The sequence below is a fragment of the Acinetobacter kyonggiensis genome, from assembly GCF_900107285.1.
Taxonomy (GTDB): Bacteria; Pseudomonadota; Gammaproteobacteria; order Pseudomonadales; family Moraxellaceae; genus Acinetobacter; species Acinetobacter kyonggiensis.
This window is the reverse complement of sequence record NZ_FNPK01000013.1, coordinates 1-57671: the sequence shown is the minus strand read 5'-3', so window position 1 is coordinate 57671 and position 57671 is coordinate 1. Positions and strand designations below refer to the sequence as shown.

Below are 57671 nucleotides of genomic sequence, written 5' to 3'. Positions count from 1 at the left end.
TAAAAATCCATCCATAAATGTCTGTAGTTTTTGTCCTTTACGCATAATCACAATTTTGTACCCATGACCAATCGATGCATCAGTTGAACCATGCAAAGCAACTAAAAAAGAATTTTTGATCATGTCATCAGTACTTGTCTGATCAAAATAATCAAAGCCAAGCGCCGATGAATGCGCAGGGAAATAGGCATAGGGAGGCAACACATTTTTACAACCTGACGGACGTTTGAATTTTGGATCTGCAAAAATTTTACCATTCGACGAATAACACGAAGCCCAACCATAATCTGCATCACGTTTCAGTGCATAAAAAGTTTCATTCGGTTGATTATGACCCAAATGATCAACGCCTTGATTGGTGGCAAATAAAAATTTACCGATCCATTTCAAACCGACTGCATTGCGCAAGCCTTTGGCGAAAATCTTTTGTTCCGAACCGTCAGGATTCATTTCTAAAACGGTCGCTCGAACTTTTTCTTTCTCGGTGCAAGCATTGCAACTTGATCCAACTGAAACATAAATTTTCCCGTTTCCACCGACTTCGATCGTCCGCGTTAGATGCCAGCCACCATATTTATAGCTTAAACCGTAATCAGGAAAGGTAGCCAAAACTTCGGCTTTACTCGTGGGTTTAATTTCACCTTGGGTAAATTTTCGTCGGGTGAGTTGGTGGGTTTCAGCTAAATATAACCAATCTTGTCCTTCAGAGTCGGTATAAAACTGGACTGAATTTGGATTCTTTAAGCCTGTCATATAAGGAATGATTTTTCCGAATTGACCCGTTTCAGCATTCCATTCATCCAGAATATAAACGATGCCTTTTTTATTGTCGGTCAAATCGTGCATATCCGTGATAAACATTCTGCCCTCGGGGGATTTGGCGAAAAAACGAACTCGCTTTAAGCCCTCTGCCGCTGGAATGATTTCGTAATTTGGCGGGAGATTTAAAGAAAAATGCGTCCCGTTTTTCAAGTTTACTGCATGAGGAACAAGTTTTGGCTGCCCTGCTAAACTTGTCATTGAACAAACTAAACTTATAAATAAGATTGACAGTATTTTTATCATATTTGAATATGCCTCAATTAATCTTAGGAAAAAGAGCCTTCAATTTTATGTTATATAATTTGAATGAAGAGTACATAGCCAAATGCTTTAAGTTAAAAAACATTCAGACAGATCAATGAAAACAATCAAAATTTTGAGGAATCACCATTAACTACCTATTTATCTGTAGCCGTAACCAATGGCGTAGTCCTGAGTGGTACTGCCACGCAAGGGAACGATTTTGCGTTGGCTTTGGATACACACACGCTCAGCGGAAACCAGTAAATAGGCAAAACTCTAGTGTCAGCCAAAGATATTGTTTGGGCAGATCTGATTGCGGTGATGGAATACAAACACAAATAAAATTTGCAGGAAAAATTTTCAAAGCAATTGAAACACAAGACAATTATTGTTCTAGATATTCCTGACGATTATCATTATATGGATGAAGAACTCATTGAAATTCTCAAACTTTCAATGAGCACACATTTAACTTAATACTTTTAAAAATAGAAAATTACGTCTATTAAAAATTATGAAACAACTTATTCATATCTTTAATCACATAATCTTTAAAATGAAAAGCACGTGCATGCTTTGCATCAAATTTTGCAGTATGACCGTCTTTTTCAAAAATATAGACCCGATCTTCTTTACTCACTAAAAATTCCGCACCCAATTTCATTAATAACGCATCAATCTTATCTTCATCAGCAATAGATTCATCCTGACTTACTTTTAAATAGTTACGCTTAATACCTTTAATGAACATGGATCTACTCGCTATAAAATTCAACCGAGATTTAAACAAAAATTGGCTAAAAAGCAAAGTTCATTCTGATACTCATTTGACCTAAGCAGATTAAACTTCAATTTTTAACTTAAGCTTTCAAGCAAAAGTGAACATTTCTTCACACTGATTTAACATTCATTATGCAAATAGCTACGAAATTTTATTGCAATACACAAATCATATATTTACATTCACATAATTAAACTTATGATGTTGTACTTGAGTCTTCCCTATACCCCATAAACACATAAATGGAATTATGTGCATGTTTATAAAAGGTTTTTAATACTATGAAAAAAATCATACTTGCTAGTATCATCGCATTATCTTCAAATTTTGCTTTGGCAGAAACGGCAAAAACATCTATCGACCCTGCCTTTGCCAAAATTGAAACCATGGTCAAAGCCAAGGATATGAAGGGCGCATATCAAGAACTGGATAAATTAGCAAAAACGGGCAACCCGCAGGCCATCTATAATTTAGGTTACCTCACGCAAACAGGTCAAGGCACCGCCAAAGATGAAAAAAAGGCGATCAAGCTATACGAAGAGTCTGCCAATAAAGGCTACCCTGTTGCCAACTATGTATTAGGCAAAAACTATATGGCGGGTACTTTGGGTCTTAAACAAGACATCAATAAAGCCAAACAGTATTTAGAAAAAGCATCTAAACAAGGTTTTGATGATGCTACTGTCGATTTAGCCGTTTTGCTTTTTGCTGAAGGTACGCCTGCATCAGATAAATTGGCATTGCAAAAGTTAGACCCTTTAATTAAAAAGGATAACTATCAGGCAATCCATGCTAAAGCCTTATATGACATTAGTTTAGGCTTTAAAACTAAAAATGAAGCATCAATTAAACAAGGCTTAAAAGGCATGCAGGACTTAGCACAAAACGGCTATATTCCAGCATTGATGGCTGTCGGCAATATGTTTACCAATGGTAAGATCGTTCCACAAAATCTTGTAGAAGCGAAAAAGATTTTCTCGGCGCTAGCAAAAGAAAATGTGCCTCAGGCAAAAGAGTCTTTAGCGGTGGTGGATAAAATGATTGCTGAAACAGCAAAAAACCCGCCAAAAGCTGAAAAGAAAAGCTAAAGCGTCTCAACCCATAAAACAGCTAAATTAATTAAGCCCCTCTAAATGAGGTAATGCCAGTCAGTTAAGGGTTTTAGAAATAAAGTCCTTAGCTTTTTAGTTATTCACGACGGAGTCTTATATTTTTAAATCAAATACTGGAAGCTCATTTATTACTTTGGATAAGCCCAAAGTAACCAAAGGCATTTGTCATCCGCAAAACTCGTCAAATACCTTTTACTAATCAATTAATCTCAGAAACCTTACTGTTTCAAAGTAGTCTTGCCTCGAACAGTTGCGGATGACAGTTACGCGTATCGAATAACAGCATGAATTTAAAATAAAAAAGCCAGTCAATTTCTTAACTGGCTGGTATTCCCTAAATCAGGGGCTTTTTACTGTCACCCGAATTTACCACCAAAGTGCAATCAGGCTACTGATGCCAATAAAACCCAATATGGTGCTTAACATTAAAGCAGTTAAGGCTTTATCACTCAGTCCATAATTTTGCCCCAAAATACCCAACACAATGGGCATGGGTAATGCAGCAAGTAACGTCCCTGCATAAAGCATTTCTTGGCTGACATTCGGTAAAATACTGAATAAAACAAAAATCGTCAGTGGCATCAGTACAATTTTAAACGTGACTAAAATTACACTTTGTATATTCAGTGATTTTAAACTCATCCCGACCAAACTTGCCCCAATCACGAACAACGCAATTGGAGATGCTGTTTTACCTAACATCTCTAAAACTTGAACCACGTAAAATGGCAGCTGAATATTCAAAATGACACAAAACATTCCCAACACAATAGACAAAATAACGGGGTTTTTAATGACATTATATAAGGTTTGTTTAAGCAACTGGGAGGTCACTTGATGTTGCTGCATTCCCACTTCAGCAATGACTAAAGTTAATGCCACAATCAGTAAATTTTCAATCATCAAGGTCAAAGAAAGATAGATTGCGGCATGCTGCCCAATCAACATCGTCAGTATCGCTGTGCCAATAAAACCTGTGTTGGACATGGATGCACCCATTGCCAACACCCCAGATTCAGTCAAACGGCATTGAAAATATTTGCGATACAAAAGAAAAGCCAAAGCAAAAATAATCAGTGAACCGCCACCATAAGCAATGAAATAACTGGGATTCCAAATTTCATCAAAACGTTTACTGGCTAAAGCTTGCAGTAAAAATGCAGGTAATGCGATTTTAAAAACAAACTGACTTAAACCTTGAATATGCTCAGGTAAAATAAATTCAAATTTTACGCAAATAAATCCCAGTAGAAGCAGCAGGCATATTGGTAAAATAACAGTTAAGACCACAGCAACTTCCTATCTTCCAAAAGACCTCAATCAATTTCATTCCTGCCATTTTCTGCACCCAAACTTTAGTGTTGAAAGGGTTTAAACAGTGACTTCACACCATGTGGTTGACAGCGTAAATACTGTGGTGCAATTTCAATTTTCGCACCCAATGTTGCAGCAGCATGCCAAGGCCAACGTGGCTCATAAAGCAGCGCACGTGCCAGACCAATCGCATCGGCTTGCCCCTTTGCAAGAATACTTTCTGCTTGCTCAGCTTCAGTAATTAAACCCACCGTAATCACTGGAATATGAAGCACTTTTTTGACTGCTTCAGCAAATGCTACTTGATAATTGGCACCTATTTTAATGTCTTGCTGGGCATGTAATCCCCCACTCGAAACATGAATATAAACTGCGCCTAAATTTTCTAATTGTTTCGACAATGCAACGGTTTCTTCTAACGACCAGCCTCCTTTAAACCAATCTTGGGCAGAAAGACGTACACCAATGGGGAAATTTTCAGGAACAGCGGCTTTCATGCTCTGAAATGTTTCTATCGCCATCCGAATACGGTTTTCAAAACAACCGCCATATTCATCACTGCGCTTATTGGCTAAAGGCGACATAAACTGATGTAATAAATAACCGTGTGCTGCATGTAACTCAATTAACTCAAAACCCGCGTCAACCGCACGAATCGCCGCATTGCTAAAATCTTGAATAATTTTTTGGATGCCATTTTTTGACAGTTCCTGTGGCGCATGATCATGATCATTAAATGCAATATCACTGGCTGAAACAGTTTGCCAACCATGCGCTTGATCAGGGCTAAATTGACCTTTGCCATCCCAAGGTTTATCCGTAGATGCCTTTCTGCCTGCATGCGCCAACTGAATGGCAAAAGGCATAGGCGAAAGTGTCTTGACTTTTGTCAGTAATGTTTTAATTTGATCACGCTGTGTATCATTCCATAGTCCTAAATCAGCATAACTAATACGACCTTCTGGCTGTATAGCTGTTGCCTCAATTACACATAACCCTGCCCCAGACAATGCGTAATTCGCCCATTGCTGTTCATGCCAATAAGTCACTTCGCCCTGCTCGGTTGCAGAGTATTGACACATTGGGGCAATCACAATTCTATTCTTGAGTTCTAACTGACCAAACTGAATCGGTTCAAATAATAAAGACACTTTTTTGCTCCTTAGAATGCTTTGGTGATACTTAAACCCGTGCTCCAGCTCATTCCATCTGCGGGTTCGAAGAATCGACCTTTCGGCTGAGTAGCATCATTGACAATCACTGAACCGACATAGTTTTCATCAAACATGTTATCGATACGTGCATAACTACGCACTTTCCAATCATTATTTTTCCAGATATAGCCTATATTTGCCGAGGTTACGGTATAGCTAGGTGCTACATCGCTATTGGTGTCATTGACATAAATTTTATCCATATAACGCACATCGATGCCCGCATTAAAGCCCGTTTCAGGCTGCCAGCCCAAAGCAACATAAGCCTGATTCTTTGCGACACCCGGAATGTAGTTACCGCTATAAACGACTTTTTGAGGATCAGTATTGGGAATATCGGCATCGAATGTTGCATCTAAATAGCTATAACTGGCTTGTGCCGTCAAATCACGCCATAATTTTTTATTCCATGACAGTTCCACACCCTGACGCAAAGTTTTATCGGCATTCTGGAAGGTCGATCGACCATCCAATGTTCCTGCTGAAACAATATCGTCTTGAGTTTCACTGTGGAAAATTGCTGCGGTAAAATTACCAAGAAGATTTTGTGCTTTTAAACCCAGTTCATAATTGTCACTGCTTGAAGGTTTTAAAGCAAAATTAATTCCAGACGTTCCTGTGGTTGGGTAGGCCATTTCAGTAAATGTTGGTGTTTCAAACCCTTTGGCATAACTCAGATACGTGCTCAGTTGAGGGCTTATTTCCCAAGTGAATGCAGCGGAAGGCAATAGCTTGTCATAGTCAGTCTTACCACTATCATCAGCATTTGTCCCTTGAATATAGTGATCTTTAGATTGGTAATGCACATTGCTATAACGCAAACCTGTGTCTAAGCGCCAAGTGGGTAAAAACTGCCAAGACGCTTGTAGGTATGGGTCTAAATTCCATAAGGTATTATTTTCATCACGGCGTAACTTGCCTTTTACCCCATAATTTCCTGCACTATCAAAGTTTTCATAGCCTTGACGGTCTTCATCCATGGCATCAAAAGCAAATCCTGCGGTAAAACGTGTATTTGGTAGTAAATCTTTACCCGTCCAACGCAGATCAGTCCCGTAATAGTCACGGCTAAAATCAATCACACCACCTGCATGACGCGGATTGGCTTGAGCTGTGTTTGGAATGGATTGATATTGAGTAACTTCACGATGTCCCGCATAAGCCATAGTATAAAGCTCATGTTGGTCATTAATCGGTTTCGTCCACGTTAGTCCTGTTTGGGTTTGATTAATCTCTTTACGGACATCATAAATATTTTTTGCATCATTCACCTGTTTGGGATTGGCTTTCCATTGCTCTCGGGTTAAACCTTGTGGATCATCGGCATTCATATCCACATGATTCACAATCCAGTTCACTTTAGAACCATCTTCTAAATCCCAAGTCAGTTTGGCATTGCTTAAAACTTTGCGCGCTGCACTATGGTCACGATAACCATCGGTATCAAAATAAGAAGAACTCACCACATAACTTGGCTCTCCTGCTTTATCTGCGCCACCTTGTAAGGTCATATTGGCACGACCTTTATGATGACTCCCACCTGAATAACCTAACTCGATTGAATCACGCCCTTCACCTTGCTTGGTGCTGGTTAAAACAGTACCGCCAGAAGAATTACCATACAATGATGAAAATGGCCCACCCAAGACTTCAATGTGATCTAGACTGCTTAAATCAATATTCGAGGTTTGCCCCTGACCATCAGGCATGGTGGCAGGAATGCCATCGACATATAAACGAATCCCACGTACCCCAAAAGTAGAACGCGCACCAAAACCACGCATAGACAGTTGTAAATCTTGTGCATAGTTTTCACGGTTATTCAGTTGTAGACCTGGTACACCTTTCAAGATTTCAGATAAATTAACCGCAAGATTATTTTCATTATTTTTTTGTTCAATACGATAGACCGATGCTGGGGTTGTTAACCAGTCGGTATCGGTACGTGTGGCTTCTATTTTTAAGGTCGGAAGTAAAACAGGTTCCGTAGAACCTGCTTCTGCATAAAGATTTTGACAAATACATGCCGTCAAGCAAAGTAAAGTCATATTGATGGACTTTATCGATGATTTACTTTGCATTGAGAAGCCTCTATTTCGGATTAAAAAATGATTTTAGAGCTTAAACCAACTCTCAGCGCATTATCAACTTTCCGTAACAGCAGAATTGATCACATACTGTAACAACGGGGCTAACATGAATAATTTCAATGAATCATATGATTCGTGCAGCTTGATATTCTATTGTTCAGCTTATTTTCAATCTATTTCTGAACTCAGTTTCTTATAGTATGTGCACGACTCATCTTATGCTTCAATTAAAACTTGTATTCTCGACCATTCATCCCGATATTAGCCATAATCCATTTTAATTTGCTAAAAATGCCTGAACTACCTGAAGTTGAAACCACAAAAACCAGTTTATTGCCTTTAATTGAGCAAAAAGTCATTTCTGTTGAAGTTCGACAATCCAGTTTACGCTGGCCGATTCCTGAAGATATTCAAAAACTAACTGGGCAAAAATTGCTTAAGCTCACCCGACGCTCTAAATATATTTTGGCGGAATTTGAGCACGACAGCATGTTATGGCATTTGGGCATGTCGGGTAGTTTTCGCCTTTGTGAACCCCATACAGAATTGCGTAAACATGATCATTTGATCATTCAGTTTGAAGATATAGAACTACGTTACCATGACCCACGTCGTTTTGGCTGCATTTTATGGTTAGATCAGAACTCTCAAACCAAGTTAATTGATACTTTAGGCCCAGAACCTTTAAGTGAAGCATTTAATGCTGACTATTTAGCAAGCAAATTTAAAAAGAAAAATGTGGCCGCCAAAGTTGCCATTATGGATAACCATATGGTGGTTGGAGTCGGTAATATCTATGCCACTGAAAGTTTATTCAATTTAGGCATTCACCCTGCCCAGCCTGCATCTAGTTTAAGTATGCAGCAAATTGAAAAATTAGTGATCGAGATCAAACGAATCTTAAAACAAGCCATAGATTTGGGTGGCTCAACCCTACGTGACTATAGTAATGCCATGGGCGAAAATGGTTATTTCCAACAAACCCTATTGGCCTATGGCCGTGCGGGTGAAATGTGTGTGAACTGTGAAACCACTTTAGAAAATTTAAAACTCGGACAGCGTGCCAGTGTATTTTGTCCGCAATGTCAGCCTTTAAAAAACGTTAAAATGCTCACCAAGACACCATCTAAAGGGAATAAAGCATGAAATCTGCCATCGTGCGTCATATTTTAGTCAAAGACAAAGAGTTGGCCGAACAGTTAAAAAAGAAGATTAAAGCAGGTGCAGATTTTGCCCAAATTGCTAAACAGCATTCCACCTGTCCTTCAGGCAAAAAAGGCGGTGAACTGGGTGATATCAAGAAAGGACAACTGGTCGGCCCCATTGATAAGGCGGTATTTACCTTAGCTGAACGTGAATTGCATGGCCCAATCAAAAGTCAGTTTGGTTGGCATTTACTCGAAATTAAGTTTCGAATGGATTAATCATCCTAAATTCCCTTTTTTCGAACAGGGACTTCTCCTTCCAGAGTAAGTTTTAAAGCACTACTGGAAAATGAAGTGCAAGAAACGAAGATTGCAAGAAATTCAATTAAAAAAATGGCACTACACGTGCCATTTTTTATCCTTCCACAATTTAAACTTGTGGACGACGTTTCAACTCATCACGGATTTCACGTAACAATTCGATATCTTCTGGTGTTGCAGCGGGTGCTTCTACAGGCGCTTCTTGTTTACGCAAACGATTCATGACTTTAACCAGTAAGAAAACCACCCAAGCTAAAATCAAGAAATTAATAAATACTGTTAAGAAACTACCATACTGTAAAACATTGACCCCTGCTTTTTGTAATTCCTCAAGCGTTTGTAAATTATTCGGGTTATCTCCCAATACAACGAACCATTGTGAAAAATCAACATCACCACCTGTAATCACAGAAATTAAAGGCATCAATACATCTTTTACCAATGAATCAATAATTTTACCAAAAGCACCACCAATGATGACACCAATCGCCAAATCCATCATATTGCCTTTAATGGCAAACTCTTTAAATTCTTGAACGATACTCATGAAACTCTCCAGCTCGCTTTGTCATATTCTTTTATTAAAATATTTTTAAACCGTTCCATATCAAAAATGTGAAACAGTTCATATAGATGAGTAATTTACTCGGAATTAAATGCTTTTAGAATATTTAGTTGCTCATTTCAAACAAAAAAAAATGCTATCAACGAATTGATAGCACCTTTTTATGACCAAACGCAGTCACGGACAATAATTAAAAATTATTTACCGCGGTTACGTTTACGATCATTTTCAGTCAACCAGCGTTTACGAATACGTACTGATTTAGGTGTAACTTCAACTAATTCGTCATCTTCGATGAACTCAAGCGCTTGTTCAAGCGTGAAACGAATTGCAGGAGTTAACGTTAATGCTTCATCTGTACCAGATGCACGCATGTTGGTTAACTGCTTCGCTTTAGTTGGGTTAACCGTCATGTCGTCAGAACGTGAGTTCATACCCACGATCATACCTTCATAAACTTCTAACTGTGGTTCAGCAAATAGACGACCACGGTCTTGTAATGTAAACAATGCAAACGCTAAGCAAGTACCGTTAACCATTGAAACAAGTACACCGTTTTGACGCTTCGCTACAGTACCAGCTTTCGCTTTACCATAATGAGAGAAGCTTGAAGTCATAATACCAGTACCAGAAGTAATGGTTAAGAATTCAGAACGGAAACCGATCAAGCCACGTGAAGGAACAGTTGCTTCAATACGGATACGGCCTTTGCCGTCAAGTTCCATATTGGTCATTTCGCCTTTACGGAAGCCCATTTGCTCCATGATTGAACCTTGATGTTGTTCTTCAACGTCAAAAGTTACATTTTCATACGGCTCTTGGATTTCACCATCAATTTCTTTCATGATTACTTCAGGACGAGATACACCCATCTCGAAGCCTTCACGACGCATGTTCTCAATAAGAACAGACAAATGAAGCTCACCACGACCAGATACTTTGAAACGGTCTGGAGAATCAGTATCTTCAACACGTAAAGCTACGTTATGAATCAATTCGCGGTCAAGACGTTCACGAATATTACGTGAAGTTACGAATTTACCTTCGCGACCAGCAAACGGTGAGTTGTTTACTTGGAATGTCATCGAAACTGTAGGTTCATCTACAGACAATGGCGGTAAAGCTTCAACATTTTTCGGATCACAAATCGTGTCAGAGATGTTAAGTGCATCAAGACCCGTGATACATACGATATCACCAGCAGAAGCATCTTCAACGTCTACACGGTCAAGACCATGATAACCCATCACTTTTAAGATACGGCCGTTACGTGTTTTGCCATCTTTGTCGATTACAGTCACTTGCGTGTTTGTTTTAACCGAACCACGTTGGATACGACCAATACCAATTACACCTACGAAACTATTATAGTCAAGAGATGAAATTTGCATTTGGAACGGGCCATCAACGTCAACTTTAGGTGGTTCAACGATGTCAACAATTGTTTCAAACAATGGCGTCATATCTTCAGACATTGCTTCAACATCACGACCAGCAATACCGTTAATTGCAGAAGCATATACCACTGGGAAGTCTAACTGCTCGTCAGTCGCACCAAGGTTATCAAATAAATCAAATACTTGATCCATTACCCAGTCAGGACGTGCACCTGGACGGTCAATTTTGTTTAATACAACGATTGGCTTAAGACCACTTGCAAATGCTTTAGATGTCACAAAACGAGTTTGTGGCATTGGACCGTCTTGTGCATCAACGAGAAGTAATACGCAGTCAACCATAGACATTACACGTTCAACTTCACCACCGAAGTCAGCATGTCCCGGGGTGTCGACGATGTTAATGCGGTATTCAGTATCTGTACGTTTGTCTAACCATTTGATTGCAGTGTTTTTTGCAAGAATGGTAATACCACGTTCAGACTCAAGCGCGTTAGAATCCATAACACGTTCAATCTCGCCCGCGCGGTCACCGAGAGCACCAGATTGTTGCAAAAGTTTGTCTACAAGAGTGGTTTTACCATGGTCAACGTGCGCAATAATGGCAATGTTGCGGAGAGTTTTAATATCTGACATGTAAATTCGATACGCTTTAAATTTGAGGGCAAATTATACAGAAAAATACTAACTTTTAGTAGTGACAGTTTATTGACAGTTACAAGTTTTTTTAAAAAATCGCTCTTTTTTTGGTTTGTAAAGTCCTGTAACTCGATTAGAATAGCCATAAATTGCTGCTGTACCGTTTTCAAATGTCTGATTTAACAAACTCTCCCGAGCAAAAAGATCATCTTGATTTAGTTTATGGATTGAATGACCGTCCAAAACCATTCATCGCTTTTTTAGCTGCACTGCAACATTTATTGGCCATTATTGTCCCGATTATCACACCCGGCTTACTAATCTGTTTAGCTTTAGGCGTCTCAAAACAAGACACCAACATGATTCTTTCCATGTCTTTGGTGATCTCAGGGATTGCGACTTTTTTACAATGTAAAAAAGTGGGTCCATTTGGCGCAGGCTTACTGATTGTTCAAGGCACCAGCTTTAACTTTATTGGCCCTATTATTGGTATTGGTTCTGCCATGGTTGCAGCAGGTACACCTGTTGAAGCGGTCATGGCCTCTATTTTTGGGGTGGTCATTGCGGGTTCATTTATTGAAATGGGCGTATCTCGTATTCTGCCTTGGGTAAAAAAACTCATTACCCCATTGGTGACAGGTATTGTGGTGCTGCTGATTGGTTTGACCTTAATTAAAGAAGGTCTTATCAGCATGGGTGGCGGTTATCAAGCCATGAGCGATAAAACATTTGCCAATGCCGACAACCTCATCATGTCATGTACGGTACTGGCGATTATTGTTGTTTTAAATCGTGTTCGTATCGTCTGGGTCAAAAGCTCGGCTATTCTCATTGCCTTAGTGATTGGTTATGTTGTTGCTGGTTTTATGGGGCATCTTAATTTTTCAAGTTTAGAAGATACCCCCCTCATTCAAATTCCAACCCCGATGCATTTTGGTTTAAGTTTCTCATGGAGCTTATTTATTCCAATGGCATTTATCTATTTAGTGACCTCTTTGGAAGCGATTGGTGATGTCACTGCAACTTCAAAAATATCCAATCAACCTGTAGACGGCCCAGTATGGATGGAACGTATTAAAGGTGGTGTACTGGTCAATGGTGCAAATTCATTTTTGGCGGGTATTTTTAACACCTTCCCAAGCTCGGTCTTTGCACAAAATAACGGTGTCATTCAACTGACAGGTGTTGCAAGCCGTTATGTTGGGATCTGGATTGCAGTATTATTGGTCATTCTGGGTCTATTTCCTGCTGTTGCAGGTGTGATTCAGGCCGTACCACAAGCGGTGTTAGGTGGTGCCGTCATGGTGATGTTCGGTGCTGTTGCAGCTTCAGGCATTAATATTCTGTCTGGCATTCAACTTGACCGCCGTGCATTACTGATTATTGCCATTTCTTTGGCATTAGGCTTAGGTGTGGCACAAGTACCTCAAATTCTTGAACACCTGCCTGAATTAATTCGTAACATTTTCAGTTCTGGTGTTGCGACAGGCGGTATTGCAGCATTGTTATTAAACATTATTCTTCCTGAATCGAAGAAATAATTTCATTTCAGCATCAACCCTGCCCAGCATTGTCTGGGCAGAGTTTTTCAATGGCGAGATAAAAAATGGATCCTAGAAGTGAAGTTGTCATTCGACAGCACGAATATCTGTCTGGACGTGTACTACTCATTAATGCACCTACGGATGACTTACTTTCCAATTTAGAAAAAGACATCACTCCATGTATATGGACATGGAACTATAACGAATTACAATATTTTCAGTCCCAACAAGCCAATGTACATTTTGGTGTAGATCTTCCTGCAGATGATTTTGATCAAGCGATTATTTTTGTCCCGAAGTCAAAAGAACTGCTGAATTACATCCTACATAATGTGGTTAGCCGCTTAAATGTTGGTGCTTCAGTTTTCCTTGTTGGAGAAAAAAAAGCGGGGGTTGAACGTGCTGCCAAACAATTACTGCCGTTTGGCCCAGCCTGTAAATTAGATAGCGCACGTCACTGTCAGATGTGGCAAATGACGGTTGAAAAAACTGTGGTTGCCAAAAAACTAGATGATTGGGCACAACAATATACCGTTCCTACACCCAATGGTGACTTAAATATCTGTGCCTTACCGGGCGTATTTAGTCAAAATCGCTTAGATATTGGTACTGCGGTGCTGTTACCTTATTTATCACAAGTCACTGCGGGTAAAATTGCCGACTTTGGGTGTGGTTCGGGTGTCATCAGTGCTTATTTAGCAAAATTAAATCCAAAAAATCGGATTTTTGCCATGGATGTTGATGCTTTTGCTTTGGCTTCCACCCAAATGACCTTTGAAAAAAACAATCTTGCGCCAGAACAACTTGAAATTACAGCAGTGACTGGTATTGAAGATGCACCGCTATTCTTGCATGCCATTGTCAGTAATCCGCCATTCCATCAAGGTATCCAAACCGATTACAACGCCAGTGAGAGTTTATGTAAAACATCACGACGTCATTTAAAATCGGGCGGTGAATTATGGATTGTAGCCAATCGCTTTCTAAATTATCCATTATTAATTGAGCAAAATTTTGGTCAATGTACAACCAAAGCCGATCAACAAGGCTTTAAAGTGCTGTTCGCCAACACTCAAAAGAAATCTAAGGAACAATAATGAGTGAAATTGATCAACCACACTTACAGCGTAAACTTGGTGCTCGCCATCTGAATATGATTGCGATTGGTGGCTCCATCGGCACAGGTTTATTCCTCGCTTCTGGTGCAACCATTGCCAATGCAGGTCCCGGCGGTGCATTACTCGCTTATGCGCTTATTGGTGTAATGATTTATTTCTTAATGACAAGTTTGGGCGAACTTGCCACGCACAACCCCACTTCAGGTGCATTTTTTACCTATGGTACTAAATATGTAGAAGGCGGTTTTGGTTTCGCCTTGGGTTGGAACTATTGGTACAACTGGGCAATCACGGTTGCTTTTGAACTGGTTGCGGTTCAGTTCATTATGAAATTTTGGTTTCCAGATATTCCAGGTTTCTACTGGAGTGCCATTTTCCTTGCGATTATTTTTGCAATTAATTCACTGACCGTGAAAAGTTTTGGTGAAAGTGAATTTTTATTCTCACTGGTCAAGGTCATTGCGATTATTGTCTTTATTATTATTGGCATTGCCATGATTGCAAAAATCATCCTAACACCGAATATGGTCACTTTCTCCAACTGGACCAAAGGTGATGCGCCTTTTGTCGGTGGACTACAAGCCATGATTGGGGTGGCCATGATTGCCGGATTCTCCTTCCAAGGTACAGAAATGGTCGGGGTTGCCGCAGGAGAATCTAAAGATCCTAAAAAAACCATTCCTGTTGCCATTAAGCAAATTTTTTGGCGAATCCTATTATTTTATGTGGTGTGTATTTTCATTATTGGCACACTTGTCGCTTATGATGATCCTCGTCTTTTACAAGCCGCGGCTAGTGATAACATCACCCTTTCGCCATTTACATTATTGTATGAAAAAGCAGGTTTTGCCTTTGCTGCAAGTTTAATGAATGCAGTCATCTTAACTGCCATTTTATCTGCGGGTAACTCGGGAATGTATTCATCTACACGTATGCTATTTGACATGGCACGTGAAGGTCGTGCACCGAAATGGTTTGCAAAACTCGATACTCGTGGTGTACCCATGAATGCACTTTATGCAACGACTGCAATTGCAGCACTCTGTTTCTTAACCACATTTATTGGTGAGCAACAAGTGTTCAATTGGTTGCTTAATATGTCAGGAATGTGTGGCTTTATCGTCTGGTTAGGTATTGCGATTTCACACTATCGTTTCCGTAAAGGCTATTTAGCGCAAGGGTATAAACTGGAAGACTTAGCATATACAGCAAAGTTCTTCCCTTTTGCACCATGGTTCGCCTTTATCCTCTGCTCGATCATTATTCTAGGTCAAAACTATGAAGCACTGATTGGTGGAAAAGTAGATTGGCTAGGTTTGGCTTCGACTTACATTAGTATTCCGCTCTTTCTTGTCATTTGGTTAGGTTATAAATGGAAATATAAAACCAAGCTTATTCCATATAAAGACATGGATGTACAACCTGTCAATGTAGAAAATGATTAACTTGCCACTGAAATAAAAAGCAGCCTTCGGGCTGTTTTTTTATTGTGCAAAAATCATAAATGTCTGGGCAACTGGGTCTTTTGATATAGCTATAGCCAACTTCTCAACAAGCCACAATCATGCAAAATAAAGCACTTTAAAAGATGATTGTTCTTGTGCAGATCTGAGTAAAATTTTAATCACTTTTATGCGGGTGAAATGTCTTGAGTCACAAAGGCTGGGTTCAACCACAGAGCAGAAAATTACATGAGTAAAAATCAAACTCAGCATGTAATAACTCCGACTTTGAATTATTAGACTTTTTTCATAGGGTGCTTTTTGGTCAACAGAAGTGGTTCGTAAAGCCAAAATTAAAAATAAATTTTAGTAAGTATTGGATTCATGAATATGACATGGATAGCACACGTTTCCCATCCTTGCGCTGCATTTTAAATGCAGTACATTAAAACCTGCTCAGGATATTGTGTATAGGAAACAAAAGGTTTTTGTCTTGCGTAGCCGTGCTAGTGCTTAACCTTTCAAAAGTAGCGCTCATGCCGATGCAAAGGCATAAAAACTGAATCGATCAAATGAGACAGTGCTGATTTAAAAAAATCGAATATTGAACATTTTTTAATTTATGTAAATTACCCATTATAAAAATAAATTTTTCTTCATAAAAAAAGCAGCCTGACGGCTGCTTTTTTAACTCAGTTCAATAATAAATTATTGAGCTGGTTGAGCAATTACAGTACGGCTACCAGAAATAGTCGCGAATACACGACGGTTCATAGCACGACCTTCTTTAGTTTTGTTGTCAGCAATCGGTTGATCCCAAGCAAAACCTTGAGTAGACAAACGAGCTGGATCTACATTGTATTCATTTACAAGTGAAGATTTAACAGAGTTAGCACGAGCCAAAGATAAACGTTCGTTTAATGCACGTGGACCAGTGTTATCTGTGTGACCTTCGATGCGAGCAGTAGCGTTTGGATATTCAACTAACTTTTCAGCAACTTTAGCAATTTCTGGTTTGTATTGATCTTTGATGTTTGATTTGTTTGTATCAAAGAACACACGAAGTTCCATGTTAAGGTCTTCAGTCAACTCTTGTGGAACTGGTTGAACTGGAACAACAGGTTCAACGACAGCAACTTCAACTACAGGTGCAGCTGGTTTCAAGTGACCACCAAGAACAACATTTAGACCAGCTAAAGCTGTATAGTCCCAAAATTTGTTGTCAAAGTTATAAGTACTACGAGCTTCTGTACGTAAAGACAAAGCATCGTTTAAGCGCCAGAAAGCACCAAGACCTGCATTACCAATTGTACTTTCTTCTTCCCAATCAGCAGCTTCGCCTTGACCTTCATATTTAACATGACCAGCACCTAGTAATACATACGGCTTGATTTTGCTGTCATAGTTTTTAGTGATTAAGTCAGAAGTTGCATAGAAGTTACCAGCAAGTTGCTGTTTTTTATATTCAGCTACTTTAGTCCCATCAACAACATCAGTATTTTGGCGAGTAGCTTCAATATCACCCTTTACTTGAGAATATTCAACTTCAAAACCTAACCATGGCGTTAATTCAACACCAATCGCAGCACCAACGAATAAATCGTCTTGTAAAGCTACTTGATTATCTGCATCTTCAACACCAGAGAATAGTTTACCGCTATTGTTGTGTTGAGTTTCGTTAAAGTTATAACCAACCATTAATGGGGTAATAGTTACGCCAGCATTCGCAGCAGCTAAAGGTGCAGCAACTAGCATAGCTAGTGCAATACGACTCATTTTCATGGATTTATCCTCCAGAGATAACAATTGTTGTTCAAGCTCAAGCCTAAAATTTGGCTATCCTGAAATAGGTTTTCTAATACCCAGTTTTATTTTTAAGCTACTCACTATGAATCATACAAACACTTTATTTTTTTTCCAAGTGCTTGATAAATTTAATCAAGTGAATTATTGACAAAATTACTTACAATTTCCGTTGTAATTCGGTAATTTTTTACTCAATTTTTTGTTGCGAATAGCTTATGGTCACTTGCGAATTATTTTAACAGTTTTCTTAAAAGTTGAGTAATAAATATTACTTACAGAAAAAACGATTAAAAACAAAACATTAATAACATAAACAATTAAAAAAATACACCAAAAGGTTAATTCAATGTTTTTTAAACAAAAAAATGGTTTTACGCTCATAGAGCTGATCATTACGGTCGCTATTTTAGCGATTATTACAATCCTTGCTCTACCTTATTTTCATGAAATCATGGCTAAACAAGAAACAATCAAAACCACCAACAAACTGATTTCAAGCATTCAATTTGCAAAGTCACATGCAGCTCTTCAACATAGCAATGTGGTTATTTGTCCCAGCCAAGATAAATTAAATTGTCAAGTGAACCATTGGAATTCAGGTTTTATTATTTTTATCGATTCTAATAAAAACCGACAGGTGGATGCCAATGAATACATTATCCTGACCGAATCAACCGATTTAAAATATGGTAATTTAAATTGGAGAGGAACACTAAGCATTCCCAGTTTAACTTTTCAAGCAGCCAATGGTCTTCCTATTGGTTCGAATGGTAGTTTTTATTATTGCTCCACTGCTCAGCAAGCATCGCATAAAATCATACTCAGTCAGATGGGAAATGTTCGCATTGAAAAGCCCTTCACTTGCTAAGAACCCATGAGTCTACAACTAGAGACTGATCAGACTTTATTCCTCTGTTTTTTTCAATATACTGCTTAAGTTTAGAAAATAATTTAGTTAAAAGTAAATATCGGAGCAAAACAATGACAGACATCGTAATTGTAAATGGTGCACGTACAGCAATGGGCGGTTTTCAAGGAAGTTTAGCTGCTGTAACAGCACCCGAACTGGGTGCCGCATCTATTAAAGCAGCAATTGCTCGTTCAGGATTACAACCAACCGATGTTGAAGAAGTCATTATGGGCTGCGTACTTCCTGCTGGATTAAAGCAAGGCCCTGCACGCCAAGCAATGCGCCAAGCGGGTCTTCCTGACTCAACAGGTGCAGTCACTATTAACAAGTTATGTGGTTCTGGCATGAAAGCGGTCATGCAAGCAGCAGATATGATTAAAGCTGGTTCTGCTGAAATTGTGGTCGCAGGCGGTATGGAATCCATGACCAATGCACCTTATGTGTTACCAAAGGCACGTGGTGGTTACCGCATGGGTCATGGTGAAATCAAAGATCATATGTTCGTTGATGGCTTAGAAGATGCTGAAACAGGTCGCCTAATGGGTTCTTTTGCTCAAGATATGGCTAACACTCGAGGCTATACTCGCCAACAAATGGATGACTTTGCCATTCGTTCACTTAAACGCGCACAAACAGCCATTACCGAAGGCTATTTTGTAGATGAAATCGTAGCAGTTACGGTTTCATCACGTAAAGGCGATGTTGTCATTGATAAAGATGAACAACCGTTTAATGCCAATATTGATAAAATCCCAACGCTACGCCCTGCCTTTGCCAAAGATGGCACTATTACCGCTGCAAATGCCAGCTCCATTTCTGATGGTGCTTCTGCATTAGTATTAACGTCTGCGGACAATGCAGCGGCAAAAGGTTTAAACCCGCTTGCGAAAATTGTGGCTTATGCATCAAATTCTCAGCACCCTTCAGAATTCACTATTGCACCAGTGGGTGCAATTCAAAAAGCATTGGATAAAGCGGGCTGGACGGCTTCCGATGTCGATCTGTGGGAAATCAATGAAGCATTTGCGATGGTTACTATGTGCCCAATTGATGACTTTAAATTGGATGCGGAAAAAGTGAATATTCATGGCGGTGCTTGCGCACTCGGTCATCCTGTCGGCTCTACAGGTTCACGTATTATTTTGACTTTAATCCATGCCTTAAAACGTACTGGCGGTAAAAAAGGGATTGCTGCTTTATGTATTGGTGGCGGTGAAGCAACTGCTGTAGCAATCGAATTACTATAATCCCCCTCTCTAGCTTTCTCCCATCGGGAGAGAACTTTATCCCTCATCATTGAGGGATTTTTTTTGATTACAATTTATTCATTAATATTTGGGATATGAGCTGGTAAGTTGTATCTGTCAAAACAACAATATGGACATATCAAGATGCAACTCAATCATTACCTCAATTTCCAAGGTAAAACCGAAGCTGCTTTTAACTTTTATAAATCTGTTTTTGGTGGTGAATTTTCGTTTCTAAAAAAATATTCAGAACTCCCAGATGCGCAGGTTTCGGATAAAGAAAAAGATTACATTCTGCATGTGTCACTTCCCATCAATGAATTCACCATCTTAATGGGTTCAGACACCAGTGATCAATTCTGCGCACAAAGCTCGACCGTTTTTACTCAAGGCACGAATCATTATATTTCAATTAATTTAGATGCCAGTGAGCAAGCAGAAGCAAAACGCTTATTTGATGCTTTAGCCATAAATGGTCAAATTGAAATGCCTTTAGAAAAAACATTTTGGGGAGCATTGTATGGCGCTTTTACCGATCAATTTGGGGTGAAATGGATGGTCAATTGCCAATTAGAAGAAATGTAAGGTTTTCTTGAAATACAAAAAAGCCGGAATTTATCCGGCTTTTTTAAGTACTTAATTGAAATTAAGCACCTGTTTGATAACTTGCTTGTGCAACTGCCGTCGATGCTTGGTACGGATGTTTAAAATCATGTAAACCTGCTGCTGCTTCATGAATATCTTTACCTTCTTTCACCACGAAAGTATCGAAACCCGAACGCTTCAAATAGTTCAACACATCTTTAAAAATATCGCCTGTCGCACGAAGTTCGCCTTGATAGCCTTGACGACGCAACAATGCTGCAAATGAATAACCACGACCATCGTTAAAGCCTGCAAACTCAATAAAGATTGCATCGAGTTGATCAAGTGGGAATTCGTTCACTTCAGGAGAAGCATCCACAGTAATGTAGAGCGCTTTTTTGCCAGATACATTTGCAATTTGATCTAACTGTTCAACGGTTAAAACCACATCACCTTGTGGCAACACGCCATCTTCACCAATCACTTGATAAGTATTGTCTGCAATCGTGCCATCTTTAGAGAGCACTTGTAGTGCGGTATTAAGCATATGCACGCTCCTTAAAGGGTTGAATGCCAACACGGCGATAGGTTTCTATAAACTCTTCACCTTCAGTACGAAGATCAAGATAGGTATTTAAAATTTCTTCAACCACATCAGGTACACGATCTGCTGCAAATGATGGCCCTAAAATGTCACCAATTGAAGCATCATGATCCGCGTTGCCACCTAAGGTAATTTGGTAGAACTCGGCACCTTTTTTATCGACACCTAAAATACCAATATTCCCCACATGGTGATGACCACAAGCATTCATACAGCCAGAGATGTTGAGATCCAATTTACCTAAGTTGTAAATCGTGTCTAAATCATCAAAACGGCGTGAAATCGCTTCAGAGATTGGAATAGATTTCGCATTTGCCAATGAACAGAAATCACCGCCCGGACAGCAAATAATATCGGTGACAAAACCAATATGTGCGCGTGCCAAATTATTCACTTCCAGTGCTTGCCATACTGCAAATAAATCTTTTTGCGGTACATCAACCAATGAAATATTTTGTTCATGCGTGGTACGAAGCTCACCGAATGTATATTGATCTGCAAGATCTGCGATCAAGTTCATTTCTTCAGTGCTCATATCACCCGGTGCAATACCAGCACGTTTCAGTGAAATCGTAACGATACGATAACCTGTTACTTTATGTGCATTGGTGTTGATATTAAACCATTGCTTGAATTTCGGATAAGCTGCAAACAATTCAGTAAAATCTTCATCTGCATAATCTTGATAATCAAACGGTGTAAATTCTTGGTCTAATTTTGTCAAAATTTCAGGCTGAATTTTTAAAGTCTGAATGGTATGCGCAAATTCAGCTTCAACTTTCTCCGCAAATACCGCAGGCGTTAACGCTTTGACCAAAATTTTGATACGCGCTTTATATTTGTTGTCACGGCGACCATGCAAGTTATACACACGTAAAACGGCTTCTAAATAGGCGATTAAATCTTCACGTGGTAAGAAGTCACGAATAAAGCTACCAATGACTGGTGTACGGCCTAAACCACCACCAACTTTAATTTTATAGCCAATTTCACCTGCTTCATTCTTCACGATATACACACCGATATCATGGAATGAAACCGCTGCACGATCCGTTTCCGCCAATGCAGAGACTGCAATTTTAAATTTACGTGGCAAGAAGGCAAATTCTGGATGGAATGTTGACCATTGACGAATCAATTCACAGGTTGGACGTGGATCTGCAATTTCACCTGCCACCACACCAGCATACTGGTCGGTCGTGGTATTACGAATACAGTTACCTGAGGTTTGAATGGCATGCATTTGAACTGTTGCAAGTTCTGCCAACATGTCAGGTACATTTTCGAGTGCTGGCCAGTTAAACTGAATATTTTGACGCGTTGATACATGGGCATACCCACGATCATACTCTTTTGCCAAATCCGAAATTTTACGCAGTTGGTTTGAGTTCATTAAGCCATAAGGCACAGCAATACGTAACATTGGCGCATAGCGTTGAACGTATAAACCATTTTGTAGACGTAGCGGACGGTATTCATCTTCCGTCAATTTACCCGCTAAATAACGTTCCGTTTGGTCACGGAATTGTGCAACACGTTCATTGATCAGTTGCTGATCAAAATCAGTATATAAATACATGGCGTACGGCTAGTAGTTTCTATTATAACGATGCACAGCATAACGAGATTTAACCTATCAACAAAATGCGTTTTTTACATATTTAATAGCGGTTTTATTGATAAGGGTGTCAATATTTCACAGATATCGTGGGATACAGCAAAATCCTGCCGCCTTTATTCGATTTGATGTTCTTTTCACTTGTTTATCATTATTTCTCATATACAACGTAAATATTCAAATCTAAATAAGAAAATATATTGTAAGACAGAATAAAACCAATAAAAAAGCCTGACGAATCAGGCTTTTAAATCAACTACTTACAACAGATTATTTTTGATCGGGTAACGCATAAGCCACTAAAGCATCACCCATCTTGGTGCCAAATGAACCATGTCCACCCGCCATAATCACCACGTATTGTTTACCGTTGCTTTCATAGGTCATTGGGGTTGCTTGTCCACCTGCTGGCAAACGACCTTTCCAAAGTTCATCACCATTGGTCACATTGATTGCACGAATGTAATCATCCTGAGTACCACCAACAAACATTACGTTACCCGCAGTAGAAATTGAACCGCCAAGCATTGGCACACCCATTTTAAATGGCGGTAACGGAATACCCGGCATACTGTCACGAATTGTACCAATACGACGTTTCCAAGCCACTTCATGAGTATTTAAATCGACACCAGCCACATAGCCCCAAGCAGGTTGCTTACATGGCAAACCGAATGGAGACAAGAACGCACTGATTTCCACACCGTAAGGCACACCATACATTGGCTGAACACCCGCTTCAGTGCCCGCGCCTTTGGCCGTTTTTGGACGGTTCGGATCAGCTGGAATCAGTTTAGATACAAATGGTAAGCCAATTGGATTCATTACGGCAATTTGACGGTCTGGGTTGACTGACATGCCGCCCCATTCAAACACACCTAAATTACCCGGGAACACCAAAGTCCCATTTTCAGAAGGTGGAGTATAAATGCCATCGTAGTTCAATTTATGGAAAGACACACGGCAGATCAATTGGTCAAACATGGTGGCACCCCACATTTGTTTATCCGTTAATTTTTCTTTCGGTGCAAGATCAAAATCAGAGAACGGTTGTGTAGCAGCATAACGTTCACCTTTGGTTTGTGGACCACGTTTTACCGTTTGTGGCACAGGTTTCTCAGTAATTGGAACAATTGCTGCACCAGTACGACGGTCTAGAACAAAGACATTCCCCGTTTTAGTCAACACATAAATTGCAGGAACCAAATTCCCAGATTTGTCTTTAATATCGGTCAATGTCGGTTGAGATGGTACGTCCATATCCCACAAATCATGATGCGTGGTTTGGAAGTTCCATACCAATTTACCTGTTGTCGCATTGATCGCCAACATCGAGTTTGCATAACGCTCATGCAACTCAGTACGGTTCCCGCCCCAAATATCAGGCGTACCGACACCCGTAGGTACATATACAATATCCAACTTCGCGTCATAAGCTAAAGGTGCCCATGCGTTTGGCGAATTTTGAACATATTTTTGACCCGGTGCAGGAATGGCATTTGGATCTTCCGCGCCCGTATCAAAGACCCAAAGAAGTTCACCCGTATTGACATCATAACCACGGATCACACCCGATGGCTCTTCAGTTGAATAGTTATCTGTGGTTGAACCGGCAATAATAATGGTTGTACCAGTAATCACTGGCGGTGACGTTGGGATATACCCGCCCGGATAAGGGAATGGCATGTCTTTTTGTAAATCAACTTCACCATTTTTACCAAAATCTGTACATGCTTGACCCGTTTTGGCATTGATCGCAACAAGGCGACCATCATTGACAGGTAAAATGATTTTTTGAGGGCATTCTGCTGAAGTGGTTTTCTTCGCAGCTAAACTGGTTTCGAAACCTGCTGTATTGCTCGCATCAAAATACGAAACACCGCGACAGGTTAAATGTTGGAAGGTTTTATCCGCTTTTAATTTCGGATCAAATGTCCATTTCGCCTGACCCGTTGTCGGATCCAGCGCAACCAATTTTTGGTGTGTTGTACAGATGTACATATTGTCGCCAACTTTAATTGGCGTCACCTGATTGGTGGTTTCACCTGAGTCATTTTTAGTTTTAAAATCGCCTGTGTTATACGTCCAAGCGACTTTTAAGTCTTTCACGTTCTCTGAATTAATTTTATTTAATGGCGAATAACGTAGACCCGACTGAGTACGACCATAGGCTGGCCAGTCCGCGTCAGCAATACCCGGAATCGGCTGAGCAGTGGCAGGCTGCTTGGTCGTTAATTCCCCGCGAATTTCTTGCGGGTCATTAAATACCGCATAGATCATCACTGCAATAGTGATGGCCAATGTACCCGTCAGGGCAATTTTTGCACCTTTGGTATTGTTAAAACCACGAGTGACTGCTGGAATTAACAATAAAAGACCAAATAAACCTAAAATATCTAAACGAGGAGCCAATGCAAAGAAGTCAGAACCCACTTCCCATAAGCCCCATACCACTGTACCCAATACAAATATTGCATACACAATCAATGCCGAGCTTTTTAATTTTTGCAATAAAATTGCAGTAGCGATGAAGAATAAACCTGCAATGATGTAGTACCAAGACCCACCAAGCACTGCAAGATAAATTCCTCCAATCAGCAGGACTAAACCGAAAATGATAGCAACAATGGCTAAAATCGTTTTTAAACCTGAACCTGAAGATGGAGTATTCATATTAACCACCTATTTCTAAAATTCTTAATTGAAAAGCTCATACTTGTGAACAAGTATGAGCAGCTTTTTTTATTAGTTTTTAGATTTTAAATACCTAAGGCTACCGATATAGCATGTCTGAAAGCGTAAAAAACTCAAGGCTTCAGTTGTTACTCAAGTATTTATTATCTACAAACTAGAATGCTGTTTGAAACTTAACCCCGCCCACCCAAGCATTTTCGCCATTCTTATATGCACCGACATGACGAATATATTGAACATTCGGACGAATGGTTAACCAATTGGTTGCATGTAAACCGTAGTAAACTTCTGCATCATATTCTTCGTTACGACCATCATTCAGATCATCGTTCAGATTGATACGTGCAAGACCGAAAGCCATTTCGTCTTTAGGACGTGAATCCATCGCACCTTTATAAACCAGACCGATATTTTGCATATCGCTAACGTTGTTGGTTGCTGAATCATGCACAGTTACGTTGACAAAACCAGTGAGACCACGAGAGACATCACCTTTATGTGCCGTTAATTGTTGCTTCGCAACAAGCCAACCACCTTGGTGTTGATCTTTTTGATCTTGATGACCAATCACCACCGCATCGGCTGTGCTGTAGTAATAGCCAGCACGGTATTCACCCGGAAGTTTTTGTTCACCTGTTTTCGGTGTCCAAACCAGTTCCGTAGGAATAATGGCACCATGAGAACCATCAGTGCTGAGGTTAAAGCCTTTACCGCGCTCTAAATTTTCAGGATTGTATTCGTATGCACCCAGCTGTGCATAAAGGTCTGGAGTGACGTTATATTTCACCCGTGCAGCCCATTGGCTGACTGGCCAGTTGTACCACTGATCACCGACCCAGTTACCCACTTGCGAACCACAAAGAGCCAAATTCTGGAAATCACAGTCAAAACTATTAAAGTCTTCACCTTCACCAAAACGCCCCACTTTCACATCTAATTTTTGATCTAAGAATTTTTTCTTGATCCAAAAATCAGTTAAACGCCAAGTTTGTCCACGCCCCCAGACTTCTTGGGTCGAGCTTAAATGACCATTTTCAACACCCGTAGATTGACCATTTAAAGCATCTGAAGTTTGTGAAAGTGAACGACCATTACGCTCAGTCACGGTAATTTGTGCTTCAGTATCTTGCCACCCTAAGATTTTGTTTAAATCGAAATGAGCACCAATCGCGAATTGATCTGCATATTCAGTGCCATGGCTGGAAGCATGCCTTGCATCAAGCAAGGTTGCCATTTCACCCGTATAACCTAGGCTAAAATCATAACCTTTCGTCTGTAATTCAGTACGTTGACCATTCCAGTCACCGAACATCCAAGGGCTTTCAGATGAAAAAGTACGATTAGCAAAAGTACTCTGTATTGCACAACTGACTGCTAAAAAGCTAATTCCAAAAAATATTTTCCTACTATATTTATTCATCATTAGTGACCTTTTCAACAATATGTAACCTATGTATAGGTTACGCCTATTATTTGTGAATAATGATTTTTTTTGTTGTTTTTTGTTTAAATTTGGCGATATTTTATCACATTGTGATATTTAAAAAGAATCTTCGCCTAATTTTTTGCCAATATGTTTGTAGCTCATTTTTGAGCGTGAAAATTTAATCGGACATGCTAACTGAGGTTCTGTCTGTGTACTTTGCTCAGCAAGAGGAACATCAATCACCCATTGCCGTTGTTTTGCCAATGCAGAGTTTAATGCTTCATCTAATTGCAAAACGGGTTCTACGCATACATCTAGTTGTGCAAAAATGGATGTCCATTCCGTACATGTCTTGGTTTTAATTTTTTCTTGTAGCGCTTGCTTCACTAATTTTTGATCGGTTGCATCAAAAGAAGCACCTTTTTCTAAAAGGATAGGAAGCTCTAAAATGGTGGCTAACCCCGACATAAACTGTGGTTCAATACTGCCTACCGATAAATATCGACCATCAAGGGTCTGATAATAGTCATAATAGGTCGCGCCATTTAAATGTGATTGTTCTGCATACTGTTTGGTTTCCCCAGCTAAAACTGCTGCTGCTGCCATGCTATTTAAAGTGGCCACACAATCGGTCATTGAGATATCAATATACTGCCCTTGCCCACTGCGTTGACGCTCAATCACCGCAGATAAAATAGCAATCACCGCATGCAAAGAACCGCCCGCAATATCAGCAATTTGAATGCCCATCGGCGGTGGGCCACTGTCTTGTCGACCGCTATGCCCGACAATCCCAGAAAGGGCGAGATAATTAATGTCATGACCGGCCTTATCTTTATAAAGTCCTGTTTGCCCATAGCCTGTAATGGAACAATAAATCAATCGTGGGTTAATTTTTGCGAGCGTAGAATAATCCAAACCCAGTCGTTTCATCACTTCGGGCCTAAACTGCTCCACCACAATATCAAAATCAGCAATTTTACTTTTAATCAGTTCTATGTTTTGCGGATCTTTTAAATCTAAGGCTATAGATTTCTTATTACGATTCAAATAACTATGTGAAGTTGCTTGTCCATTGGCATAAGGCGGGAAGATACGAATCAGATCTGGGCGTGAAGGCGATTCGACATGAATCACTTCTGCACCTAGATCGGCTAAATACAATGTGGCAAATGGTCCCGGTAAAAGTGTGGAAAAATCGAGGACTTTCAATCCCTTTAAAGCTGTATCCATGTTATTTTTACTCACTCTATGTTGATTTTTTATCCATATTAGAAATATAAAAGTCATAAAACAATGTCATGTTCAGCCATTTACCTTGATCATTTCGGCAATTTAAGATGTAAACAAGGCAAAATACCCATTGTAAATTGCTATTCAAATAATTTTTAGCGTCATTTAGGTCAACTAAAGTGAATATAAAAGAGACTGAAGGATTTAACATGAGTCGCGATACGATTAGTATCCACTTCGTCAATGCCGCTCTCACAGGTGTCAAACGTCTAGGCATGGATGTCGAAACCTTATTGTCCCATGTCGGCATAGAGGCAGAATTATTACGTCAGCCTAAAGCACGTATTTCCCCAGAACAGTACACTCGTTTTATTAAAATGCTGTGGATGGTGACTCAAGATGAACACGTCGGCTTTGATATTCAGCCACGTCGTTTAGGCACTTTTGCCATTATGTGTCAGCTCATCATCCACGCAAAAACGCTAGGAGATGCTTTAGAACTTTCATCACAGTTTTATAAACTGTTTGGTGATGAATGGTCGGTAACACTGGAGCGTGACAAACACGAAGCACGCCTTGTTCCACTCATTCCCAAAAGTATGGACCCCGATCACTTCATTACCGAAAGTATGCTGATGATTTGGCATGGTCTAGCTTCTTGGTTGATTGAACGCCGCCTGCCTTTAGAACGCGTGCATTTTGGCTACCCTCGTCCTGCGCATGCAGATGAATACGATGCGTTGTTCTTTGCACCTGTCATGCAATTTGATGCACAGCGTACCGAAATTACCTTTGCTGCCGACTATCTAGATTTACCGCTTCGCCAAACGGAAGAAAATCTTGAAGAATTCCTGAAAGCTGCGCCTGCTCAGCTTTTGGTTAAATTTAAAAACACCAACTCTTTAACTTCACGTATTCGTGACGTATTAAAGAGCCAAATTGGTGAAGAAATGCCAACCTTGAATGATGTCGCTTCGATGCTCTATCTTTCACCGCAAACCTTACGTCGTCGTTTGGCTGCGGAAGGTAAAAGTTATCAAGGCGTGAAAGATGCCTTACGCCGTGATGCCGCAATCCATCTGTTATTGAATCCAAACTTAACCTTAGAAGATGTGGCACAACAAGTTGGCTTTAGTGAAACCAGTACCTTCCACCGTGCATTTAAAAAATGGACAGGTGTTACACCAGGACTGTACCGTCAATTACATGGCTATCATTAATCTTTCATGAATTGATAAAAAAGCCTGAGTATTACTCTAATGCCAGTCAGTTAAGAAATTGACTGGCATTTTTATTTTAAATTCATGATGTTATTCGATACGCGGAAACGTCATCTGTAACTGTTTGAGGCAAGACTACTTTGAAGCAGTAAAGTTTCTGCGATTACTTCATCAATAAAAGGTATTTGGCGAGTTTGGCAGTGAGGCGCACTGCGCCGTAAGATGCCTTTCTTGCGAACTCAAAATATATTTTGAGGCTTCTCATTTGGGCTTATCCAAAGTAATAGATGAGCTCCAAGTATTTGATTTAAAATTATAAGACTCCGTCGTGAATAACTAAAAAGCTAAGGCGTTAATTGTAAAATCCCTTAAATGATCAGCATTATGAGTATTACTCAGGCTTTTTTATTTCAATTGAAATCGCTCAAGCGTTTTAAAAACGCCTGCGCCTGTCTGGGTGATGTTAAACGAATGAATTGAATATGTTGATATTTAGAGTCTTGCATCATGACTACATATCTTTGTTTATTTTGTGGATATTTCTGAAGCATCCAGAGAAAAATTGATTTTCTGGATAACATCAATTTCCAGTTTTCCCTGTTATTAGAATCTTCCCATAATGGTTTTTGACTGAGAGCACGAGATAAAGTTCGTTTAGTCAGACGATACAGATTTAGAGAAAATGAATAATCCAACCAAATGACAGTATCAACCTGTGACCAGATCATCTCGATGCTTCGGGTATAGAGATTATCAATGACCCAACCTGTTGCAGCTGCCTCCATACTCGATTTAAGCTTGCAAAAGAATGCTTCATCTGCTGATTCCTGCCAATCGTCCAGCCATAATAAATTATCCAATTCAATATGTTCTAGCTTGATCTGGTGTGCCAATTGACGAGCAAAAGTGGTTTTTCCTGAGCCTGTGGTACCAATAATATTAATAAATTTCATTTTTTATCAGCATAATAAAAATGGCAGGCGAGTTTAACGAACTTGCATCTGCCTGTGAAGCATCAGATGCAAGTTATTCAAATTATTATCTTTCTCTCGCAGCAGTAATTAATTTTACTGCATTCTCACCTGTGACTTGCCAAGTCAGACAACGTACGCTGCCACCCATAGGACAAACACTTTCCGCATTGATCGGAATCACTTTTTTAGTAGTATTCTGCTTGATAATGCTCAATGCTTTTTGATCATGTGGCATATTAAAGGTTGGTACATAAATATTATTATAAGTCACGGTTGAGTTGAGATTGACCCCACAAGCAGATTCAAATCCGTCCCATTGTCCTTTGGGATTGGTTTTATATTCAACAGGGACTTCAACTATTTTTGCTGATGGAAATGAAGATCTTAGCTCATCCATGACCACGGTTCTAAATGATGGTGTTTTTGAGTAATCATTGACCAGTAGTGTGTTTTTATCCACCCAACTGACCATGCCATCGGAATGGGCAAGCACTTCTTCATCGGGTTCTAAAATTGCAACTTCTCGCGCACCCAAAGTGGTTTTTAATTCTTGTTTGGCTTCATCATAACTGAGTTCATTATCTTCCATAAACCGAGTGGTTGTGATCACACGACCTGCATAATCATCGACAAGATTGCCACCATCAATCATTAAATCTGTTTTGGCTCTTTGAATCTGATAACGATCTGCAAAACGACTAAAACTTTTTTGCACTTCCTGACTTTGCTTCTGGCTCATCGAAGCCCACGTATAGGTAAATTGCACAGGCTGCTTTGGATTAACCGTGGTGAAGTCACGCATCCAAATATCACGCACATCATCCACCAGTAAAATATCTTCGGGGACTTTGCCTGTAAAATAAGGTTTAGTGTCTTCATCGACCAAAATCACCACATTATCATTTCCCAAAATGGATTTTGCATAATTAATTTGGAAATCGACAATGCGTTGAAATGCTGATGTGTAGTAAGGATCATGGATGGATGGCGCAGACAAGACCAACAGCATTTTGTCATTAGCCACCTGATTCGAATAAGTCTGACTCATTTTATTTTTGCTCTCTGCAACATTATTTTTTCCAAGATCACCACCAGATGAATCACAACCGAATAAAGACAACACTAACAAAATGACAGCAGAGCGACTTTTTAGTTTTATCATTCTCTTTACCCCATATAATCAAGCACAAATATTGAAGATGCAGTCTAATTGAAAGCGAGCAAACACACGGCTAAAAAAGACAAAAATAAACAGCATGGCTAATCACAGCACAATTCCATCAGGTTGGCTAAAAAACTCATTTGATCTGATTCGTTCTGGTCATTGCACTTCAACAATTAATCATTAAAATCGAAAAAGCATAACAAATTTAAAGTCATAAAAAAGGATATTGTATGAGCGAGGCTTACATCATTGATGCCATTCGCACACCACGCGGAAAAGGAAAAAAAGACGGTTCACTCTATGAAGTGAAACCCATCACCCTACTGACGACTTTACTCAATGAACTGAAAGATCGTCATCAACTGGATACCTCTAAAGTCGATGATATTGTGTTGGGCTGTGTCACCCCGATTGGTGATCAAGGTGCGGATATTGCCAAAACTGCGGCCATTGCGGCAGGTTGGGATAACGATGTCGCAGGCGTACAAATCAACCGTTTTTGTGCTTCAGGTTTGGAAGCCGTCAATATGGCTGCACAAAAAGTCCGTTCAGGATGGGAAGATCTTGTGGTTGCAGGTGGGGTTGAATCAATGTCTCGCGTGCCGATGGGTTCAGACGGCGGCCCTTGGGCACTGGATCCTGAAACCAACATGGCAGCAAACTTTGTTCCCCAAGGGATTGGGGCAGATTTAATTGCCACCATTGACGGTTATACGCGTTCTGATGTCGATACTTTTGCCGAGAACTCACAAAAGAAAGCCGCTGCGGCACAAGCCAAAGGTTATTTCAATCAATCGATTATTGCTGTGAAAGATAAAGCAGGCGTGACAATTTTAGCTGAAGATGAGTTTATTAAACCCACTACCACCGCGGCAGGTTTAGCCAAACTCAATCCAAGCTTTGCCATGATGGGTCAAATGGGTTTCGATGCCATTGCGCTACAGAAATATCCTGAAGTTGAAAACATTAATCATGTGCATCATGCCGGGAATTCATCTGGCATAGTCGATGGTGCGGCTGTGGTATTAATCGCTTCTGAAAAAGCCGTCCAAGAACAAGGACTCAAACCACGTGCCAAAGTCTTGGCAACGGCATTGGTTGGTAGTGACCCGACCATCATGTTGACTGGCCCTGCACCTGCTGCACGTAAAGCTTTAGCCAAAGCAGGCTTAAGCATTGATGATATTGACCTGTTTGAAGTCAATGAAGCCTTTGCTGCTGTGGTCATGCGTTTCATCACAGAACTTAAAGTTGATCCAGCCAAAGTAAATGTCAATGGCGGTGCAATTGCAATGGGGCATCCACTGGGTGCAACGGGCGCAATGATTTTAGGCACATTGCTAGATGAACTAGAACGTCAAGGCAAAAAACGTGGACTGGCAACCTTGTGTGTCGGTGGTGGTATGGGTATCGCAACCATTATTGAATTGGTATAAGGAGAATAATCATGAGCGCAATTCAATATGAAAAAAATGCCGATAATATTGTCATTTTGACTTTAGACTCTCCCAACCAATCTGCCAACACCATGAACGCTGATTTCCGTGTGGCACTGGAAGATAGCGTTTCCAAGCTACAAGCCGATGCAGAAATTTCAGGCATTATTTTCCGTTCAGCGAAAAAAACCTTTTTTGCAGGGGGTGACCTCGATGAACTGATTCAAGCAGAGCCGGATCATGCCACAACATTCTTCAACATGATTGAAGAAATGAAAGCCAAACTACGTTATATCGAAACGCGTGGGATTCCTGTGGTTGCAGCCTTAAACGGCACAGCACTAGGTGGTGGTTGGGAACTGGCTTTAGGCTGCCATTATCGTATAGCCTTAAATGATGTTAAAGCTAAATTTGGCTTACCCGAAGTCACGTTAGGTTTACTGCCGGGTGGCGGCGGTGTGGTACGTATGGTACGCCTACTCGGTCTGCAAAATGCTTTTCCTTTCCTGATGGAAGGTAAGCAGTTTGGTGTTGATAAAGCCAAATCTTTGGGCTTAATTCACGATACAGCTGAGTCTGAACAAGAGCTTTTAGATAAAGCCATTGCTTGGATCAAAGCCAATCCAATATCGCAACAACCGTTTGATGTAAAAGGCTACAAAATCCCTGGTGGTGATCCCAAAACGCCTGCTGTTGCGCAAATGCTGGCGATTGCTCCAGCCATGCTGCGTGATAAAACCAAAGGCTGTTACCCTGCGCCTGAAGCCATTATGGCAGCAGCGGTGGAAGGTGCTCAGGTCGATGTTGATACGGCTCTGACCATAGAATCACGTTATTTTACTTACCTTGCCACGAGTCAAATTTCCAAAAATATGATTGGCACCTTCTGGCACGGATTAAACGCGATTAAATCTGGTGCAAGCCGTCCTAAAGATATTACCAAATGGAAAGCAACAAAAGTCGGTGTGCTTGGTGCAGGTATGATGGGCGCAGGGATTGCCTATGCAACGGCAAGTAAAGGCATTCAAGTTGTACTCAAAGACGTTACGCTTGAAAATGCAGAAAAAGGCAAAGCCTATAGCCAAAAACTGCTGGATAAAAAAGTATCACAAGGACGACTGACCGCTGAAAAACGTGATCAGGTTTTATCTTTGATTACTGCAACGGCTAATGCAGCAGATTTACAAGGCTGTGATTTAATTATTGAAGCGGTTTTTGAAAATCCAGAACTGAAAGCTAAAGTCACCCAAGAAGCTGAAAGCTATTTGGTCAATGACGGTATTATGGCTTCCAATACCTCAACCCTGCCCATCACAGAACTTGCCAAAGCCTCTAAAGACGATAGCCATTTTATTGGTCTACATTTCTTTAGCCCTGTCGATAAAATGCAACTGGTTGAAATTATTAAAGGTAAAAACACCTCAGCCGAAACATTAGCCAAAGCCTATGACTATGTACAGCAAATTGGCAAAACACCAATTGTGGTCAATGACAGTCGTGGTTTCTTTACCAGTCGTGTCTTTGGTACTTTTGTGCAAGAAGGCTTACGTTTACTTGCAGAAGGTGTGCATCCTGCAAAAATTGAAATGGCGGCTCTTAAAGCAGGCATGCCTGTAGGGCCACTCGCCATTCAGGATGAAGTGTCTCTGACCTTATCTGAACATGTGGCAAATGAGACCCGTAAAGCCCTACTTGCTGAAGGCAAAGACCTGCCACGTTCAGGTGCCGATGATGTGATTGAAACCATGATTCATCAATTTCAACGTAAAGGCAAAGCTGCGGGTGCTGGTTTCTATGACTATCCTGAAAATGGCAAAAAACATTTATGGCATGGCTTAAACCACTGGAAAAAAGACACGGATAGTTCAGAACAGGAAATGATTGACCGCTTCCTGTTTGTACAAGCGTTAGATACTTTGCGCTGTTTTGAAGAAGGTGTTTTAGAATCTGTGGTCGATGCCAATGTCGGTTCTATTTTTGGTATTGGTTTTGCGCCGTGGACGGGTGGTGCCTTGCAGTTTCTAAATCAATATGGTTTGGAAAAAGCCTTAATTCGTGCCAATACACTACAAGTAAAATATGGTGAGCGTTTTAAAGCACCACAACTGCTGATAGATAAAGCCCATGCTGGCGAAAAAATTGCATAATATCAGTTGATCCACACACCATATGATCACTCTTTTTCTATTAAAAATGAGGGTGATCATATTTCAAAACATTGCTTTTTCATTCAAAATATATCCTCTCTTTGATGTCCTTATATTCAGACCAGATCTGAATTTTATTATATTTAAATGAAAGATCGGGATTTTAATATTAACTTTAATCTCTTATTCAAATGAAAGGATTCGTTATTTAAGCATCGGCTTTCAAACAATAATGTGTTATAAAGTTACATAGATTCTGATTTATTTTTATCCATTTTGGTATTTTCTCATGACTAATAACACTTCTCCTGAAAAATCGCCTTGGGGTTGGAAAGCGCTCATTATTGCCTTTATTTTAAGTGCTTTTTTCCTTGGCTTTTTCTACCTTGCTGTAACCAACGAACCTGATTATATGCCAAGTCAGAAACGTGCTGAGAGCAATCAAACTGCTTTTAAAAATGCACCTGTGATGTCTCAAGAAGCACTGACTGAAGCTGAAAAACAGAAAAATATGAGTGGCGCAAGTGCGCCAGCAACCACAGAAACTCATCACATGTCGGCAGATGAGCATGCTGGAATGACAGAAAATAAAATGGCAACCGAATCTGAACATGGGCATTAATTTTTAGATTCAACCAATAAAAGCCACGAAGAAGTGGCTTTTATTTTTTAAACATCAATCATTTCAATCATTAGAATTCTTTCGTAAAGCAAAATTAAAAAAACTTTAGGAAATGTTCGATTCATGAGTGTGGCATGGATGCCACACGTTTCCCATCCTTGCGCTGCATTTTAAAGCAGTGCCTTAAAACTGGCTCAGGATATCGTGTATGGGAAACAAAAGGTTTTTCTTGCGGACTAAAAATATATTTTGAGATCCTCATTGTGACCTTTCAAAAGTAGAGATAATGCCTACAAAAAGGCATAAAAATTCAATCAATCAAATGAGGCAATGCTAGTTTTAAAGAATCGAATACTGAATATTTTTTAATTTATTCAAAATCAATCATTCCATCAAGTTAATAAAAGTCGCATATCCACATGTGCAATACCACAATCCAAATATTCATCACCCTGAACTTTAAAACCCAAACTTTGATAAAATGCGATGGCATGAACCTGTGAAGACAACTTTAAAAATTCACGCTGTTCATGTTTCGCCTGTTGAATAATTTCCAGCATCAACAAACGGCCAATGCCCTTGCCGCGATATTCTTTCAATACAGCAACACGCCCGACACTGTTATTTTTCAAAAGTCGTGCCGTAGCAATCGGCTGATGCTGATCTAAAACCACAAAATGTAAAGCAATGGCATCTTCTGCATCCCATTCATCTTCAGCAGCAATGAGCTGTTCATGAATAAACACCTGTTCACGAATCAGTTTTGCATCATTTTGCAATTCATCCCAACTGCCTGTGCGTATCATAAATTGGGTCATCAAAAATCATCTTCCTAGAAATAAAAAGCAGCATTGCAACTGCTTTATTCATTTTAAATTAACACTTTTCGCCAATATCTTGCTGATCCCACTGATGATTTAGCAGCAATTCAAGCGAGTGTTTTTGAATACCATACATTTGTTTTAACGCTACAATTTGCGCCAAAACAGCCTGATCAGGGGCTTCAAAATTTTGACGCTTGGTCGCCAAAATCATTTTATTTTTACTGGTATGTTCCAAAGCCACAAACTCAAAAACTTTGGTTTCATAGCCATAGGCTTTTAACAATAAGGCACGAATGGTATCGGTGAGCATTTCCGCTTGTTGTCCAGCATGAATCCCAAATTGCAACATCGGCTTCAGCACCGTTGGGCTTTGCATCTGTGGACGTAATTCTTTATGACAACACGGCGCGCACATAATCATTTGGGCATTTAAACGAATTCCTGTATGAATGGCAAAATCCGTGGCCACATCACACGCATGTAGCGCAATCATTACATCTAGGTGTTCAGGCTGATAGGTGCGGACATCGCCTTGGAAAAAATCCAGTTGTGTAAATTGCGACGCTTGCACCACCTTTTGACAAAATTCGACCATTTTAGGGTTCAGCTCTACCCCAGTGACAAATGGCGTTTGACCTTGTTTGGCTAAATAATCATATAAAGCAAAGGTCAGATAGCCTTTGCCCGAACCAAAATCAACCACCCGTAACGTATGCTCTTGCGCTGTAATTTGATCTAAAGCACCTGAAAAAATTTCCACAAATTTATTAATCTGTTTCCACTTACGCGCCATACTTGGAATAATTTGTGCTTTGTTGTCGGTAATCCCTAACGGTTGTAAAAAATAACTGTCCTGATCAACATAACGATGCTTGGCACGATCATGTCCCTGTTGCTGTTCTAAAGTCTGAGCCTTGGCTACAGCTTGATTTTTAGTGACCGTCAACATCGCTTTTTTCTTATTTTTTTTCAGTTGCAGCTCTTCTGTATGGGTCAAAATATTGGCTTGTTTACAGTGTGCCAATAAATCTTGAATGAGTTGCTGCGCTTCTGCCAAAGGATAATTTTTGGTGACATCCTGAGTCTTATAACGATACAAAGCACTTAAAACAGGCTGATCTTGTAATAGAATAACGCGTAACGTGATTTTCTCTAAATGTTCTAATTCACCTTTATATTGGCTTAGAATTATTCGATCAAAACTTTGTTTTTCAATGGCTTGCTGAAAGGCATCTAAGAATTGTTGTTCCTGAATAAAAGAAGAAGCCAATTGCGACATGAAGATAACTCGAATAAATTAAGCTGTGAGTGTAAAACTTCTTACTTTAAAGGTAAAATTTCATTACTATACAAGTGTATTTTTAATAATAGCAATCCACCATGACGACCTCCAATATGCAATCTTACGATCCACGTGAAGAAAAAATTAATGCAATAAGTCATGCACTGGGTGCAGTACTCGCTGTCATTGCGGGTGTCTTGCTGTTGATTAAAGGCAGTTATTTACCACGAGGACAATTTCTAGGCTTATGTGTCTATGCGCTCAGTATGATCCTGCTTTTTTCAAGTTCCGCCATTTATCACTTTGCCACTGACGACACCAAACGTTATTGGTACAAAAAACTGGATCACACTGCTATTTATTATTTGATCGCTGGAACCTATACCCCTTTTCTATCTATCGCAATTCCCACAGCAAAAGCGCATTACTTGTTAATTGCACTTTGGGTGATTGCTGCAATTGGTACACTATTCAAGTTAGTTTTCATTCATCGTTTTCATAAAATTTCGCTTTTCGCATATCTGTTGATGGGCTGGCTTGCAGTACTGGTCATGGATGATATGCAACGCTTTTTAAGTAAACCAGCCTTAACCTACCTCATCATTGGTGGGCTTGCTTACACCGTTGGTGCATTGTTTTATGCCTTAAAAAGAGTAAGATACACCCATGCTATCTGGCATGTTTTTGTATTGATTGGTGCTGGATCACATTTCTTAGCCATCTATCTTTACGTGATATAACCCTCTATTTCTACATTTTTTAGTAACCCTAAAGCCGTAGACATGAGTCGGTATTTCGTATTTTTTTAAGAAATTACGCCTTTTTTAAAAAGATTACCCTTTTAAAATTAAGTTTTTTTATTTTTACTAAGTGTAAGGTTCTTATGGCGTCATCAAATTCTATCGCTGCTCAAGAAGTAGCGACCAACTCAAAATTTCGTGTCCTTAGCGCAAGCCTTGTCGGTACAACAATCGAATTTTTCGATTTTTATATTTATGCCACTGCTGCGGTCATCATTTTTCCTCATCTGTTCTTTCCTGCAAGTACAGACCCGACGACAGCAACCATCCAGTCCTTAGCCACATTTGCTATTGCCTTTATTGCTCGCCCGATTGGTGCAGCACTCTTTGGGCATTTGGGTGACCGAATTGGTCGTAAGGCCACACTGGTTGCAGCTCTGCTGACCATGGGTATTTCCACCGTTTGTATTGGTTTACTGCCTACCTATGCGCAAATTGGTCTTGCTGCACCACTACTACTGGCACTTTGTCGTTTAGGACAAGGGCTGGGTTTAGGCGGTGAATGGAGTGGTGCGGTACTGCTTGCCACTGAAAATGCACCTGAAGGCAAACGGGCTTGGTATGGCATGTTCCCGCAACTTGGGGCACCTATCGGCTTTATTTTAGCCACAGGTTCCTTTTTAACCCTAGGCGCATTGATGTCTGAAGCAGACTTCATGCAATGGGGCTGGCGTATTCCCTTCATTGCAAGTTCCCTGCTGGTGATTGTCGGTCTTTGGATTCGTCTAAAACTGCACGAAACACCTGCATTTCAAAAAGTCTTGGATAAGCAAAAAGAAGTCAATATTCCATTTAAAGAAGTCATGACCAAACATTGGCGCATGCTTATTTTGGGTACGATTGCTGCAATTTGTACCTTTGTCGTATTTTATTTAACCACGGTCTTCGCACTCAACTGGGGAACCACAAAACTTGGTTATACCCGTGCTGAATTCTTAAAACTTCAATTGGTTGCGACATTTTGCTTTGCTGCATTCATTCCGCTTTCTGCTGTTTTTGCCGAAAAATTTGGTCGTAGAGCGACCTCTATTGGTGTCTGTATCGCCTGTGCATTATTCGGTTTAGTGTTCTCGAGTATGCTTGAATCTGGCAGCACAATAATGGTCTTCCTGTTCCTGTGCTTAGGTTTATCCTTGATGGGGATGACATATGGCCCAATCGGAACGGTACTGTCTGAAATCTTCCCGATTTCAGTTCGTTATACAGGTTCGGCCTTAACCTTTAACCTTGCGGGTATTTTTGGGGCATCTTTTGCGCCACTAATTGCAACCAAACTTGCCACCACGTATGGTTTACAAGCGGTCGGTTACTATTTAACTGCTGCATCCATCTTGTCACTGCTGGCTTTCTTAGCCATTCGTGAAACAAAAAATGATGACGTCAATAACCAAGTTTAAGTTCATCAAAGCCTAAAAAAACCAGCGTCATTTCACGCTGGTTTTTTTATATGATTTCTTCTGCGGTTAACATGGTTTTCTCAGATTTGTTCATCACTTAACATTTCTTGATAGATCTCTTCAAAGACCATGCGATCGCCACCGGCATTGTAATAACTCGGAACAATGTAAGTCACCAGTTGGCGATAACGTTCTGTGCCATATAAATGCTCAAGCAAGGCTTCCACATTATTTTCATTAAAGCCAAATGCCGCGATCCGTTGCTCAAACTGTTGATAAAATGCACGCGCAAATTCTGGCGTATTCACCTCATCCTTTCCTGCTTGCTGAAAATCCTGCTCTAATGTGATTAAACCCGCTTCGAGCTGTGCCGATTGCGTTTCTGTTAAATCAAAAAACTGTCCCACTTCTTGCGAAAAAGACATTGTCTCCTCCTATGGTTCTTATTTGATCTTTATCATAGCTTAAATGATCAACACACAAATTTATATTTCCGCGTTAAACCAACTCAATAATATCAATGGTTGGAGGGACACGAAAACGAAATGGTACACCGACCATTCCCGTTCCAACCGTAACAAAGACATCGGCATTTTCATGTTGATACAGCCCCTTTTTGTGTCCAAGAATAGAGACTTTCTTCATAATATAATTGGTGAGCCACGGCAGCTCAACTTGTCCGCCATGCGTATGCCCAGACAACATTAATGGCCGTGTTGGTAATTGTGGCACCATATCTACCGTATCGGGATTATGTGATAAAAGTACCCATGGCTTATCTTGCGGTAAGTCTGGCATATAACGCATATCGGTTTTTCCCGCCCATAAATCGCCCACCCCAAGCAAACGAAATTCATCAAACTCCACCATCTGGCCTTCAATATCAATCACATTATTGACCATCAAAGCATGTCTTAATAAATTTTGAATCGGGGGCCCAGGATACTGTTCATCATGATTGCCATTCACCGAATAAACGGGGGCTTTGATCTGTTTTAAAATCGCCAGTTCATCGGCAAGTGTGTTTTCTGGTTCATAAGTCCAATCCCCTGCAACCACAACCAAATCTGGATTCTGCTGATTAATTTTCGCTACAATAATGTTAAGCTGACGTTCATGCCCTGAAAATAAACCAATATGTAAATCGGCAATCAATGCAATTTTAATCGGCTGCTGCATTTTTTGATCGGGATTCAATTGATATTGCATGGTTTTCACCCCGACATGATGGGGTTCAATAAAGCGTGCATAAATTAGCAGACAACTGAGTACGAAAATAAAAATGGCTTCATGAAGAGAGTAATAGCCACTCCACCCTGCATACAAGCTAAAGAAAAATAAAGGGAAAAGTAAATAAGATAAATAAAATGCCAATAAATGAACAAAGGCTTTAAAGGGATGAATGGTTTCAGTACGCGTTTGGCTTAGCCATGCCTGTGCAACACCCCAAAGTCCGATCACGACAAAACTGATATAAAAATAAAAAACGACGGAGTGCGTATCCCACATAATAACTTCTCTAATGATAACGATGATATGACATCATTCATCTCTTTTGATATTTATCTTTTCACAGCTGGCACTTATACTCAAACCAATTTTTGGTATTGTTTATAAAATATGGCGCGATCTCCCCAACAAATAGCACAATTAAACAGCGGTAAAGGGTATGGTTCTTCTACCTATAAAACTGCTGTATTGCTGAGTTGTAGCCTCATTTTAGGGGTGCCTGCATGTTCAACACTCCCCAAACAAACACCTCAACCGATGGAATATGCGTTCGATACTGAAACGGAGCAAACCTCACTTGCTAAAATCGTTGAACCGTTAAGAGAACAAAATCCAAATTTAACGGGTTATCATATTCTATATGATCCGCTTGAAGCTTTAGCAGCGCGCATACATCTCATTGATAAAGCAGAAAAAACCTTAGATTTGCAATATTATATTTGGGATAACGATAGAATTGGTTCACTGGCACTTTATTCTATTATTAAAGCAGCTGATCGTGGTGTAAAAGTCCGTTTATTGATGGATGATAACAATGCTAAAAAAATGGAAGGGATTTATCTTGCACTCGATCAACATCAAAATATTGATGTCAAACTCTATAACCCCTACCGATTTAGACATTACCGTGCCATGGATATGGTGCTCGACTTAAAACGCATTAACCGTCGTATGCATAACAAAAGCTTTATTGCAGACAATCAAATTTCCTTGATTGGCGGTCGCAATATGAGTAATCAATATTATAACGTCAGTGACAATTATCAATTTTCCGATGTCGATGTCATGCTGGTCGGCTCTGCATCTGATGAAATTATTCATTCTTTTGATGAATACTGGAATGATGAATATGCATTTCCAGTAAAACAAATTGTTAACTCAAGACACTATGCCTTGCGTTTTGAAAGTTTAAAACAACAACTCAATACTTATTATCAAGAGATTACCGTACAAAATTATCTTGATTTAGCCACCCGATCACATAATGTTGAAAAGTGGCTCAATAATAGTATTCAATTTGATTGGGTCAAGGCCGAAGTCGTTCATGATTCACCGAGTAAAATCAAATCCAAAGCCAAAAAAGAACAATATTTAAATTTTCAGCTGATTAATCATTTAGAAAACCCAGAACACAGTGTGGATATCGTTTCAGCTTATTTCGTCCCTGAAAAGAAAGGCGAAAAAATGCTCAGCGATCTGGCTCAAAGTAATATTCAAGTCCGTGTCCTGACCAATTCTTTTAAAGCCAATGATGTCGCTGTCGTCCATGCCTTTTATGCTAAATATCGCAAAGATTTATTAAAAAATAAGGTAGAACTATATGAGTTTCTGTCTGCACCTGAAGCTGAAAACTTAAATGCCAATACAGAGGAAATTGCGGAAAAAACCAAAGTCAGCTTAAAAGGTTTAAGCCGTTCCAGCCTGCATGCCAAATTGATGGCGATTGATCAAAAACAAGTCTTTATTGGCTCTTTCAATTTCGACCCTCGTTCAGCCTATCTAAATACTGAAATTGGCGTTCTACTAAACAGCCCCAATTTAGCCAAAGCCATTCATGAGACAATGGATGAAAATTTATCTAAATATGCCTATAAGCTGGTTTTAGATGCCAATCAAAATATCAACTGGAAAATTAAAAAGCATAATGGTGACATTAAAATCTATCACAAAGAACCGAAAATGAAATGGTGGCAAAAAGCGGGGGTGAAAATCATTTCATGGCTGCCTATTGAAGGCTTTATGTAAGCCTTCCTGCTAGAAGCACTGTTTTCCTTCGCTGTTCATCTTTAGTCATTTACGCTGTCGGTTTGCAGAACGCGATGTTGTAATTGTGCTAAACCTTCGACCATTTTAGTTTGGACTTCTTGAGTCAAAGTCTCGACGGTATGCCCCTCAACCGAAATTGCTGGCAAGGTCATTAAATGAGCGGTAACTTTAGGCATTTCTAAAACATTTTTAACATGATCGATAAAACTCAAGTGACCGACAAACGGCGCGACCATATCCAGTTGTCCATGTTGATTCACATAACAAATTAAGCAAATTTGTATCGGACGATTGGCCTCAATCGCCGCGCCTAAAATACGCCCATAGATTTTTTTTATTTTTGAACCATCGGAAGTGGTCGCTTCAGGGAAAAATAGCACTGGAATATCTTGCTTTAAAAATGCCGTAATTTGTTCACGAATTTTAACTGAATCACCAGAACCCCGTTTAATAAACAGCGTTCCGCCCCCTTTAGCCAATTTTCCAAATAATGGCCATTTTTCAATTTCAGCTTTTGCCAAAAAGAAAACCCGAGCGCCTGAACCTAAAACAGCAACATCTAACCAAGAAATATGATTACTCACCCATAAAGCAGGTTGTCTTGGAATCTGACCATGAATTTGAACTTCAATATTAAATACTTTGCTTAACTGGCGGCAAAAATGTTGCACATAGCGCGTATTATTGGGATTGTTCGGATCTTTATATAAACGATGACGAAAAACCAAATAAAACCCTTGTATAATCGCCCCCAAACCAGCCAACAATTTTTTACTATATAACAAAAACTTAGACATACTATTTAACGACGAACTTTCAGTTACAGAGGATTGAGTCATAGATTGATCACTAATTACCAGATACAGCATTTAATCGTTTATGTACGGCCATTCTATACTGTTCATTTTCATCTTGCATTGATCATAAAAACCACCAAATACTTTTTTGCTGCATGATGAAAATGACTAAGTCTGCACTTTAAGCCAAAACACAAATTATACCCACAGCAATATCGCCAGAATAAGCATATTCAAATTCTAAAATTATCAATATTATCAATTTATTAAAATAAAATTAAAGAAATAGCTCGGGTAAATCATTGCCCTTTTTTTATTCACTCAATGTTTTGTTACGATGCATGCCGAAGTTTTCGCTATTTTTTACTATCGGGATTAATTTTCCACTAAAATGAAGTTTTCATGTAGTTGAGATTGCATTTAGTGGAATATATTGAGCAACATCAAGGTAGCAACCGTGCCCTATTAGTCAGTGTATCCGTACAACTGTTAGATGACCTTGATGTTGAAGAATTTCGCTTATTGGCCCAGTCAGCTGGTGCTGAAATTCTAGAACACATTACCGCTCAACGCATTAAACCAGATCCTAAACTGTTTATCGGCTCAGGAAAGGCTGAAGAAATCGCTGAATTAGCAAAAGCTTTAGAAGCAGACTTGGTGATTTTTGATCATGCCCTCAGCCCTTCTCAAGAACGTAATTTAGAACGCATTATTCAATGTCGTGTTATTGATCGTACTCGCCTCATTTTAGATATCTTTGCACAACGCGCACGTACCCACGAAGGTAAACTGCAAGTTGAATTGGCACAATTAGACTATCTTTCTTCTCGACTGGTTGGTAGTGGCATTAGTTTAGACAGTCAAAAAGGTGGTATTGGTTTACGTGGGCCGGGTGAAACACAATTAGAAACAGACCGTCGCTTACTGCGTTTACGTATTGGACAGCTAAAAGATAAGCTAGAAAAAGTTCGCCAAACCCGTATCCAAGGTCGTGCTGCACGGCAAAAAGCCGCTATTCCAACGGTCTCTTTAGTGGGCTATACCAACGCAGGTAAATCTACATTATTCAATATATTGGCCCGTTCCGATGTTTATGCGGCAGATCAATTATTTGCAACGCTAGATCCAACTTTACGCCGTTTAAATTGGGATGGTATTGGTGCTTTAGTCCTTGCGGATACCGTGGGTTTCGTCCGTAACCTTGCACATGCTTTGGTGGAATCCTTTAAAGCCACGCTTGAAGAAACGTTGGAGGCAACTTTACTGCTCCATGTCATTGACTCTAGTAGTCCAGATATGATGGAGCAAATTGAAGCAGTTGAGAAAGTTTTAAAAGAAATCGGGGTGGACGTTCCTGTACTGCGTGTCTATAACAAAATTGATGTTAGTGGCGAAGATGCCAAAATTGTCTATGCCAAGCCGCATGTCCCTGACCGTGTCTATGTCTCAGCACATTCTAAACAAGGCTTAAACCTATTACGCCAAGCCGTTCAAGAATGTCTGATGGGTCAACTACAAAGCTTCGAGCTGGTGTTAAAACCAGAATATGGAAAATTGCGCACTCAATTATATGCGCTCAATGTCATTCAAACTGAAAATTATGATGATCAAGGCAACCTGCACTTACATGTCATTATTGCCCCACAAAAACTGGAACAATTGATTAAACAAGCCCATCTACCGATTGACCAAATTTTAGGTCATAAAGCCACCCAGTTTAAAAGACCGCTTGAGGAATTTGAAATTAAAAGATAAATCGGTTAAAACGTGATAAGTATAATTTTAAAGTTTGGTAAACATGGACTGGATAAAAACAATCGACTGGCCTGCATGGATCGGTACACTGGCATTAATCATCTGCTTTCGTGAGGGAGCAGTCTGGTTAATGACACAATTGAATCATCCAGAACTTGGTAATCTCGTCGGTTTAATTGCTTTATTAATGACATTACTTGTTTGGAGAAATGTACATAAATTACCAGCACGTTTAGTCGATACCAACAATAAAATTATGAAAGAAAGTGCTTTTGCCTTTTTACCCATTAGTGCGGGTTCACTGATTATGTTGGTACAAATGGGCAAAGAGATTCCGCTTTTTCTCATCGTCATGTTCATCAGTACCCTTATTCCATTATGGGTGTATGCAAAAATGGCCAAACGCTGGTTATAGGGAAATCATATGTTCGCAGTACTTTCTGGTTTTATAATCACGCTGATGGCTTATCTGATTGCTAAACCTATTAATAAAAAACTTCCACAAGTTCCGATCATCGTAATTGGGATGTTCTTCATTATTGGGCTGTTGTTTGTATTTGGTATTCCTTATGAATCCTATATGACCCAAGTCAATCCTCTGTTTAATCATTTGCTCGGTTACGTCACAGTTGCCTTAGCCATTCCGCTAGCAGCAATGCGTTATGACGACTTACCGCTCAAAGCAATTGTGGGTATTTTGGTCTTTGCCAGTATTAGTGCCGTGGCATTGCCCATGGGACTTGCTTATTTATTGCATATGTCCGATGCAAGCATTATGGCATTTGCAACACGTGCTGTAACCACGCCCATTGCGATTAATATCGCTACGCTACTGCATGCCCCACTTAGTTTAGTCATTCTGATTGTGATTTTATCTGGCGTGATTGGTGCTGCATTTTCTCCATTTATTTTGCGTCATATTCATGATGAAAGAGCATCGGGCTTGGCATTAGGCTTAGCTGCACATGCCATTGGTACTGCCCAAGCATGGCAAAGAGGTAGCGTTGCTGGACGCTATGCGGCTTTTGGAATGGCCGTCAATGCTGTATTTACCGCCATATGGTTGCCAACATTTATACTCTATTTACAAAAAATGTGACTCAAAAATCACAATAACAAACAAATGATTGTTTAGTATAAAAAATAAATCTAGAATGAAAATGAGTCACAAAATTATCAAAAAGGAATTTGTTAATGAAAAGTATTACACTTTTAACAGCATTGGTTTGTTCTTCACTCAGTAGTCTTGCCTTTGCACAAGACATCACGGGGACATGGAAAAATATTGATGATAAAACAGGTTCATCAAAAGCAATTCTTGAGATTCGCCAAGAATCAAATGGCACATACACGGCAAAAGTTATCAAAATAACGCCACGTCCAGGCTATACCCCTAAAGAAACCTGTATCAAATGTCCAGCACCTTATACCAATAAACCCATTCTGGGGATGGACGTATTAACTGGGTTAAAATACGTTGAGGGACTCAATTTCAGTGGCGGTAAAATTATCGACCCACTTTCTGGCAATATTTACAGTATGAAAGCAAAATTGAGTGCCAATGGCAAACGTCTAAATTTACGTGGTTATGTTGGTATTTCGGCTTTGGGACGTAGTCAAACGTGGATAAAAAATGATTAATGCTGACAAAAAGCCACACTATGTGGCTTTTTTATTCACTATTGTTTAAGTAATTCACATTATTTTTGTTTTTTATGACGCAATATCTTGACTAATTTTCAGACCCTCATAATATGTTCTTAATCGATAAAAAAAATTACTCTCCATAAGCAAAGGAATTGATATGAAAAAGAATATTTTGCTTGTTACTTTTGCCAGTTTATTTTTTAGCAGCAATGTATTGGCACAAGATCTATCAGGAACATGGCAACAAATTGATGATAAAACAGGTTCACCGAAAGCCATTATTGAAATTCATAAAAGTTCAAATAATACCTTTATAGGAAAAGTTGTTAAAATTACCCCTCGCATAGGCTATACCCCTCGGGAAAATTGTGTCAATTGTCCTGCGCCTTATACAGATCAGCCAATTTTAGGTTTAGAAATCTTTAAAAATTTAAAATTTGAAGGAGAAAACCTGTACGCTGGCGGTCAAATCCTTGATCCGCTTTCTGGTAAGATTTACAATCTGAAAGGAAAACAATCAACTAACGGTAAACGCCTGCTTTTAAGGGGCTATATCGGCATTTCTGCTATTGGCCGCACACAAACCTGGATTCGCCAAGAATAGGCTTTTGCGCCAATTGAAGTTTTAAATGGCGATGGAATCGCATAGGAATATTTATGAAGCTAAATTTGAAATTGGGACTGCTGCTGCTTGGTGCTGCAATAAGTGGATCTGTATTGGCACAAGATTTAAGCGGTACGTGGCAACAAATTGATGATAAAACAGGCTCTCCAAAAGCAGTGATTGCAATCAGTAAAGAAAGCAATGGCACCTATACCGGCCAAATTGTGAAAATTACACCTCGTCCTGGTTATACACCAAGAGAAATATGTAATAAATGCCCCGCACCATACACCAACAAACCTATTTTAGGCATGGAGCTTCTCAAAGGCTTGAAACATGTGGAAGGCACCAACAACTATGAACATGGTCGCGTGATTGACCCACTTGCAGGCAAAATTTATGATGCAAAAATGAAATTGAGTGCATCAGGCAAACGCTTAACCCTCAGAGCCTATATGGGTGTTTCAGCCTTAGGACGCAATCAAACTTGGATTCGAATAGACTAAGCTGACAGCATAAAAAAGCCGCAAAATTGCGGCTTTTTTTATTTCAGGACTAGACACAGACAATGTGACTTAAATCAGCTTTTTAAAAAAGCTAAAAATTACAACATTGGATTATCGACTTTAAAAATTTCTTTGTCTTCTAAGCGATAAGCAACCAGTTGATTGCCCCACACACAACCACCATCGACATTTTGAATCTGAGAATTAATGGTTTTACCCTGTAATGCCGCCCAATGACCAAAAATAATCTGATGCGTTTTGGCAGCTTCTGACTCAAATTCAAACCAAGGCTGAAAACCAGCAGGCATTGGGTCATCCAATGAGTCTTTAAAACTAAACTCCATTTTCCCTTGCGCATTGGTTAAACGCATACGGGTTAAATAGTTGGTAATACAACGTAAACGTGCATTACCTTCAAGATCATCCGACCATAAATCAGGTAGTTTTCCGTACATTTCGGCTAAGAAAACATCAACTAAGTCAAAATTTTCATGACTAATAATGGCTTCAACTTCTTTAGCAAAAGCAAAAGTTTGCTCTGCCGACCAAATACATGGAATACCGGCATGTGTCAAAATGGTTTGATCATTTGGAAAAAGACATAACGGCTGTTTACGTAGCCAATCAATCAGATCATCACTGTCAATAGCATCAATCACATCACGCGTATTGTCTTTATCTTTGAGCTCTTTTAAACCACGTGCACAGGCCAAAAGTGTTAAATCATGATTACCCAATACCGTTGCAGCAACGCCACGATCAACCAACTTTTTAACAAAACGAAGTACACCAATTGAATTTTCACCACGGGCAACCAAATCGCCTGCAAACCAAATAAAATCCAAATCGGGATCAAATTTAATTTCTTTTAGTAATGCTTTCAAGGCTTCAAAACAGCCCTGAACATCACCAATCACATAGTTGTGTCGAATATCGGAGCGAGCCACTTTTAAGCCACCATTTGATCTGACAAAGCCACAAATTGCGCCATCGTTAAATTTTCTGGACGCGCCATCGGGTCAATGCCTACATTTTCAAAAGCTTCTTCTACTAACATTCCTTTCAAACTATTACGCAAAGTTTTACGACGCTGCGTAAAGACATGTGAAACCAAACGTGCCAAAGCTTTTTCATTTTTGGCAATCACAGGTTTCACCGCATAAGGCTCTAAACGGAATACGGCAGAAGTCACTTTCGGTGGCGGATTAAAAGATCCAGGTGGTACTTCAAATAAAAATGTCGGTTTGCAATAATACTGAATCATGACCGATAAGCGGCCATATTCTTTGGTATTTGGAGAAGCAGTAATACGATCAACCACTTCTTTTTGCAACATGAAATGCATATCTTTAATTTTATCGCCAAATTCCAAAAGATGAAAAAGCAATGGCGTTGAAATGTTATACGGCAAGTTCCCGACGACACGTAATGGGCGATCTTCTTGAAACAACGCAGTATAGTCATACTTTAAGGCATCCGCTTCAACAATGGTCAAACGCTCAGGATATGGCACACGCCCCGGTAAGCCAGCGGCCAAGTCACGATCCAGCTCAATCACCGTTAAAGCATCACATTCACCAATCAAAGGTGAAGTTAATGCTGCAAGACCGGGACCAATTTCAACAATATTTTCACCTGCACGCGGGTTGACCGATCGCACAATTTTGGCAATCACACGTTGATCATGTAAAAAGTTTTGACCAAATCGTTTTCGAGCCTGATGCCCTTCTTCTTTTGGGTTTAGGGCATTAATCTGATACATAAAAACAGTTCCAACGTGAAGGTTATTCACCAAAAAATCAGTGACGGGCTAAATCAAGGGCTAAATCGACAGCAACGTGCAAACTTGAACTTTTTGCCAGTCCAGTACCTGCAAGGGAGAGCGCTGTACCATGATCTACAGAAGTACGAATAAACGGTAAGCCTAAAGTAATATTAATGGCTTCACCAAATCCTTGAGATTTTAACACAGGTAAGCCTTGATCGTGATACATCGCCAAAACTGCATCTGCATCTTTTAAATGTTCAGGCGTAAATAAAGTGTCGGCAGGAAGGCTTAAACTCATATCAATGCCTTGTGCACGATAGGTTTCAAGCACTGGATTAATCACCTCAATTTCTTCACGGCCTAAATAACCGTCTTCACCTGCATGAGGATTTAAGCCACAAACCAAAATATGCGGCTGATCTATCTTAAATTTGGTTTTTAAATCATAAATTAAAATATCAATCACTTGATGTAGACGCTCTGCGGTAATGGCATCTGGCACATCGCGTAATGCAAGATGCGTGGTCGCCAAAGCAACCCGTAAAGTTTTGGTTGCCAGCATCATGACCACACGTTCAACACCCGCAAACTCTTGGTAATATTCGGTGTGCCCACTGAAATGAATGCCTGCATCATTTATAATTGATTTTTGTACGGGTGCCGTTGCAACGCCCACACTTTTACCCTGCATGGCATAATCGGCTGAACGACGTAATTGTTCTAATACATAAGCTGAATTTTGAGAATTTAATTTCCCCAAAATAACCTCTGTATTTAATGCAACATGCTCCACATAAAGCTGCCCCTGTGCAGATGTATCAGATTGTCCTTGATACTCAATCAATTCTATATGCTGATTTAAAATTTCAGCCCGCTGCTTCAGCATATGAATATCTGCCAAAACCACAATTGGACGCTCATCAATCCGATCTGCCAAACTTAGGCAAATATCAGAACCGATACCAGCAGGCTCGCCGCTGGTGACATATAGAGGAAGCATGGCTGACCTATGCAGATTTATTTCAGTACCGCTATTTTACTGAATCTAGAAAATAAATACCGTTGATTTTTATGTTTTTAGCTAGGACGATGTTGGAACAATGGCACCAGATAAATAAGCAATGAATAATCCAATATAAATAAAATAGCCATAACAGAGGCAATACTGCATGGCATAAGAAACCAATGAAACGTTAGAGGAAAACAGCAATACAGCAGATATACAAGGCTTAAAGTCACCATCAAACAGAGACCCTAAGCAATAGGAATCAATAAAATAAATTGCCCAATCATGCAAAGTAAAATGAGGAGTAAAGCCAAGCCCGACGTAATAGCAACCATTACAACCAATAATACAAATATGATCCACACCCAGCATTAGGTTGAATTATAAGATAATACAAAGGGATACATAATACTGGCAGAATATACGCAAATAAAATTAGCCCAATAAATTGAACTTTAGTACTCCCAGCTGTCATTTTTATTTTTGCTTTCAGCATTTTTATTTCAAATCAAATCATTGATATTCATTAAAATAAACAAATAGCACACTATCTTAAAAGTCACTAGTCAAATATTGAGCAATAGCCTATAATACAGCGCTTGAAATTCTATATTTTCATTGTGATTCACCTGTCTTTCAGGTAGAATTCGGTCTCCTTTTGTTTGGACAGATTCCATAGTCCAAACCAACTATAATAGGTAGTGGTTTAATGAAAACTCTCAGCGCTAAGCCTGCTGAAGTTCAACATGACTGGTATGTTGTTGATGCTTCTGGCAAAACTTTAGGTCGCCTTGCGACTGAAATCGCTCGTCGTTTACGCGGTAAGCATAAAACGTCTTATACTCCGCACGTTGACACTGGCGATTACATCGTTGTTATCAATGCTGAAGAAATTACTGTAACAGGTAAAAAAGCTCAGGATAAGAAATACTATCGCCATACTGGTTTCCCTGGTGGTATCCGTGAGACTAACTTCGAGAAGTTAATTGCTCACAAACCTGAAACAGTTTTAGAAAAAGCTGTAAAAGGTATGTTACCAAAAGGTCCTCTTGGTTATGCAATGATCAAAAAAATGAAAGTGTACGCTGGTTCTGAGCATCCTCATACTGCTCAACAGCCACAAGTTTTGGACATCTAAGGGATACAGCACATGGCTACTAATTATGGTACAGGTCGCCGTAAGACCGCAACTGCACGTGTTTTCTTATCAGCTGGTACAGGTAAACTCGTAATCAACAACCGTACACTTGAGCAATATTTCGGTCGTGAAACTGCTCGTATGGTTGTTCGTCAGCCTTTAGAACTTCTTGAAGTTACTGAAAAGTTTGACCTTTACATCACTGTTGCTGGTGGTGGTATTGGTGGTCAAGCTGGCGCTATCCGTCACGGTATTACTCGTGCGTTGATCGCTTCTGACGAAACATTAAAACCTGCTCTTCGTCAAGCTGGTTTCGTTACTCGTGATGCTCGTGAAGTTGAACGTAAGAAACTTGGTTTACGTAAAGCACGTAAACGTCCTCAGTTCTCTAAACGTTAATTCGTTTACCGAATCGGACAAAAAGCCTTGGTTTATCCAAGGCTTTTTTATGTCTTAATTTTTGTATATCGTCTAAATATTTTGAATTTTCATATTCAACTCATTACTAAAAAAACAATACCGCAATTACCTCGCCATCCTAAAAAAACCATGCTCAATAAAATCAAAGACAAGCGCATAAATTATTGCTCTACCACATCTGATTAAAATTTCTCTCATTTGTTCTCGTGATTTTCATGCTGAATTTTAGTATCCTATTCCATTCACTTTGCTTTGTTTGGGATTATGTCCGTCGAAACCGCACCTCTTCAAGGAATTACACTGTATAGCCATGCAGATGACTTTCGTTCACATTGGATTCGCTATGTCCTTGCCGAGAAGCAAATTAAATATCATCTTATTATGGTGGATGAAGACGACGAAGATCTCGCGAGCTTAAATCCATACAATCAATTGCCGATGCTGATTGAAAACGAACTCAAACTATTCAATACAGGAATTATTTCTGAATATTTAGATGATCGTTACCGTCAAAATAAACTCTATGCAGATGCTCCTGCACCTCGTTCAGAACAACGCCAATATATTTGGCGCTTCGAGCAAGACTGGTTAAAACTTGCCGATATTATGTTGCGTCACCCTGATAGCTTGAATGAAAAAGAAAAAGCCAAAGCCCAAAAGCAACTGCGCGATATACTGATTTCCTTAACCCCCCTATTTCAGCATTTCCCCTATTTCATGTCGGAAAATTTTACCATTCTAGATTGTATGTTAGCCCCCATCTTTTTACGGTTAAATTCAATGGGGATTGAACTGCCAAAACAACATTGCCGACCCATTTTATTATATTGCCAACGTATATTTACCCGTCCTGCTTTTACCAAGTCGATGACCATGCAGGAAAAAAACAAATATCGTGATATTTTAATTAATCAATAGAGTATTTTTCAATGTCTGAAGCAGAATTAAACCTCACTCCTACACGCCCTTATCTTGCTCGTGCAATTTATGAATGGATTTGTGACAACAATCTCACCCCGCATTTATTGGTCGATGCCACCCAACCAAATACTATGGTTCCAGAACAATTTATTCAAGATGGGCAAATTGTTCTCAATCTAGCACCTCATGCCGTACACCAATTAAATATGAGCAATAATACCATCACCTTCTCTGCTCGCTTTGGTGGCGTTTCGCGTGATATTTACATCCCCTTAAATGCGGTAATTGGGATTTATGCACGTGAAAATGGTCAAGGTTTATTCTTTGATCCAAATGAATATGAAGATACCCAAATCCCTGAAGATACTTTAAAATCAACCACACAGGCAGAAGAAACCAAACAACCTAAGAAAAAACCGAGCCTACGGTTATTAGACTAAAATAATATGGAGTAAGTTGATGGCTTTTGATTTAGTACAATATTTTGCTGAGCAGATTTATACTCAGAAGCCTCAGCTTCTCGAACAATACAGCAAAGAAGAACGAAAAGAGTATTTATTAGAAATTAATGCGCTGATATTAGGTAAGTTAATTACACTCTGGCGTACTGATGACAAAAAAGTTTATCAAGAAATAGCGTCACCCGATGAACTCTTTATCCAAGAGGTGGCACGTCATCTCACCACTTCTTCAAACAATCAATCTATATTACCTAAAAAGGAATTAGAGCAAACCGTCACTGAGATATTAAAATTACAATTGGCTGAGCTTAAACAACTCAATGATATTGGTAATCTTAAAATTCACGGATTACATGAACTCCTTATCGGACAAATTGAACATCTTTCAGGTCAAGCCGCTGACTGGGTTTGGCTAACAAATGGTCTATCAGAGCTAAAAGGCTCTAAACCGATCGTGCAAGAAGAGATATCATTAGACTCAACAATGAAGGAGTTTAATCAAATGGTCAGTCAACCACAAATTCATGCAAATGAAGATCTACACAATCACTCAGAAACTTTAGCAGTGACTGTTCCAAAGTGGTCAAAAATTTTTGAACCAATAGTCGCGCTTATTATTCTTTGGGTTTTATATTGTGCAGCAACTCAAATCTTTGTTTAATCACAAAAAAAGATAACCTAAATATAGGTTATCTTTTCAACAACCTAACATTCAAAATTACTCTCTTTAAAACTCCCGCCATGTATTAATATGTAATTTTACGTTAAATCATGTAATTTTATGGGTTTTTCGCTAGTTCTTACATTTGTTTACATTATCAAATAATTCCAAATATTACAGTAAAACAACACAACGAATATGCACTTATTTGGAAAAAATGTGAACCAATTCATATTTAAACCGACTAAAATGATCAACTTTTTAGCTGCACTTTTGATAACACTAGGTTAGAAAATTAATTACATTGATAAAATTAATCGCACTTCTATAATGAAATTAACTTGTTAACCAACAGTTCAAGCAAGCCAAAAACATATCAAATAATTCTTTATAACAATCAGAGAGAGAAAATAAATATGGCTAAAATATCACTTGATTCATTAGCAAATATCGATGGTTTCCATGCAGCTGCATTAGTTGATAGTGAAAGTGGCTTAGCACTTGCAACACAAGGCGGAGGTGATATTGATCTGGAATTAGCTGCTGCTGGCAATACAGAAGTCGTTCGTTCTAAACGACGTGTGGCAAAAGCATTAAATCTAAATGATACCATTGAAGACATCTTGATTACTTTAGGCAAGCAATACCATATCATTCGCCCACTTGAAAAAAATGATAATGTTTTCCTTTATCTTGTGCTTGATCGTTCTAAAGCAAATTTAGCTATGGCACGTCATGAATTAAAAGGCTATGAAAAAGGACTAAATTTTTCTTAAATCTGATAAAAAAGCCTTGTATATTTAGATCTACAAGGCTTTTTAGTTCTTAAATTCCCCTAAACCCAATTAAACAGGGTGAGCATATGAATAAGCAAAATCTCAATATTGCGATTGCCGGATTAAGTCTCAATCATTCTGAAGAGTTAAAAATTCAGCTCCGTAGCTTAATCCCACAAAACTATATGCTCCAATGGGTTACTGCTACAGATCCCAATATTGATTGCCTATGTATTGATGAAAGCTTTTACAAAACAGAAAACATACAGCAAATCATTAATAAAAAATGCTTTCCTTGGTTAAAAACATCAATACCATCATCAACCCAAGTACAGCTTGAAAATAACATCTTATTTTTACCTGTAACTGAACAAGAAAATTTATTTGAATGGATCAATCGCTCTTTGATTAGTGCTCCCCATAAAGAAACGCTATCTGATGAACTTCTGATTACGAATGAAATGGAAACTGAGACTTTAGATAAAAAGTTTTTTCTTAATTTATATGATATCCAGCATAACTCAAAATTACATTTACACGATGATGCTGGAACCTTAGCTGTCATACACCCTGCTCAAAATACGGCTTGGCTAAATACGCAAAGGACAATCAAAAGTACAAACCATAGTTTTCATTATAATTTAGCCAATACAACGGATCTAACCAAAGTCTCACGCAAAGATAAGTTTATATTACAGGATTGGCTATGGAATCTATTCTGGAACTCACCTGAAGTTATTGACAATTTAGCTCCTGAAGATGGTCATTATAAAATTCGTACATGGCCAAAACCATCTGATCAATCTAATCGGAAAATTATTTTTCAATTATCCGCCTGCTTTATACAGGGCGGGAAAATTTCAAAAATAGCAGAACAACTTAATTTGTCGCAAAATACAGTACGGCACTTTATCGCAACCAATATTGCAGCAAATAATATTGAAAAAATAAATATCTGGGACAAGCATTACGCCCCACCACCGCAGGAAATCAAACAAGAAGAGCAAAATACGATACAAAGCTTTTTCGGTAAATTACGCAGAAAATTTGGCTTTTAAGGAATAAGTTATGATTCTACAACAATATAAAATAGTTTTTGCAGGCTCAATGGGAGCAGGTAAAACAGAAGCCATTCGCTCACTCTCAGATGTGCCTGTTTTACTGACTGAAGCGTTTAATACCGATCAGCAAAGCCACAATAAAATGGAAACCACGGTCGGCATAGATTATGGTGAAGTCACCCTTGAGGATGGTATTAAAATCGGTTTATACGGTACTCCAGGGCAAAGTCGTTTTGATTTTATTTGGTCTGTCATCTGTAAAGGTGCTATTGGTGCCATTATTTTAATCGACCATACAGTTGAAAACCCGATTGAAGAACTCGAAAACTATCTCGATACATTTCAAAATCATACTGACAATATTGCAATTGGTATTACACATACAGATGTAGACAATACAAAATCAACTTTAATTTACAAAGATTGGCTGATTAGTCAGGATTTATATTCCCCTTTATTTTTTATCGATGCTCGAAAAAAAGAAGATGCACTCCTTTTACTTGAAGCATTAATCACCTCTGTAGAAGTTAATCATCAAATAACTGCATAAAGGAGTCATTATGTTTGCACTTAAAAATAACAGAGCAGCATCACCAGAGCTAATTCAATTTGCTAAATATCAAATTCAAGAGATTATACATAGTGTTAGAGGTGTTAACTTTATTATGCTGTGCTCAACAGATGGTTTTGAGCTTGCAACTATTCATAAAAAAGACAATTATAATAATGGAAAATTAGCGGCTGTCAGCAGCTCAATTCTTGCGATGGTTTCCGCTTTTATGCAGGAAATCCACTTAAATGGTTGCCAATCGATCACTCTAGATGCAGAAAATGGCAAGGCGATCTTAACCTCTGTTCCTTCAGCGAATCATCCTATGATTATTATTGCTTTAGCAGAGAAAGATATTCTTTTAGGGCAATTATTATACATGCTAAAGAATAGCAGTAATTTAATACAGCAAGAAGCTTCATAATAAAGGTGCTTGAGCTCTTGAATATTTTTCATCATTCCTAATATTTAACTTTTATTTCTTTTATTCCCCACATAAAAAAACACCCCAACGTTTAGGTTGGGGTGTTTTTAGGAATAATGAGCTGGCGATGACTTACTCTCACATGGGTAACCCCACACTACCA

At 39.4% G+C, this 57671-nt stretch carries 55 protein-coding genes and 1 pseudogene (1 of these 56 running past the window's edge); 32 read left to right on the top strand and 24 right to left on the bottom strand.

Translation table 11 applies throughout. The features are described 5' to 3' along the window. Positions 1 to 1065, bottom strand: partial view of a PQQ-dependent sugar dehydrogenase gene (locus BLV99_RS11440; protein WP_092690751.1) — the 5' portion only. The gene continues 114 nt to the left of window position 1, outside the view; the window shows 1065 of its 1179 coding nt (coding positions 1-1065); the start codon lies at positions 1063 to 1065; the stop codon falls past the left edge of the window. A gap of 146 nt (positions 1066 to 1211) precedes the next feature. Between BLV99_RS11440 and BLV99_RS18485 the strand changes: the two are divergent. Further along, positions 1212 to 1542 (top strand): annotated as a pseudogene (locus BLV99_RS18485) (protein tyrosine phosphatase). A 28-nt stretch (positions 1543 to 1570) separates the two neighbouring features. On the opposite strand, the gene BLV99_RS11430 reads toward BLV99_RS18485, so the two are convergent. Then, positions 1571 to 1816: a hypothetical protein gene (locus tag BLV99_RS11430; RefSeq protein WP_092690748.1), complete on the bottom strand. Its 246-nt coding sequence runs from the start codon at positions 1814 to 1816 to the stop codon at positions 1571 to 1573. A gap of 311 nt (positions 1817 to 2127) precedes the next feature. On the opposite strand from BLV99_RS11430, the gene BLV99_RS11425 reads away from it, so the two are divergent. Next, positions 2128 to 2934, top strand: a complete 807-nt coding sequence (locus tag BLV99_RS11425) for a tetratricopeptide repeat protein (protein WP_092690745.1) — start codon at positions 2128 to 2130, stop codon at positions 2932 to 2934. A 390-nt stretch (positions 2935 to 3324) separates the two neighbouring features. On the opposite strand, the gene BLV99_RS11420 is transcribed toward BLV99_RS11425, so the two are convergent. From BLV99_RS11420 to BLV99_RS11410, 3 genes are all read right to left on the bottom strand, one after another. Beyond that, positions 3325 to 4248 (bottom strand): AEC family transporter, encoded by a 924-nt coding sequence (locus BLV99_RS11420; RefSeq protein WP_092690743.1) that lies wholly within the window; start codon positions 4246 to 4248, stop codon positions 3325 to 3327. 65 nt (positions 4249 to 4313) lie between these two features. Further along, a complete protein-coding gene (locus BLV99_RS11415; RefSeq protein ID WP_092690740.1) occupies positions 4314 to 5423 on the bottom strand; it encodes an NADH:flavin oxidoreductase/NADH oxidase in 1110 nt (369 codons plus the stop codon). 11 nt (positions 5424 to 5434) lie between these two features. Continuing rightward, on the bottom strand, positions 5435 to 7567 hold the full coding sequence (locus BLV99_RS11410) for a TonB-dependent receptor (protein ID WP_092690737.1): 2133 nt from the start codon (positions 7565 to 7567) through the stop codon (positions 5435 to 5437). Positions 7568 to 7867: 300 nt separating this feature from the next. Here BLV99_RS11410 and mutM point away from each other — a divergent pair, with 300 nt between their 5' ends. Both mutM and BLV99_RS11400 read left to right on the top strand, forming a co-directional pair. Then, positions 7868 to 8722, top strand: coding sequence for a bifunctional DNA-formamidopyrimidine glycosylase/DNA-(apurinic or apyrimidinic site) lyase (gene mutM / locus BLV99_RS11405; protein WP_092690735.1), 855 nt, complete (start codon positions 7868 to 7870; stop codon positions 8720 to 8722). Further along, positions 8719 to 9000, top strand: a complete 282-nt coding sequence (locus BLV99_RS11400; protein WP_086164794.1) for a peptidylprolyl isomerase — start codon at positions 8719 to 8721, stop codon at positions 8998 to 9000. Before mutM ends, BLV99_RS11400 begins: the two co-directional genes overlap by 4 nt. A gap of 151 nt (positions 9001 to 9151) precedes the next feature. Here the strand turns inward: BLV99_RS11400 and mscL are convergent, their stop codons facing one another. Beyond that, a complete protein-coding gene (mscL, locus tag BLV99_RS11395; protein ID WP_086164795.1) occupies positions 9152 to 9589 on the bottom strand; it encodes a large conductance mechanosensitive channel protein MscL in 438 nt (145 codons plus the stop codon). Positions 9590 to 9804: 215 nt separating this feature from the next. Beyond that, complete coding sequence (gene typA, locus BLV99_RS11390; protein WP_086185365.1) at positions 9805 to 11640, bottom strand: translational GTPase TypA; 1836 nt, start codon at positions 11638 to 11640, stop codon at positions 9805 to 9807. 173 nt (positions 11641 to 11813) lie between these two features. Here typA and BLV99_RS11385 point away from each other — a divergent pair, with 173 nt between their 5' ends. The 3 genes from BLV99_RS11385 (at position 11814) to BLV99_RS11375 (ending at position 15750) form a co-directional block, all read left to right on the top strand. Continuing rightward, positions 11814 to 13184 (top strand): uracil-xanthine permease family protein, encoded by a 1371-nt coding sequence (locus BLV99_RS11385; protein WP_086185366.1) that lies wholly within the window; start codon positions 11814 to 11816, stop codon positions 13182 to 13184. A 65-nt stretch (positions 13185 to 13249) separates the two neighbouring features. After that, the gene (locus BLV99_RS11380; protein ID WP_086185367.1) at positions 13250 to 14284 is read left to right on the top strand and encodes a class I SAM-dependent methyltransferase; all 1035 of its coding nucleotides are present in this window, start codon (positions 13250 to 13252) and stop codon (positions 14282 to 14284) included. Beyond that, complete coding sequence (locus BLV99_RS11375) at positions 14284 to 15750, top strand: amino acid permease (RefSeq protein ID WP_086185368.1); 1467 nt, start codon at positions 14284 to 14286, stop codon at positions 15748 to 15750. Before BLV99_RS11380 ends, BLV99_RS11375 begins: the two co-directional genes overlap by 1 nt. A 705-nt stretch (positions 15751 to 16455) precedes the next feature. On the opposite strand, the gene omp38 is transcribed toward BLV99_RS11375, so the two are convergent. Then, positions 16456 to 17529, bottom strand: coding sequence for an outer membrane protein Omp38 (gene omp38 / locus BLV99_RS11370; RefSeq protein ID WP_092690732.1), 1074 nt, complete (start codon positions 17527 to 17529; stop codon positions 16456 to 16458). Between the two features lie 370 nt (positions 17530 to 17899). Here omp38 and BLV99_RS11365 point away from each other — a divergent pair, with 370 nt between their 5' ends. From BLV99_RS11365 to BLV99_RS11355, 3 genes are all read left to right on the top strand, one after another. Next, the gene (locus tag BLV99_RS11365) at positions 17900 to 18421 is read left to right on the top strand and encodes a GspH/FimT family pseudopilin (protein WP_092690729.1); all 522 of its coding nucleotides are present in this window, start codon (positions 17900 to 17902) and stop codon (positions 18419 to 18421) included. Positions 18422 to 18534: 113 nt separating this feature from the next. Then, a complete protein-coding gene (locus BLV99_RS11360; RefSeq protein ID WP_092690726.1) occupies positions 18535 to 19710 on the top strand; it encodes a thiolase family protein in 1176 nt (391 codons plus the stop codon). A 144-nt stretch (positions 19711 to 19854) separates the two neighbouring features. After that, a complete protein-coding gene (locus tag BLV99_RS11355; RefSeq protein WP_092690723.1) occupies positions 19855 to 20295 on the top strand; it encodes a VOC family protein in 441 nt (146 codons plus the stop codon). Between the two features lie 61 nt (positions 20296 to 20356). Here the strand turns inward: BLV99_RS11355 and BLV99_RS11350 are convergent, their stop codons facing one another. The 5 genes from BLV99_RS11350 to BLV99_RS11330 all read right to left on the bottom strand — a co-directional run bounded on the left by BLV99_RS11350 (position 20357) and on the right by BLV99_RS11330 (position 27870). After that, positions 20357 to 20842, bottom strand: coding sequence for a DUF934 domain-containing protein (locus tag BLV99_RS11350; RefSeq protein WP_092690720.1), 486 nt, complete (start codon positions 20840 to 20842; stop codon positions 20357 to 20359). Next, the gene (locus BLV99_RS11345) at positions 20835 to 22478 is read right to left on the bottom strand and encodes a nitrite/sulfite reductase (protein ID WP_092690718.1); all 1644 of its coding nucleotides are present in this window, start codon (positions 22476 to 22478) and stop codon (positions 20835 to 20837) included. Before BLV99_RS11345 ends, BLV99_RS11350 begins: the two co-directional genes overlap by 8 nt. 309 nt (positions 22479 to 22787) lie before the next feature. Continuing rightward, entirely contained in the window at positions 22788 to 25190 is a 2403-nt protein-coding gene (locus BLV99_RS11340) for a glucose/quinate/shikimate family membrane-bound PQQ-dependent dehydrogenase (RefSeq protein ID WP_092690715.1), read from the bottom strand. Between the two features lie 175 nt (positions 25191 to 25365). Then, a complete protein-coding gene (locus tag BLV99_RS11335; protein ID WP_092690807.1) occupies positions 25366 to 26631 on the bottom strand; it encodes a carbohydrate porin in 1266 nt (421 codons plus the stop codon). Between the two features lie 120 nt (positions 26632 to 26751). Further along, on the bottom strand, positions 26752 to 27870 hold the full coding sequence (locus BLV99_RS11330) for a CaiB/BaiF CoA transferase family protein (RefSeq protein WP_092690713.1): 1119 nt from the start codon (positions 27868 to 27870) through the stop codon (positions 26752 to 26754). A 209-nt stretch (positions 27871 to 28079) separates the two neighbouring features. Here BLV99_RS11330 and BLV99_RS11325 point away from each other — a divergent pair, with 209 nt between their 5' ends. Next, a complete protein-coding gene (locus BLV99_RS11325) occupies positions 28080 to 29090 on the top strand; it encodes an AraC family transcriptional regulator (RefSeq protein WP_086185379.1) in 1011 nt (336 codons plus the stop codon). Between the two features lie 410 nt (positions 29091 to 29500). Here BLV99_RS11325 and BLV99_RS11320 read toward each other — a convergent pair whose 3' ends face one another. Together BLV99_RS11320 and BLV99_RS11315 are read right to left on the bottom strand one after the other, a co-directional pair. Beyond that, on the bottom strand, positions 29501 to 30043 hold the full coding sequence (locus tag BLV99_RS11320) for an AAA family ATPase (protein WP_092690710.1): 543 nt from the start codon (positions 30041 to 30043) through the stop codon (positions 29501 to 29503). Between the two features lie 85 nt (positions 30044 to 30128). Beyond that, entirely contained in the window at positions 30129 to 31226 is a 1098-nt protein-coding gene (locus BLV99_RS11315) for an agmatine deiminase family protein (RefSeq protein ID WP_092690708.1), read from the bottom strand. Between the two features lie 233 nt (positions 31227 to 31459). On the opposite strand from BLV99_RS11315, the gene BLV99_RS11310 reads away from it, so the two are divergent. The 3 genes from BLV99_RS11310 to BLV99_RS11300 all read left to right on the top strand — a co-directional run bounded on the left by BLV99_RS11310 (position 31460) and on the right by BLV99_RS11300 (position 35434). After that, a complete protein-coding gene (locus tag BLV99_RS11310; protein ID WP_092690705.1) occupies positions 31460 to 32665 on the top strand; it encodes an acetyl-CoA C-acetyltransferase in 1206 nt (401 codons plus the stop codon). An 11-nt stretch (positions 32666 to 32676) separates the two neighbouring features. Continuing rightward, the gene (locus BLV99_RS11305) at positions 32677 to 34812 is read left to right on the top strand and encodes a 3-hydroxyacyl-CoA dehydrogenase NAD-binding domain-containing protein (protein WP_092690703.1); all 2136 of its coding nucleotides are present in this window, start codon (positions 32677 to 32679) and stop codon (positions 34810 to 34812) included. Between the two features lie 289 nt (positions 34813 to 35101). Then, positions 35102 to 35434: a hypothetical protein gene (locus BLV99_RS11300; RefSeq protein ID WP_092690700.1), complete on the top strand. Its 333-nt coding sequence runs from the start codon at positions 35102 to 35104 to the stop codon at positions 35432 to 35434. Positions 35435 to 35826: 392 nt separating this feature from the next. On the opposite strand, the gene BLV99_RS11295 is transcribed toward BLV99_RS11300, so the two are convergent. Further along, entirely contained in the window at positions 35827 to 36252 is a 426-nt protein-coding gene (locus BLV99_RS11295) for a GNAT family N-acetyltransferase (RefSeq protein WP_092690697.1), read from the bottom strand. A 58-nt stretch (positions 36253 to 36310) separates the two neighbouring features. Beyond that, positions 36311 to 37537, bottom strand: coding sequence for a class I SAM-dependent methyltransferase (locus BLV99_RS11290; RefSeq protein ID WP_092690694.1), 1227 nt, complete (start codon positions 37535 to 37537; stop codon positions 36311 to 36313). Between the two features lie 101 nt (positions 37538 to 37638). On the opposite strand from BLV99_RS11290, the gene trhA reads away from it, so the two are divergent. Together trhA and BLV99_RS11280 are read left to right on the top strand one after the other, a co-directional pair. Next, the gene (gene trhA / locus BLV99_RS11285; RefSeq protein ID WP_092690692.1) at positions 37639 to 38280 is read left to right on the top strand and encodes a PAQR family membrane homeostasis protein TrhA; all 642 of its coding nucleotides are present in this window, start codon (positions 37639 to 37641) and stop codon (positions 38278 to 38280) included. A 143-nt stretch (positions 38281 to 38423) separates the two neighbouring features. Next, a complete protein-coding gene (locus BLV99_RS11280) occupies positions 38424 to 39737 on the top strand; it encodes an MFS transporter (RefSeq protein WP_092690689.1) in 1314 nt (437 codons plus the stop codon). Positions 39738 to 39817: 80 nt separating this feature from the next. Here BLV99_RS11280 and BLV99_RS11275 read toward each other — a convergent pair whose 3' ends face one another. Both BLV99_RS11275 and BLV99_RS11270 read right to left on the bottom strand, forming a co-directional pair. Then, complete coding sequence (locus BLV99_RS11275; RefSeq protein WP_092690686.1) at positions 39818 to 40162, bottom strand: hypothetical protein; 345 nt, start codon at positions 40160 to 40162, stop codon at positions 39818 to 39820. Positions 40163 to 40235: 73 nt separating this feature from the next. Continuing rightward, positions 40236 to 41246 carry a metallophosphoesterase gene (locus BLV99_RS11270; protein ID WP_086185389.1) on the bottom strand — a complete coding sequence of 337 codons (1011 nt, stop codon included), beginning with the start codon at positions 41244 to 41246 and terminating at the stop codon, positions 40236 to 40238. 111 nt (positions 41247 to 41357) lie between these two features. Here BLV99_RS11270 and BLV99_RS11265 point away from each other — a divergent pair, with 111 nt between their 5' ends. Further along, entirely contained in the window at positions 41358 to 42992 is a 1635-nt protein-coding gene (locus BLV99_RS11265) for a phospholipase D family protein (RefSeq protein ID WP_092690683.1), read from the top strand. A gap of 41 nt (positions 42993 to 43033) precedes the next feature. Here the strand turns inward: BLV99_RS11265 and BLV99_RS11260 are convergent, their stop codons facing one another. Next, positions 43034 to 43852 carry a lysophospholipid acyltransferase family protein gene (locus BLV99_RS11260; RefSeq protein WP_092690806.1) on the bottom strand — a complete coding sequence of 273 codons (819 nt, stop codon included), beginning with the start codon at positions 43850 to 43852 and terminating at the stop codon, positions 43034 to 43036. 381 nt (positions 43853 to 44233) lie between these two features. Between BLV99_RS11260 and hflX the strand changes: the two genes are divergently transcribed. From hflX to BLV99_RS11230, 6 genes are all read left to right on the top strand, one after another. Beyond that, positions 44234 to 45565, top strand: a complete 1332-nt coding sequence (gene hflX / locus BLV99_RS11255; RefSeq protein ID WP_092690679.1) for a ribosome rescue GTPase HflX — start codon at positions 44234 to 44236, stop codon at positions 45563 to 45565. A gap of 43 nt (positions 45566 to 45608) precedes the next feature. Continuing rightward, positions 45609 to 45980, top strand: a complete 372-nt coding sequence (locus BLV99_RS11250; RefSeq protein WP_086185390.1) for a hypothetical protein — start codon at positions 45609 to 45611, stop codon at positions 45978 to 45980. Between the two features lie 9 nt (positions 45981 to 45989). Beyond that, positions 45990 to 46664 carry an LrgB family protein gene (locus BLV99_RS11245; RefSeq protein ID WP_092690677.1) on the top strand — a complete coding sequence of 225 codons (675 nt, stop codon included), beginning with the start codon at positions 45990 to 45992 and terminating at the stop codon, positions 46662 to 46664. Between the two features lie 95 nt (positions 46665 to 46759). Continuing rightward, positions 46760 to 47206 carry a DUF2147 domain-containing protein gene (locus BLV99_RS11240; RefSeq protein WP_092690674.1) on the top strand — a complete coding sequence of 149 codons (447 nt, stop codon included), beginning with the start codon at positions 46760 to 46762 and terminating at the stop codon, positions 47204 to 47206. 163 nt (positions 47207 to 47369) lie between these two features. Further along, positions 47370 to 47816, top strand: coding sequence for a DUF2147 domain-containing protein (locus BLV99_RS11235; protein ID WP_086185393.1), 447 nt, complete (start codon positions 47370 to 47372; stop codon positions 47814 to 47816). A 53-nt stretch (positions 47817 to 47869) separates the two neighbouring features. After that, complete coding sequence (locus BLV99_RS11230; RefSeq protein WP_092690671.1) at positions 47870 to 48322, top strand: DUF2147 domain-containing protein; 453 nt, start codon at positions 47870 to 47872, stop codon at positions 48320 to 48322. 98 nt (positions 48323 to 48420) lie between these two features. Here the strand turns inward: BLV99_RS11230 and BLV99_RS11225 are convergent, their stop codons facing one another. The 4 genes from BLV99_RS11225 to BLV99_RS18055 form a co-directional block, all read right to left on the bottom strand. Next, positions 48421 to 49254 (bottom strand): symmetrical bis(5'-nucleosyl)-tetraphosphatase, encoded by an 834-nt coding sequence (locus BLV99_RS11225; RefSeq protein ID WP_086185409.1) that lies wholly within the window; start codon positions 49252 to 49254, stop codon positions 48421 to 48423. 17 nt (positions 49255 to 49271) lie between these two features. Then, a complete protein-coding gene (rsmA, locus tag BLV99_RS11220; protein WP_092690669.1) occupies positions 49272 to 50084 on the bottom strand; it encodes a 16S rRNA (adenine(1518)-N(6)/adenine(1519)-N(6))-dimethyltransferase RsmA in 813 nt (270 codons plus the stop codon). Between the two features lie 37 nt (positions 50085 to 50121). Further along, the gene (gene pdxA / locus BLV99_RS11215) at positions 50122 to 51090 is read right to left on the bottom strand and encodes a 4-hydroxythreonine-4-phosphate dehydrogenase PdxA (RefSeq protein WP_092690666.1); all 969 of its coding nucleotides are present in this window, start codon (positions 51088 to 51090) and stop codon (positions 50122 to 50124) included. Positions 51091 to 51171: 81 nt separating this feature from the next. Continuing rightward, the gene (locus BLV99_RS18055; protein ID WP_139243542.1) at positions 51172 to 51468 is read right to left on the bottom strand and encodes a hypothetical protein; all 297 of its coding nucleotides are present in this window, start codon (positions 51466 to 51468) and stop codon (positions 51172 to 51174) included. A gap of 337 nt (positions 51469 to 51805) precedes the next feature. Here BLV99_RS18055 and rplM point away from each other — a divergent pair, with 337 nt between their 5' ends. From rplM to BLV99_RS11170, 9 genes are all read left to right on the top strand, one after another. Beyond that, positions 51806 to 52234, top strand: coding sequence for a 50S ribosomal protein L13 (gene rplM, locus BLV99_RS11210; protein ID WP_004647928.1), 429 nt, complete (start codon positions 51806 to 51808; stop codon positions 52232 to 52234). A gap of 12 nt (positions 52235 to 52246) precedes the next feature. Beyond that, entirely contained in the window at positions 52247 to 52633 is a 387-nt protein-coding gene (rpsI, locus tag BLV99_RS11205; RefSeq protein WP_004647927.1) for a 30S ribosomal protein S9, read from the top strand. A 285-nt stretch (positions 52634 to 52918) separates the two neighbouring features. Continuing rightward, positions 52919 to 53572: a glutathione S-transferase N-terminal domain-containing protein gene (locus BLV99_RS11200; RefSeq protein ID WP_086185397.1), complete on the top strand. Its 654-nt coding sequence runs from the start codon at positions 52919 to 52921 to the stop codon at positions 53570 to 53572. Between the two features lie 11 nt (positions 53573 to 53583). Next, a complete protein-coding gene (locus BLV99_RS11195) occupies positions 53584 to 54015 on the top strand; it encodes a ClpXP protease specificity-enhancing factor (RefSeq protein WP_092690663.1) in 432 nt (143 codons plus the stop codon). 19 nt (positions 54016 to 54034) lie between these two features. Then, the gene (locus tag BLV99_RS11190; RefSeq protein WP_086185399.1) at positions 54035 to 54697 is read left to right on the top strand and encodes a hypothetical protein; all 663 of its coding nucleotides are present in this window, start codon (positions 54035 to 54037) and stop codon (positions 54695 to 54697) included. Between the two features lie 416 nt (positions 54698 to 55113). Then, positions 55114 to 55473: a roadblock/LC7 domain-containing protein gene (locus BLV99_RS11185; protein WP_086185400.1), complete on the top strand. Its 360-nt coding sequence runs from the start codon at positions 55114 to 55116 to the stop codon at positions 55471 to 55473. Between the two features lie 86 nt (positions 55474 to 55559). After that, positions 55560 to 56531: a hypothetical protein gene (locus BLV99_RS11180; RefSeq protein ID WP_092690660.1), complete on the top strand. Its 972-nt coding sequence runs from the start codon at positions 55560 to 55562 to the stop codon at positions 56529 to 56531. 10 nt (positions 56532 to 56541) lie between these two features. Then, a complete protein-coding gene (locus BLV99_RS11175; RefSeq protein WP_086164835.1) occupies positions 56542 to 57084 on the top strand; it encodes a GTP-binding protein in 543 nt (180 codons plus the stop codon). A 10-nt stretch (positions 57085 to 57094) separates the two neighbouring features. Continuing rightward, a complete protein-coding gene (locus tag BLV99_RS11170; RefSeq protein ID WP_086185402.1) occupies positions 57095 to 57508 on the top strand; it encodes a roadblock/LC7 domain-containing protein in 414 nt (137 codons plus the stop codon). The last annotated feature ends 163 nt before the right edge of the window (positions 57509 to 57671 follow it).

What these genes read in the sequence shown, in the direction of transcription:
- BLV99_RS11310 (WP_092690705.1), top strand. Translation starts at nt 31,460, where the DNA reads ATGAGCGAGGCTTACATCATTGATGCCATTCGCACACCACGCGGAAAA.
- BLV99_RS11385 (WP_086185366.1), top strand. Translation starts at nt 11,814, where the DNA reads ATGTCTGATTTAACAAACTCTCCCGAGCAAAAAGATCATCTTGATTTA.
- BLV99_RS11170 (WP_086185402.1), top strand. Translation starts at nt 57,095, where the DNA reads ATGTTTGCACTTAAAAATAACAGAGCAGCATCACCAGAGCTAATTCAA.
- BLV99_RS11275 (WP_092690686.1), bottom strand. Translation starts at nt 40,162, where the DNA reads ATGTCTTTTTCGCAAGAAGTGGGACAGTTTTTTGATTTAACAGAAACG.
- BLV99_RS11280 (WP_092690689.1), top strand. Translation starts at nt 38,424, where the DNA reads ATGGCGTCATCAAATTCTATCGCTGCTCAAGAAGTAGCGACCAACTCA.
- BLV99_RS11230 (WP_092690671.1), top strand. Translation starts at nt 47,870, where the DNA reads ATGAAGCTAAATTTGAAATTGGGACTGCTGCTGCTTGGTGCTGCAATA.
- mscL (WP_086164795.1), bottom strand. Translation starts at nt 9,589, where the DNA reads ATGAGTATCGTTCAAGAATTTAAAGAGTTTGCCATTAAAGGCAATATG.
- BLV99_RS11320 (WP_092690710.1), bottom strand. Translation starts at nt 30,043, where the DNA reads ATGAAATTTATTAATATTATTGGTACCACAGGCTCAGGAAAAACCACT.
- BLV99_RS11400 (WP_086164794.1), top strand. Translation starts at nt 8,719, where the DNA reads ATGAAATCTGCCATCGTGCGTCATATTTTAGTCAAAGACAAAGAGTTG.
- BLV99_RS11340 (WP_092690715.1), bottom strand. Translation starts at nt 25,190, where the DNA reads ATGAATACTCCATCTTCAGGTTCAGGTTTAAAAACGATTTTAGCCATT.
- BLV99_RS11185 (WP_086185400.1), top strand. Translation starts at nt 55,114, where the DNA reads ATGGCTAAAATATCACTTGATTCATTAGCAAATATCGATGGTTTCCAT.
- BLV99_RS11190 (WP_086185399.1), top strand. Translation starts at nt 54,035, where the DNA reads ATGGCTTTTGATTTAGTACAATATTTTGCTGAGCAGATTTATACTCAG.
- BLV99_RS11410 (WP_092690737.1), bottom strand. Translation starts at nt 7,567, where the DNA reads ATGCAAAGTAAATCATCGATAAAGTCCATCAATATGACTTTACTTTGC.
- BLV99_RS11265 (WP_092690683.1), top strand. Translation starts at nt 41,358, where the DNA reads ATGGCGCGATCTCCCCAACAAATAGCACAATTAAACAGCGGTAAAGGG.
- BLV99_RS11315 (WP_092690708.1), bottom strand. Translation starts at nt 31,226, where the DNA reads ATGATAAAACTAAAAAGTCGCTCTGCTGTCATTTTGTTAGTGTTGTCT.
- BLV99_RS11350 (WP_092690720.1), bottom strand. Translation starts at nt 20,842, where the DNA reads ATGCTTAATACCGCACTACAAGTGCTCTCTAAAGATGGCACGATTGCA.
- BLV99_RS11250 (WP_086185390.1), top strand. Translation starts at nt 45,609, where the DNA reads ATGGACTGGATAAAAACAATCGACTGGCCTGCATGGATCGGTACACTG.
- BLV99_RS11375 (WP_086185368.1), top strand. Translation starts at nt 14,284, where the DNA reads ATGAGTGAAATTGATCAACCACACTTACAGCGTAAACTTGGTGCTCGC.
- pdxA (WP_092690666.1), bottom strand. Translation starts at nt 51,090, where the DNA reads ATGCTTCCTCTATATGTCACCAGCGGCGAGCCTGCTGGTATCGGTTCT.
- BLV99_RS11270 (WP_086185389.1), bottom strand. Translation starts at nt 41,246, where the DNA reads ATGTGGGATACGCACTCCGTCGTTTTTTATTTTTATATCAGTTTTGTC.
- BLV99_RS11325 (WP_086185379.1), top strand. Translation starts at nt 28,080, where the DNA reads ATGAGTCGCGATACGATTAGTATCCACTTCGTCAATGCCGCTCTCACA.
- BLV99_RS11200 (WP_086185397.1), top strand. Translation starts at nt 52,919, where the DNA reads ATGTCCGTCGAAACCGCACCTCTTCAAGGAATTACACTGTATAGCCAT.
- BLV99_RS11360 (WP_092690726.1), top strand. Translation starts at nt 18,535, where the DNA reads ATGACAGACATCGTAATTGTAAATGGTGCACGTACAGCAATGGGCGGT.
- BLV99_RS11355 (WP_092690723.1), top strand. Translation starts at nt 19,855, where the DNA reads ATGCAACTCAATCATTACCTCAATTTCCAAGGTAAAACCGAAGCTGCT.
- rsmA (WP_092690669.1), bottom strand. Translation starts at nt 50,084, where the DNA reads ATGTATCAGATTAATGCCCTAAACCCAAAAGAAGAAGGGCATCAGGCT.
- BLV99_RS11290 (WP_092690694.1), bottom strand. Translation starts at nt 37,537, where the DNA reads ATGTCGCAATTGGCTTCTTCTTTTATTCAGGAACAACAATTCTTAGAT.
- mutM (WP_092690735.1), top strand. Translation starts at nt 7,868, where the DNA reads ATGCCTGAACTACCTGAAGTTGAAACCACAAAAACCAGTTTATTGCCT.
- BLV99_RS11300 (WP_092690700.1), top strand. Translation starts at nt 35,102, where the DNA reads ATGACTAATAACACTTCTCCTGAAAAATCGCCTTGGGGTTGGAAAGCG.
- trhA (WP_092690692.1), top strand. Translation starts at nt 37,639, where the DNA reads ATGACGACCTCCAATATGCAATCTTACGATCCACGTGAAGAAAAAATT.
- BLV99_RS11425 (WP_092690745.1), top strand. Translation starts at nt 2,128, where the DNA reads ATGAAAAAAATCATACTTGCTAGTATCATCGCATTATCTTCAAATTTT.
- BLV99_RS11345 (WP_092690718.1), bottom strand. Translation starts at nt 22,478, where the DNA reads ATGTATTTATATACTGATTTTGATCAGCAACTGATCAATGAACGTGTT.
- BLV99_RS11180 (WP_092690660.1), top strand. Translation starts at nt 55,560, where the DNA reads ATGAATAAGCAAAATCTCAATATTGCGATTGCCGGATTAAGTCTCAAT.
- BLV99_RS11295 (WP_092690697.1), bottom strand. Translation starts at nt 36,252, where the DNA reads ATGACCCAATTTATGATACGCACAGGCAGTTGGGATGAATTGCAAAAT.
- BLV99_RS11335 (WP_092690807.1), bottom strand. Translation starts at nt 26,631, where the DNA reads ATGAATAAATATAGTAGGAAAATATTTTTTGGAATTAGCTTTTTAGCA.
- BLV99_RS11305 (WP_092690703.1), top strand. Translation starts at nt 32,677, where the DNA reads ATGAGCGCAATTCAATATGAAAAAAATGCCGATAATATTGTCATTTTG.
- BLV99_RS11240 (WP_092690674.1), top strand. Translation starts at nt 46,760, where the DNA reads ATGAAAAGTATTACACTTTTAACAGCATTGGTTTGTTCTTCACTCAGT.
- BLV99_RS11380 (WP_086185367.1), top strand. Translation starts at nt 13,250, where the DNA reads ATGGATCCTAGAAGTGAAGTTGTCATTCGACAGCACGAATATCTGTCT.
- BLV99_RS11330 (WP_092690713.1), bottom strand. Translation starts at nt 27,870, where the DNA reads ATGGATACAGCTTTAAAGGGATTGAAAGTCCTCGATTTTTCCACACTT.
- BLV99_RS11195 (WP_092690663.1), top strand. Translation starts at nt 53,584, where the DNA reads ATGTCTGAAGCAGAATTAAACCTCACTCCTACACGCCCTTATCTTGCT.
- rpsI (WP_004647927.1), top strand. Translation starts at nt 52,247, where the DNA reads ATGGCTACTAATTATGGTACAGGTCGCCGTAAGACCGCAACTGCACGT.
- BLV99_RS11430 (WP_092690748.1), bottom strand. Translation starts at nt 1,816, where the DNA reads ATGTTCATTAAAGGTATTAAGCGTAACTATTTAAAAGTAAGTCAGGAT.
- BLV99_RS11365 (WP_092690729.1), top strand. Translation starts at nt 17,900, where the DNA reads ATGTTTTTTAAACAAAAAAATGGTTTTACGCTCATAGAGCTGATCATT.
- BLV99_RS11245 (WP_092690677.1), top strand. Translation starts at nt 45,990, where the DNA reads ATGTTCGCAGTACTTTCTGGTTTTATAATCACGCTGATGGCTTATCTG.
- BLV99_RS18055 (WP_139243542.1), bottom strand. Translation starts at nt 51,468, where the DNA reads ATGCTGGGTGTGGATCATATTTGTATTATTGGTTGTAATGGTTGCTAT.
- BLV99_RS11260 (WP_092690806.1), bottom strand. Translation starts at nt 43,852, where the DNA reads ATGACTCAATCCTCTGTAACTGAAAGTTCGTCGTTAAATAGTATGTCT.
- BLV99_RS11235 (WP_086185393.1), top strand. Translation starts at nt 47,370, where the DNA reads ATGAAAAAGAATATTTTGCTTGTTACTTTTGCCAGTTTATTTTTTAGC.
- rplM (WP_004647928.1), top strand. Translation starts at nt 51,806, where the DNA reads ATGAAAACTCTCAGCGCTAAGCCTGCTGAAGTTCAACATGACTGGTAT.
- omp38 (WP_092690732.1), bottom strand. Translation starts at nt 17,529, where the DNA reads ATGAAAATGAGTCGTATTGCACTAGCTATGCTAGTTGCTGCACCTTTA.
- typA (WP_086185365.1), bottom strand. Translation starts at nt 11,640, where the DNA reads ATGTCAGATATTAAAACTCTCCGCAACATTGCCATTATTGCGCACGTT.
- BLV99_RS11175 (WP_086164835.1), top strand. Translation starts at nt 56,542, where the DNA reads ATGATTCTACAACAATATAAAATAGTTTTTGCAGGCTCAATGGGAGCA.